Genomic DNA, 57,671 nt, shown 5'->3' on the forward strand with positions numbered 1-57,671 from the left:
GCTTTTGCTCTCCAAGCAGCAGGTCATCTTCCTCTTCATCTCCATATAATTTAATGCTCATGACCAATCCGATACAAGCCATATTAATGAGTAAAGAAGTCCCGCCATAACTGATGAACGGAAGGGTAATACCTGTTAGTGGCATCAGTCCGAGAAACGCACCTATGTTTTCAAACACTTGGTATAAGAGCATGCCAATAATGCCTACAATAATGACCGGTCCCGCCCGATCCTTGCATTCCATACCGATCAGAACCATTCGGTGAATCAGAATGAAGTACAGCAGTAACAGCACCGACGCTCCCACAAAACCGAATTCCTCAGCGATAACGACAAAGATGGAATCCGAATAGGTATACGGCACGCGTCCACTTTGGACGGAAGTTCCCTGCAAATACCCTTTGCCGACAATGCCCCCTGAGCCTATAGCCAAGCCGGCATTTTTGGTGTGCCATGTCGCCTTGGATGTGGCCTTTTCCGGTACGAGCCAGGGATCTATCCGTTCCGCCCAGTGTTCACGGCCTACCTTCTCGAGAAAGGTAAAGATTTCATCATGATATGTCGTGTAGGCTTTGACGAAACCAAAGAAAGTTACCGCTACAATAACAAGGCCGATGATTGCATGTTTTAGCTTGATATTACCGATCCACAATACCGCGGCCAAGATGACGACGTAACCGAGCGCGTTGCCCAAATCATTCTGAATCATGACGAGTGCAAACGGAACGAACGCCCAACATCCGATGGGAATGATATCTCTCCAGAACCCGAGCGTGTTTCGCTGGCGCTTCACAAGCAAATGTGCGAGAAATAGAATCAGGATCATCTTGAACAACTCCGCAGGTTGAAACGAAAGATTATCCCCAAGCTTGATCCAGCCATTAGCATTATTAATAGGTCCGCCCACAAAGTTGACGAGAACAAGCAGAACGATTCCTAAGGCATACAGATAAAAAGCATAATTCACATATAGTTTGTAATTTACTAGTCCGATGCCCACTACTGCGACAAATCCGATGATATAAAACAACAAGGTTTTGATATGATGCTTGGCCAAAGTGGCATCCGTCTGTGTACCACTATAAATGGCAAACACACTTGCGATCATCAGCAAAAACAATACAAAAAGAATAACACCGTCCATCTTTTTCAGCATTCTCAACATAACTGTAATCGTCCTCCCGGATAGCCATATGCATTTTCCAAATTGACTTATTATTTCCATTGTATAAAATAGAGAGATAAATTGGAAATTTTAATCAATGCGTGGAGGATCGATTTCAACTTACATAACCATTAGAGAAAATCTAGCAAAAGAAAAACCCTTGAAGCACCAAATCCAAATGGCTTGGATTGATCTTTCAAGGGTTCTATGACTCTCTTGTTTTTGTTTCCTGTACCTGATAAAAGGAATTACTGTTCCTGCTGGGACGGTTTCCTTCTGAACAACTTGAGGACGATATCCGTAATCCCCGGTTGTTCTGCAGAGCCCAGAATATCCTCGTTCTCTTCCGTATGAACCTTGATACTCATCACGATCCCCATACTGATCATGTTAATCATGATAGAGGTACCACCCGAACTGATAAACGGCAACGTAATCCCTGTGAGCGGCATTAGACCAATAAACGGACCGATGTTGACAAAAATCTGGTACAGCAGCATCGCTATAATGCCGACAATGAGATAAGGCCCAGCGCGATCTTTACATTCGAGCGCAATAAGTACCAGCCTGTGGATGAGAATAAAGTACAGCAGCAGCAGCACTGAAGCACCTACAAAGCCAAACTCCTCCCCAATCTGCACAAAGATCGAGTCGGCATAAGCTAGCGGTACCCGATTTGACTGAATCGTTGTACCTTCCAAGTATCCTTTACCACTAATGCCCCCAGAACCAATCGCCAGCTTCGCGTTATAGGTCTGCCAGAGCACGTCTCTGGAAGTCTGATCCGGCACGAGCCATGGGTCGAAACGGTCTGCCCAGTGTGAACGCCCAACGTCCTTCAGAAATTTAACAATCTCATCATGATAATGAATATAAGCTTGTATACCGCCAATAAAAGCAGCCACTGCAATAACAAAACCAATAAGAGCATGAGAGAATTTAATATTACCAATCCATAACAGGCCCACGAGAATGATTACATAACTTAAAGCATTCCCCAAGTCGTTTTGAAGTAGTACAAGTAGTAATGGCGGCAAAACACAGAGTGAGACCGGAATGACATCACGTCCAAAATAAAGCGGACGATTCTTCTTTCGAGCCAATAAAGCCGATAAGAACACAATCAGGCATAGCTTGAACAATTCAGCAGGCTGCAAACTTACACCGAATATGGATAGCCAGCCCTTTGCTCCATAATACTCTTTACCAAAAAACATAACAAAAATAAGCAAGAGCATACCTACGCCATAGATATACAGATAGTTTTTGATAATGAATTTGTAATTAATCATCGACATTCCAAAAAAGACTACGAAGCCCAAAATATAATACATAATGGAACTTTGCGTGAGTCCCTCCAGCTTTGGCCTGCCAAAGGTCGTACTATAAATCGACAAAATACTGATAACCATCAATATAACCAATATAAAAACAATCGAGTAGTCTATCTTTTTGAATTTATGCAGCATGTAGTTATGTTCCCCCAAGCATTCAGCAATCTTCGGTATATCCCATTGTAGAGGATTTCGCGGCAAAAAGAAAACCCGCAGAACCTTACATTTTCGTCACCTGTTCCGAAGTACGAACACCCAGGACATGCCGCTCGATCCCGGCAAGGTCCGGAACAATGATAATTTCCGGCCAGTGTCCGGCAGATTCAAGCAATGCGGCGATGTCGCGAGCCTGTCCCTGACCGAGTTCAAAACCAATGACCTGCGGTGGCGCAGGCAGCAGTGCCAGCTGCTCCAGCATAACCCGGTACGGTGCCAGTCCGTCCGGACCGCCGTCCAGTGCCGTGCGCGGCTCATGATCGCGCACCTCAGGCTGCAGCCCGGCGATATCCGCCGCCGGGATATATGGCGGATTGGACACCAGAATGTCCACCCGCATCCCTGCGAACGGGGCCAGCAGATCGCCTTCACGGAAGTCGATCTGTACTCCGTTCGCGGCCGCGTTCCGTGCGGCCACTTGCAGCGCCGCCGCCGAGATGTCTCCGGCGCCGACCTGCCAGCGCGGGCGCTGCGAGGCGATCGTCACCGCGATCGCACCGCTGCCCGTGCCAATATCGACGGCGAGCGGAGCGCCGTCGGGAAACACGCGGTCGGCTTCGCGCAGCACAGCCTCGACCAGCAGCTCCGTCTCCGGCCGCGGAATCAGCACGGCCGGCGTGACCTCGAACGGCAGCCCATAGAACTCCTGGCTGCCGATGATATACTGCGCCGGCTCACCCGCAGCCTTGCGCGTGACGGCGTCCTCCCAGCGGCTGCGCAGCTCGCTGGGGAAGGGTTCCGGCTGCATCATGTAATACGCGGCGCCATAGACGCCGAGTACATGCTCCAGCAGCAGCCGGGCATTATTCTGCGGCTCGTACACGCCGCTCTTTTCCAAAAAAGAGGAAGCCTCCACGAAGGCTTCCCGACAGCTCTGTTCCGGCGTCATTACAAACTGCGCGCGGTTCACAGCATTATTCTCCTCTATCCATCATCTCCGTCTGCTCGGCAATCGTCAGCGCAGACAGGATTTCTTCAATCTCTCCGTTCATGACCTGATCCAATTTGTGCATGGTCAGACCAATGCGGTGATCGGTTACACGGCTTTGCGGGAAGTTGTACGTACGAATCCGCTCACTGCGGTCCCCTGTACCTACTTTACTCTTCCGTTCCCCTGCAATTTTCGCTTCTTCTTCCTGGCGCATCATATCGAAGATCCGGGTACGCAATACTTGCAGCGCTTTTTCCTTGTTCGAGTTCTGCGATTTACCATCCTGACATGTCGCTACGATTCCGGTTGGAACGTGCGTTACCCGTACAGCAGATTTCGTCGTGTTAACCGACTGTCCGCCGGCACCGCTGGAACAGAACGTATCCACGCGAATGTCTTTATCATGAATTTCAATATCGAAATCTTCAGCTTCAGGCATAACGGCTACCGTTGAAGTAGAAGTATGAATCCGTCCACCTGATTCGGTTGTAGGGATACGTTGTACACGGTGTGCACCACTTTCGTACTTCATTTTGCTGTATGCACCGCGGCCGTTGATGAGGAAAATAACCTCTTTGAATCCGCCGACATCATTCGTATTGGCATCCATCAATTCTACGCGCCAGCCCTGATTATCGGCATAACGTGTGTACATGCGGTATAGATCCGCTGCAAACAATGCCGCTTCATCTCCACCCGCAGCTCCGCGAATTTCCACGATGACGTTTTTGTCGTCATTCGGATCTTTGGGCAGCATGAGAACACGAATCAGTTCGTCCAGTTCTTTCTGACGGGCGCTGAGTTCTTCGATTTCCATTTTGACCATTTCACGCATCTCGTCATCCAGCTTCTCGCCTTGCATTTCTTTGGCTGCTTCGAGATCCTGACTCACCTGTTTGTACTCATTGTATGCTTCGTACGTCGGCTGCAGATCGGATTGCTCTTTGGAATACTCACGCAGCTTTTTGTTATCACTTGCCACATCCGGGTCACAGAGTAGCTCGCTTAGCTTGTCATAACGGTCCGCCAATGCCTGTAATTTATCCAACATATATAGTCACCTCACGATTTATTTTCGGTTATACGCTGCACGTCTCCGGGCAGGCGTTCCATGTTTATTATCTATATCATCTATTTTCATAACGCATAGGTTCTCAGTCCAACCGAACCCTGACCGTAACATTCATTAATGACCGACGCAACATCGCTACAACGTCATCAAATCCTTTACTTTTAAGTTATATAAAAGAGCTTATGTACCTTACGCGAAGCCCCACTTAAGTCTTACAAAAAGCGAGCTGAATCAACCTAGGTACACGACTCTTAATTATAGCATATTCTTCTCAACCTGAACAGATGCTTTTCCACCTGCCTACAGGTTCGCTTTAGATTATGGCACAACTGACAATGGCATTATTACATTATTCTTCAATGGATATCAGCTACAACAAGCCATCTTCAAGCTGTTCAAGAACCAGGCTCCACCAAGCTTTTTCATTCGATAAACTACCTGGATCCTGTTCGGCAAAGAAAGCACGGAGTTCGCTTATGGCCTCTTTTCGGCCGGATACATTGCCCTTTTTCTTTCCTGGTGTAAGCTCTCCCCTTTGAAAAGCTGCCAGTTTGGCTTGGGCTTCTTCCAGTGTCATCACACTGGGCTCATGCACTTCGGAGAAATTCTCAATGAATTGAGCGTAACGCTGGAGAAATTCAAGAAACCGAACCAGACTGGTGTTGATCAACCCGTGTTCCCCTGACGATGCTTCTACCGAGTAAACTGCGCCCGTTCCTGTCTCCACACCGAACAAGGCGGATTTTTCCTCCCACTCATATCCGATCGGCAGAAGCGTAGTGAAGCCGTCATCACGTTGTACCTGAATCAAGCCTCGTTCCGGCATGGACCGAAAATGGACACCCAGCAGATCGTTACCCTCATCGCGAAACTGGGGTACTCCCTCAACAAGAAGCAGATCGCTAATCTCTCTCGGTAAATGCATCGCTTTCACATATGCTTCATCATATTGAATACGAGTTACTGCATTCTCCATTGTCCATCCTCCCCCATGCCCTTTTCCTCTATTATATCCACACCGCGCAAACAATCCAGTATAAGCAGAACAAGCGGTCGCTATCAGGGATCCTTCCCTGCTATTCTCGCCTACTCCCTCTAATCTGCTGTTCCCTTCATCCCAATTAAAAACCCTGCCATCTTCAGAGAAGACAGCAGGGCTGTTCATGTCTATCATGTACTGCTTAAATTGGTTAACCGATTATACGTTGAAACGGAAGTGCATAACATCTCCGTCATTGACAACATATTCTTTACCTTCCAAACGAAGCTGTCCGCGTTCTTTGGCACCGTTCATGGAACCAGCTGCAACCAGGTCTTCGTAGGAAACGACTTCTGCACGAATGAATCCGCGCTCGAAGTCTGTATGAATTACACCCGCTGCGCCCGGTGCTTTTGTACCTTTGCGGATCGTCCACGCACGAACTTCCTGTACACCTGCCGTGAAGTATGTGTACAGACCCAGCAGCTTGTAAGCGGCTTTGATCAACAGGTTCAGACCGGAATCCTCGATACCGAGCTCTTCCAGGAACATTTGTTTATCTTCGCCTTCCAGCTCGGAGATTTCTTCTTCGACTTTTGCACTGATCGGCACCACTTCTGCATTTTCAGCAGCCGCGAATTCTCTTACTTTTTGCACATAGGCATTGTTCGCCACATCACCGATCTCATCCTCGGCTACGTTAGCTGCGTACAGAACCGGCTTCAGGGTAAGCAGGTGCAGATCACGTACGATCAGACGCTCTTCGTCTGTCAATTCCATGCTGCGTGCCGGCTTATCTTCGTACAGAACTGCCTTCACTTTCTCCAGTACTTCCACTTCTTGAGCAGCCTGCTTGTTGCCGCCCTTCATGTTTTTCTTGGAGCGATCGATTTTTTTCTCAACACTTTCAATATCGGCCAGGATCAGCTCCAGATTAATCGTCTGGATGTCGCTTACCGGGTCAATTTTGCCATCTACGTGTGTGATATTCTCATCAACAAAGCAGCGTACCACATGAACAATCGCATCGACTTCACGAATGTGGGCAAGAAACTTGTTACCCAAACCTTCGCCTTTACTTGCGCCGCGCACAAGACCTGCGATATCTACGAATTCAAACGCTGTTGGCACAGTCTTCTTCGGCACAACGAGTTCTGTCAATTTGTCCAAACGCTCGTCCGGTACTTCAACGATCCCCACGTTCGGGTCAATCGTACAGAACGGATAGTTTGCCGACTCGGCACCTGCTTGTGTAATTGCGTTAAACAGAGTGGATTTACCAACGTTAGGCAGGCCCACGATTCCAGCTTTCAAAGCCATGTATATGACAACTCCTCATTCATTACTTGTTCGGTATGGATAATCCTATACATTATATATGACAAACCCGGAGGCATCAAGGAACTTCGGGTTTCGTTTCTGCCTGACTACCGTTTAAGTTCCTTGTACATCGTCAGATCAGTGATCTCGTACCCCATCTTGCGATATAAGCTGCTCGCCCGCACATTATGTCCAAACACATGCAAACCAATTCGATCCACATGAAGACTGCGGGCAGCTTGTTCAAGTGCTTCCATCGTTTCGGTTCCATACCCCTTGCCCCGATATGCCTCTTCGACAACAATATCGAGCAAAAAGGCTTCCTTACCCCGGCGATTGTCCGTAATGTTAAACCAGATGTACCCCACATTGTCGTCTACCGGATGCACCAGGTTATAGATGTAGGCTCCAGGCGTGTTCATTCCTTCAGGCAAATAGCGATCATAAGATGCCTCAGCGAGCTCCTGCGCTTCTTCCTCCGCCCATGCCCCTGCTTCTACTTTCTCAACTGCAAAATCCGCAATGGAACGCTTTCGGAAATTCGCAAACTCCTGATCATTCATGGATACAAGCTCCATAGTATTCCCTCCCGGGTTCCAATTCCGTTTTCAATCTTCTAACGGCTTATCTTATTGAAACGTTTTATTGTTCATCATACATGAAGTGAAAAAAAATCTGCATAACTTTTATCAGACTTCCATTGTTTATTAACCATAACGAGAGGAGCACATATAAGATGAACAGACGTCGCAAACGGCCTTCAAGGAAAATCATCATTCTCTTGGCGGGTGTGGTTATCTTCATTGGAATCATCATAGGGATGGCGTATCCAACCATAGACCAATTCCGATCGCTCAGGATCACTATTCACAATCAATCAGACTTCGATCTTACAAATGTTAATGCAAGCCTGGTCCAAGGTGAAGGCCCGGTTAACAGTGAAAGAGATGGCTCCGTGTACAAGCTGAAGAAGGACATCGCCAGCGGTGATAAAGTAAAGTTCGCTCCTAGGCTTAGCCCTTCCGGAGAATCATCTGTCCACCTGCAATTTACGGATAGCCGAGGGGAAATTCATACCAAAGTCGTCTGTGGTTATACGGAGTATCTATCCGGCAAAACCTATGTCAACGTAACCAACGACAATATCACGGTAAAAGAAGAGTGTTGGTAATCCTTCTGTCTTTTCATAATAAAAAAGAGGGCTTCCCCCATGTCATCAGTATGAACATGACAGGTTGCCCCTCTTCCGTATTAACGCCGCTCGACCAATCGCTCTGTCTGCTGCAAATCTTCGATTCGCCCGGCTCCGATACCGAACATGACCGTACGAAGTTCGAACTCTACCTGCTCCAGCCGCCCATCCAACGCTTCATCCGAAGCCACTGCGGATTCGAGCAGGGAACGGCCGAAACCGGCCAGGTCTGCACCCAGTGCGAGCGCCTTGGCTGCATCCACTCCATGATGAAGTCCGCCGCTGCCAATCACAACCCCTTCGGGATTTAGTGCTCTGACTTCCCGGATGCACTCGGCAGTGGGAATGCCCCAATCGGCAAAGGCCTCGGCCGCAGCCCGGCGAACCGGGTTGTTGTTCCGGTATTTCTCCACCTGCACCCAGCTGGTGCCTCCTGCTCCGGCCACGTCGATAAATGCCGCTCCCGCTTCATACAGTCGCTGTGCCGTTATTCCATCAATGCCCCAGCCTACTTCCTTCACTCCAACGGGTACATCCAGCGTACGGCACAGATCTTCAATCCGGTTCAACAACCCGCTGAAGTCCGTATTGCCCTCCGGCTGGAAGATCTCCTGCAAACCGTTCAGGTGAAGTACCAGCACATCCGCACCAGCGATCTCAACCGCACGCTGGAAGTCAGCAGTGTTGAAGCCGTAATTCAACTGCACTGCACCAAGGTTAGCGATCACCGGGATGTCAGGGGCCCAGCGCCGTACATCGAAGGTCGGCGCCAGTTCAGGTTGTTCCACTGCTGCCCGTATGGAACCCACGCCAAGCGCCCAGCCTCTGGCATTGGCCACGCGGGCAAGCCGCTCGTTAATGGCACCTGTCGTTTGGCTTCCACCCGTCATCGAGCTGATGAGCAGCGGTGTGCGAACCTCTTTCCCCAAAAACATCGTGTTCAGACTGACCTCATCAAAATTCAGTTCAGGCAGGGGGTTATGACGAAATACGTACCGCTCCATTCCGCTCGTGATCCCTTCTCCTGCCACATTCTCTTCCAGACAGAGGCGCACATGCTCCAGCTTCCGTTCCCCCGTAGCCACCTCGGGAAGCAGCCGCTTGCCGGCTCGCTCTTGTTCATTCATGATGAGACCTCCTTATGTGAGAAATTGTGCGGATGGACAGGGACCCCCTGCCGGTTCCGTTCAATTGAAATACTGCATTTGTTTGCTTTATTTTTGCTCATATGTAACGCACAATTCTGCAAGTAATAAATTCCTAGTAAATCGCCGGTGATATCTTCCACGCGTCAACTCTACCCAGTATACCGTTCCGGACATGCTAATGAAAGGGCGCACCCGTTCATCTCTGATGAATCATAAGAGCAAGGATGCTAGCTGCTCGCCGACCAGCTGTCCGGATAGCGTTACGATCGGTGTCCCGCCTCCCGGATGCGTCGTTCCCCCCACGTACCATAACCCCTGTACATCCTTGCTTTTGTTCCCTGGGCGAGAGAAGGTCTGCTTCACTGAATTGGAGGAAATCCCGTAGATCGATCCTTGATGCGCCAATGTATCGCGTTCAATATCCTGTGGTGTGTACCGTATTAACACATCGGATTGCTTTAATCCTGTAATTCCCCGCTGTTCAAGCTTATCCAGTACCAACTCGCCGTAGCGTTCCGTTTGCTCTTCCCAATTCCATGCATCCGACAGATATGGGGCGTTCACCAATATAAACAGATTACTCGCTCCTGCCGGAGCCATACCTGCCTCCGAATAACCGGAATAACAGATGTAGATGGTCGGATCCAGCGGCATCCTGCGTTCACGGAAAATATGTTCGAACTCCGGTTCATACCTATCCGGAAAAAAGACAGTATGGTGCAGCAGGGAGTCATACTGCTTCCGCACGCCAGCCAGTGTCACATAACCGGAAATGGACGGTTCATATTTGCGAATCCTGCCATCACTCATCTGCTTCCGATGTTCCGGCGCAAGCAGGAGACGGTTTACACTGAGCACATCCCCGTTGGCCACCACCTGATCGGCTTCGTGGAAGCCTCGATCCGTATCCACACCGATGACCTTCCCATGCCGAACGATAATCTGCCGGACCTCGGTGCCCGTCATTATGCGTACTCCTTTTTCCTGAGCAAGCTTCGCCATGGCTTTGATCAGCTCATAGGTTCCGCCTTTTACACCGTATACCCCTTCATCTGCCTCTACATGGCCCATCATCGCGAAGATGGATGGAGCCTGATATGGCGATGATCCGACGTAGGTCGCGTAACGACCGAACAGCGCCAAGGTGTTGGGATGACTGAAATAGGATCGCAGCAGCTGATTGAGCTTCACGGCCGGGCGCACGCGCAGCAAGCTGCGAAGCATCTGGAGATTGTACTTGTCTTTTGCGGTCAGCAGCAGTTTGCCAAGAAAATGACGATCGGCTTCCGCATAAAGCGCTGCAGATTCATCCATGAATGCATCGTAACGCAGTGCATCTTCCGGACTGTACACTGCAATCTGTTCCTCCATCCATTCACGCTTGCCGGACAGATCCACGACGGTACCGTCTGCAAATACATTGCGTGTTCGGGGCTCCAGCTCATACAGCTGGACGTAATCCTCCATTTTGGTACCTGCATGTTCAAAGACAGAGCGGAAGGTGGAAGGCATCGTAATCGTACTTGGACCACGGTCAAAATGATATCCGTTCCGTTCCACTTGCTGCAGCTTGCCACCCACATGTGTCTGACGCTCCAGCATGGTTACCTGTATGCCTTGTGATGCAAGGCGAATGGCACAGGACAAGCCACCGAAGCCCGCGCCAATAATGACCACTTTTCTGCTCAACTATACCGCCTGCCTTTCCAAACGTATCCTTTCCCTGAGCGACCGGCACGCCAGGATGCCATTCCAATACCAATCACGCAGGCCATGCTGACAGATTGCAGACATGCAAGCCACCAGGGTTGGCCTCCTGTCTGGTCTGCCACCCTTTTCACCCCCATGCCCAGCAGCGTGCCAATAAGTCCATACATGATAGCTACAGAGCTTCCTGACAGTAATCCGAACAGCAATCCAAGTGGAGGGACAAGGTACATTAAGGTATACATAACTAGGGTACCCAGCAGGAGCACATCCCTGCGTCCCGTTCCTTCGTACATGTTCTTCTTATACCCGTTCCATACTTCGGTCCCATTCTGATACATCCGCGTGCTGACCAATTCATGCACATCCGCCAGCATAACTGGATGACCTGCACGCTTGACCGCCTTCGCCAGACTCATGTCATCCACCAGATCTCCTTGAATGGCTGCATGGCCACCGGAAGCTTCGTAACTCGAACGATGAATCAGTAGGAAGGCTCCGGTTGCTGCTACAAATAGCGGACTTGATGATCTGCGTATCATGAAGATGGGAAGATGACTGATGATCGTGAATACCATCATCGGTACGACCAGCTTCTCCATCCAGGTCTTGGCCACCTGATAGGGAAACCCTGTCACCAGACCTCTCCCCATCTCACAGCCGGCAGCTACGGTCTGCCGAATAGCCTCTGGCTCAAGCCTTACATCCGCGTCAACGAACATAAACCACTCGCCTTTGGCCTCCTGAACCAGTTGGTGGCACGCATATGACTTGCCCATCCAACCAGGTGGCGGCTCCACCCCATCAAGCAGCTGCACACGCGCATCCCGATTCGCAATCTCCTGAACCAATGCCGCCGTTTCATCCTCGGAACGATCATTCAGTACAAGCACTTCCATCCGGTAGCCGGTTGTGTTGCTTGCGAGTACACTCTCCAGGCATCCTTCAATATGCAGCCTTTCATTCCGAGCCGGAATCAGGACAGATACGAGCGTATCCTGGTGCAGCAGCCGGTCTGCAGAGAACGAACGAATTTTGGGAAGACAGGTCGCATTCCAGAGAGCAAAAATCAACTGCACACCGAGTGCAGTTGTCAATATGATCCATAATATTTCGGATGCACTCATGTTAACGGACCCCCCGCTTTCGTGCTGCATCGTATTTTTCACTTGTGGATCTTCCGTTACGAATCAGGGAAACTGCCCCCGGCAGACTCCCTTGTCCGATGCGAACCAGCTGAGACTTATGCTCATCTAACTGCTGTTCCAGCACCCGGCCAAGCCTGGCTGCAATTTCCTCGCTCTTCCATACATGCCAGTCTTCCATTAGAGGCGGACCGGCGAGCATCGAAACCTCCGGCATATCATGCTGAACCATACCATGACACAGGGTCACAGGAACGGCTAGCGTCTGCGGAGAGCGGCGAAGCAGTAACCCGATGCCGGGGCGAAATCGAATGGGTCTTGCATCCTGATGCAGGATTTCACCCTGCGGAAAGATCCACACCCTTTTGCCGGATTGAAGCAGGCCTGTTGTGTACTGCATGGTCTTTCGGATCGCAGAAGCGCTCTCCTTGTTGATGGAGTACGCGCCGAGCTTGCGAAAGAAGGCATACTGCTGCAGCTGCCTCTCTTCCATCATGACGTAATGATCCCCTGTTGAAGTACGGCGGGATGCATGATAGAGCAGCAGTCCGTCCCACCAGGAGCTATGATTCATGAAATAGAGAACAGGCCAGTTCGGGTCAATGGTAGAGCCTGACACGCTGTCAAACTGTGGATCCAGCGTCCCCGATAGCGTGAACGAACGAAAGCGACGACGCAGCAAGTAATACTGATTGTATAAATAAAACATTCGGTTAAACGGTTTTGATTTTGCGGCGGGAATCATAGAACCAGCTCCCTTCTGCTAGCAGCATGCCCACAAGCGCAATGATGAAACTGCCTGTGATGCCTTCCTTCCATGCGAGCAGACCGAATAGCAGGATAAACAACTGATACAGCCACTTTGCCCGCAGCAGCGAACTGCGGTCAGCAGGCATGGCTGGAAGAAAGAGCGACAGGAATGCACCCATAATGAACCAACTGATGTAATTGGACCAAGGGACGCCATAGAAGCCACCAGGGGCTTCCCAATGCCAGAAACCTCTGGCGTGCGCAACCGGATCCAATACCAGATCCAGCAAAATAGCCCAGAAGCCGGTCTTGATCGCCCGAATCAGCTTTCCCTTCCATGTCGAACCCCCGCCGCTTAACAGCGCAGAATTCCCGACGACGGCGATCCAGGCAAATCCCAGGGTAACCGGCACACTGAACAAGTGAATGCCGAAGAAGTCTGAATAGCCATATTCACCAAAGGGCCAATTCGTATGGACACCAATCCACTCGATCCCCATGCCACCCAGCCACAGAATGGCAGAAGACACCCATAGTCCTGGCTTCTTCCATATGACTGACTGGTCGGACATTCCATTCCTTCTTCGTCCCTGATAGATCAGTTCCACGACATAAAGTGCATAGAACACAAGAAACAGTCCGTTGGAAAACGATAATGGTTTAGGTACTCCAATGGTTAGCATTAGCGTGGCTCCAATGATGTACCATGCCCAATACAGACCCTGAATCATCAGGAGACCGCCGTACGGGAAGCCTGATAGGCGAGTACCGGATAACGTTTCACAATGGCTCCAAGCATCTCCAATTTCAGCTCATCGGTCACAAATGCCCGTTTGTTATATACGTCATATTCGTTACGTTCTACCGCATGTAATATAGTGGAGTAGAAGGCTGCCGCCAGTTCAATGGCAAATGCACTTTCCGTAGGATAAGTCTCCAGCCGATCCATGCCAAGACGGAACCATTCGAGTGCTGAGGCTTTCAATTCCTGAATGATGGCTACAAACCGTTCGTCCACAATACCTTCTGCCCAATCCTCTTCGGAGTACCCATGCTTTTCCATGATTTCGAGCGGAACATAACGGCGTGCTCTTGCCCGATCTTCCCCCACGTCACGAATAATGTTGACAATCTGCATGCCCTTGCCAAGAGCAATGCCGTTTACAGCCACTTCGGCGCCATTGTCATCACGCAGCACAGGAAGCAGCATCTCCCCTACCGTTCCTGCTACAAGATAGCAGTAATGCTCCAAATCCTTCATCGTTGCATAGTGAGTTACCTCGAGATCGGTCATCTGTCCATCCATCTGCCGAAAGAAAGGTCCTTTGTCCAGGTGGGGAAAGTTCGAGAATAACCATCTCAATGCAGGCCAGATAAAATGACCCTCTGCCTCTTCCAGATATTCAAAATGATCCCGAATCTCATGTATGGTATACATCGACTTCTCCGGTTCATCCACACTGTCATCAATGATGCGGCAAAATGCATAGATCACATACACCGCTTCACGGCGCGGACTGGGCAAGCCTCTGAAAGCCTGATAAAAAGAAGAAGATCCCTTCTGCATCAACTCTTCGCACCTGTTCAAAATCATTTCATTCATGTTCCCATCTCCTTCATGAGTAGATTGACGGCCATGCGTGCACTTTGCATTACGATCGGAACGCCACCGCCTGGATGCACCGATGCTCCTGCTGCGTACAATCCGCGTATCGTCGGAAACGGCTTCGGCTGCGGCCGATACACGCCCGATTGAAACAGAATTGGTGCAATACCGAAGCTTCCACCGCCGTAGAGTCCATCTCGCTCGGCATCTGCTGGCGTGCGTACCTTCTTCCACCTAATCGCTGCACGAAGTCCCGGGAAACCGCGTTGTTCCGCTTCCTCCAGAACACGTTCCACCAGAGCCCCACTCTCCCTGGACCAGTCCACACCTTCCGCATCTGGCACCGGAACAAGAAAATACAAAACACTTTGACCGGCTGGCGCAGCGGAATCATCAACAGCTACCGGGTTAAATACATAAAATGAAGGCTGTTCCGGAATACGGCGCTGATTGAATACTTCCCGCAAGCTTCCATCAAGACTGGGTGGCAGGAAAAATTGATGCGTCGTTGCATCTTCCCAGGTCTTGTCTACCCCTACATAAATCAACACACAACCGGATGAGGGACGATAGGGTTTCTTTTTGCGCACTGCTTCCGGTATGCCGCCGAGTAGACCTGTCAGATGAGGGAAATCGCCATTATAGATGACTGCGTCCACATCTTCCGAACCTGCGGCCGTTTCAATACCTCGGCAAACGCCGTGTTCAATACGCAGTCCCGTTACTTCCGTATTCAGCACAACACGCCCGCCACGCGCGATCAGTTCCGATTCCAGAATCCCCGGTAATGCTGCATATCCACCCTTCACCATCCAGATTCCATATTCATGCTCTGCATAAGGAAGAAGGGAATAGATTCCCGGAGTACCGAACGGCGAACCGCCAATATAGAGACTCTGAAGTGAATAGGCGTCAACCAGTTCCTCATGATGAAAATAATCTCCTACGGCTTTACGTACGCTTTTGTGTGCACGGAGCCTGCCCATCAGGGAGAGGAGAGACGGTGTGAAGAAATCCCTTTTCCGCGGAAAAGCTCTTTCCAGGAAAGCAGACCGTCCTGCCGGGAACAGGGTATCCATGTCCCTCATGAATCTTGTGAATCCTCGGCTCTCCCCTGGGAATAACCGCTCAATCTCCTCGGCCTGCTGACCGCGATCTGTCATCTTGGTCATGACGCGTCCGCTGCTGTAGTGAACCCTGTATAACGGATCACAGCGGAGCAGCTCCACTTTGGAGCGATCCACGCCAGCCTCCTCCAGAATGCCATGCAGCATGTCGGGCAGAAGTACGATGGTTGGACCCTGGTCAATCCGATATTCCCCGTTCTGTTCGTAGCCGATGCGTCCGCCAACCCGGGAACCCCGTTCGTAAACGGTGACGTCCCAGCCCTGCTGATTCAGCAGCAGTGCCGAGGTCAGCCCGCCAATGCCTGCTCCTACAATGGCTGCCCACTTCATGAATGACCTCCGGCTTCAGCGGTTTTCACATAAGAAGACCGGTTCGAGCGGGTTTTGGCATCCTCTTCCTGGATCAGCCTGACACTGATTCGAGCAGACTCAAATATGGTAGGCAGTCCGCTGCCCGGGTGGGTTCCACCGCCGACCAGCCATACCCCTTTCAGCTCTTCGAACTGGTTATGCGGACGCAGATACATCATCTGACCCAGATTGTGAGCCATGTTAAATGTCGCACCTCGGTACACATCCAGTTCATTTTCCCAGTCAAGCGGGGTAAACATCATGGACTCTTCGATACGACTCCGAATGTCTGCGAGCTCCGGGATCGCTTCAAGCCGCTGCATCATCGCCTCGCGTACATTCTCTCGTTCCACATCCCAATCAATGTCCCCTGTAAGGTTCGGAGAGGGCATAAGCACATATAATGCAGATTTTCCTGCAGGTGCGAGTGTCGAATCGAGTTTGGAAGGGTTATGAATATATAGAGACGGGTCAGCGGACAACACTTTGTGCTTCGTGATCTCATCCACGTTCAATCGGTAATCTTCGGGAAAATAAATCGAGTGATGCGGCAGATCAATCTCGCCGTCTACTCCCAGATAGAGCATCGCAGTAGAGCAGGAGTACTTCTTGCGTTTCATTTTCTCCGGGGTATATTTCTTAAGCACACCTGGTTCGAACAGATGGTTCACCGCATGGGCAAAGTCGGCATTAACGACCACGTGATCCGCTTCAATACGTTCACCGTTCTCAAGCAGTAGGCCCTCCGCACGGCCATTGTGCACGATAACCTTCTTCACCGGGCAGGATGTATGTATACGCCCACCATATTCCTTTACAATGTCAGCCATGCCCTGGAATACGCGATTTACACCGCCAATCGGATGAAACAGCCCATAATGGTGCTCGATGAATGACAGAATCGTGAATGTACCCGGACAATCCCAGGCAGACATGCCCAAATATTTGGATTGAAACGTAAAGGCCCAGCGCAAACGCTCGTCAGTAAAATAACGGGACAGGATTCCATAGACGGTATTGTTCACGTCCAGCTTCGGAAGAGCCGTTACCGCATCCTTGCGCAGATAATCTGTCAGCTTGCCGAAAGGCCGACGCAGCAAAGGCATGACTTTACCAAACTTAACTTCCTCATCCTGCATGAACCTCAGGTAATTGTCTTCATTACCAGGGAATAATTCCTTGATCTGAGCAGCAGTATCTTCACGATTACGGGAAGGCGTGAACACCTTATCCCCGAAGTTCAGGGCATACAAGGGCGTCAGTTCCTTCAGGTCCACGTAATCGGATAGTTTGCGTCCTACCAACTCGAACATCTCTTCAAGCAGCCCGGGCATCATCAAGAACGTCGCGCCCCGGTCGAATCGGTATTCTCCGAGCTCCAGCCTGGCAGAGCGTCCACCAATCACCGGTTGTTTCTCATAAACGTCCACTTCATATCCCTGACCGGACAATAACATGGCCGCTGCAAGCCCGCCTGGACCCGCACCAATTACAGCCGCACGTTTACGTTGCTGATTAGATATCATGCCACTCACCTTTCTTATGGTCCGAAACGCACTTATACCATTCTTAGTCTATTATTAAACCTTTGAAGAATCACCGAAGCGGATTATAGCTGAAACGTTATACAAATATAATACAAATATTATACGAACTTGTAAACATAAATATGACTCATGGGTCAAATAACTGCAAAAATGATCGTTAATTTCAAAAAAAGACACCCCCTGACGCACTTGCGTCAAAGGATGCCTTTTCAACCATAGCCCTACATTATTATAGGAGAACATTCGCTTATTCAACTCTTCGGTCACATACACTAATCGTCCGATGAATGGGCGCTTAGCCCTGTGTTCGGGTTGGATTGTCGGTCAGATACTCGCGCTCAAGCCATGCCTGCCAGTCTGATGAATCCTCCGGCATGATCCACTCCGGATAAGCTGCATTCTCATTGTTCTCATAACCCTTGCCTCCAAGGATAAAGCGCATATGCGGAAACTCAGTCATAATGCGATCGACAAGCCGGTCACACTGCTCGCTTAAGGCTGGATTCGTAATGGAGAGGCAGACCAGCTTGATCTTCTGCTCCCGGATTATAGGGAATACCCCTTCCTCGGGAGTATTGGCACCGAGATATAATACTTCGGCTCCATTTTTGCGCATAAACAACGAGAACAACAGCAATCCCACCTGATGATGCTCCCCCTCCGGACATAGCGCCAGAACTTTGGGCAGATGCGGATAGATCGGGAACAGATGGAAAAACTGATAGAACCGTTGTGAGATAAGCTGGGTCATAAAGTGCTCCTGTGCGACTGATGCTCTGCCCTGCTCCCATGCATCCCCCACGCGAACGAGAATGGGTACAAGCACATGGTAAAACATCGAATCATATCCATACATGGTGAAACCAAAATCAATTAACCCGTTGGCACGTTCACCTTGGAAATGGTAGAGCGAGTCGTATATCTGATCAGCCATGCGTAAGTAGGCCTCTTCCATTGTGGGAACAGGTGCAGTAAGCGGGGCCGGAATGACCGCTTCTGGTGGTGTTGCTTTGTTTTCTTTTAACATGCGTACGGCTTCTGATATGTTGGTCTGATGCTGTTCAACCTGCTCCTTCAGCCAACGCAAATCTTCAACATTTTCATCCGTGTACAACCGATAACCTGATTCTGTCCGTTCAGGGGTTACCGCACTGTACCGATTCTCCCAAGCCCGGAGCGTAACCGTTGGAATGTCCAGCATGGCAGCGACTTGTTTGATGGAATACACTTGATTACCCACTCTCTTTTCTGAAATATCCCGACCGTCTATAGGTTAACGAATACTTCCTCCGTCCTTGTCAGGTATATGGAAATCCCAACATTCTACAAAAATAATACACTCATTATACACAACGGCCACACACCTGTCGATTGCATTCAGGCAAATCATATATCGATAAATCTACATTTCTCTCTGTCCCCTGCGCAGCCTGCGTCAATGTTCATGACAGAGTGGTAATAGTAGTCAGCACGTTTACAGAAAGGGGATATGCCGTTGTTTACTACAAGGCGCTCATCATCAGAACACCAAACATCCAGACGTCGTTTTCCATACATACGAACAGCTCTTGGACTCCTTATTCTATGGCTTGTGGCTGTCATGTTATATCAAACCTACAAACCACTTCCCGCAGGCATTTCCTATGAAAGCCCAGAATATCGCGTAGATGAGGTGGCATTCCTTCATGATCTCACTTATCCGTCGGCAGACGGGCAGATGGAACACGAGCAGCAGATTTTTCAGCGCATGCTGCAGATTGTGGAGGAGGCGGAGCAATTTGTGGTGGTGGATATGTTCCTGTTTAACAACTATCAGCATAAGGGTCAGCACTTTCCGCCGGTTAGCGTAGAATTCACAGATGCTCTGGTCGCCAAAAAAAAGCAGCATCCCGACATGCAGATTCTGTTCATTACGGATGAAGTGAACACCAATTATAATTCGGCACCCAATGAACTGCTGGAGCGAATGAAGCAGGCCGGCATTGAAGTTGTGATTACCAATGTGGATCCACTCCGGGATTCGACGCCCGTATACTCTGCAGTCTGGCGTACGTTCTTTCAATGGTTTGGCCAGTCGGGTGATGGCTGGATTCCGAATCTGATGGCAAGCGATGGCCCGGACGTTACCATGCGCTCTTACCTTAAGCTGCTTAATGTAAAAGCCAATCATCGCAAGGTCGTAGCCAGTGAGAAAAAAGCGATTGTCTCCTCAGGCAACATCCATGATGCAAGTGCCTACCACTCCAATGTGGCGTTTGAAGTAACTGGACCCGTCATTGGAGATATACTTCATTCGGAACAAGCCGTACTGGACATATCAGGGGGAGGTCAGGTTCCTTCCTACACAGCTCCTTCCACCGATCCAAACCAAGGCGATCTGCGCATTCGCTATCTGACGGAAGGAAAAGTGAATGATGCCGTATTGCATGAGATCAAACTGATGGAAAAAGGGGATACCTTGTGGATGGGCATGTTCTACATTGCTTCTCCAAAAGTACTGGACGCATTGCTTGATGCTTCCAAACGAGAAGTAGATATCCGGCTGGTGCTCGATCCAAACGAGAATGCATTTGGTCAGGAGAAAATCGGTATTCCGAATCGGCCTGTAGCCGCCGAGCTGCATAATAAATCGGATGGCAAGATCCAAATCCGCTGGTACAACACAACCAAGGAGCAGTATCACACCAAAATGCTGTATATTGCCAAAGCCACCGGGGATCATATTGTGCTTGGTGGATCAACCAACCTTACGCCTCGAAACATGAATGACTATAATCTTGAAAATGAACTATGGGTCGCTGCGCCTGCGGATAATGAGTTCAGTCGCAATGTGGCGGATTATTTTGAACGCGTGTGGAATAATGAGGATGCCGAGTTCACTCTGAATCTGGACGAATTCCAGGAGAAAACCACTTTCCTGAAGGGAATTCTCTATAAACTGCAGCTCATATTGGGATTTACCACGTTCTAAGCTACTCTGAGCTGTGTATTGGTCGCCTGTGAAATTTCTGCAGGCGGCTTTTTTAAATAGACTTGACATCTGATGTAAAATATGAAAATATGGTCTCCTAACGACCGTTAGGAAGGTGAATAAAATGACAGCACAATCCATTCGTAACGCAGCCTTGTTCCACTTTGCCAGAGATGGATATGAAGGGGCCTCCCTTCGCGCTATTGCTGACGATGTAGGAATTAAGAAACCGTCCATATATGCTCACTTCAGCGGCAAGGAAGACTTGTTCCTCCAGGCACTGGCTCATGCTTTTCAAGAAGTAAAACGCCATACATTGGAATATTTCCGCGATCATGCCGAACTTCCCCTGGAAGACAGACTTAAGGGTGTGTTTCCCTGGTTCGAAAAGGAGTATAACGCCAGCCCTTCAACACGCTTGATGCTGCGCATGTCCTACTTCCCCCCTCCCGGACTGTACAACGAAGTCATGGACATCGCGCATCCATTTCTGGATGGCATGGAGCGATCACTGAACCGGCTCCTGCAGCGAGCGGTACGTCATGGAGAATTACCTTCGATTCCAACGGAACAAGCTGCCATTGCCTTTATGACTTCTCTCGATGGAATTACCGTGGAGATCATCTATGGAAGTTCACGCCGTTACAATAGACGTCTTGAGGCGGCATGGCCTGTCTTTTGGCATGGCATTCATCATTTGAACGAAGAGGCACAGAAGATCGTGCTGGAAGGAGAATCATCATCATGAACCGCAATTGGTTATATGTATTTATCGGAGGCATCATCGAAATTATCTGGGTAAGTGGACTGAAGCATGCCTCCAATCTATGGGAATGGGCGCTGACCGCTGCAGCCATCATCATCAGCTTCGCCCTAATCATCGCAGCTTCCAAGAGATTGCCGGTAGGCACGGTCTATGCCGTATTTACCGGAATCGGTACCGCAGGCACCGTGCTTGCGGAAATGCTGCTGTTCGGGGAGCCATTCCGTCTGGCCAAAATCCTGCTGATCGGACTGCTGCTCTGTGGCGTAATCGGACTGAAGCTGGTGACCGATCAACAAGAAGAAGCGAAAGAAGGTGTGGCATAATGGCATGGTTAGCAATCGTAGGCGCAGGTATCTGTGAGATTTTTGGCGTAATCGGAATCAACGGCGCTTCGACCAAAAAGGGCTGGCCTTATATCGTGCTTATGCTCATTTCCTTTGTATTCAGCTTCTCGCTGCTGTCCTATGCGATGACCTCCATTCCGATGGGCACCGCCTACGCTGTCTGGACAGGCATTGGTACCGTAGGCAGCACATTAACCGGCATGTTCCTGTTCGGCGAGCGCAAGGAGGTCAAAAGGCTGCTGTTCATTGCCATGATTCTGGTGGCCGCAGTCGGACTGAAACTGATTACGTAAATATGGTATTCATTCTGTAAAAACTAGGGCGACTTCCATCTGGAAGTCGTCTTTTTGGTATATCATGTAAATAGGCATATGGACTCTGTGAATGTGGAAAGGATGATTTGTATGAAGAAATGGTTGGTCCGTCTCAGCACGCTTGCAGGCTATTCATCCTTAGCCCTCCTGGCTGCATTTTATCTGGTCGCACTGACAGCCATCATTATTCTGGCCATACATGCCTTCGGGAATGGAGCATAGTTCTTACATTTATCCGCGACAACGCTCACTTCCACCTCTCTCTCCTTCTTGAAAAAGGGGACTGCTCTGATTGTTCGAGTTTCCAATTCCCTACCATTTGAATTCGCCCTTCCACTTCGTTTATACTTGTTCTGACCCTAAAGTCAATTCAAGAACTCATAAGTTCCGCAGATGAGGTGAAGGTATCGTTAATGAACCCAATTCATGAAATGAATGAGAAGAAAAAACTCATTATAACGACAGCTCTCAAGCTGTTTTCTGCCAAAGGCAGTGCTGCAACGTCCATGCAGGAAATTGCGGAGCTATGCGGCATGTCCAAGGGAAGCCTCTACCTAATTTTTAAATCCAAAGAGGAATTGGAAGCCAGTACGATGGAGTACTGCATCTATACCCTGCTGGATGAAATGTCACAGATTGAACATGAGGCTGGCCTCACATCACGAGAACGTCTGCACAAGCAGATTGAGACGCTGCTAATTCATGTATCCGAATTAAAAGAGTTCCTTCGGGTGCAGCTGCGCAGCATGATGATGGATGATGAACAGCAGCATCCCGGCAGGAAATGCGACCCACATCACAGGGATATGGAGATCCGAACCCTGCACTGGTTCAAGGATAAGCTGGAGGATCTGTACGGTCCCGAGATTGAGCCATATACTGTGGATCTTATTTTGCTGACGCACGGCCTTTTCCTGTCCTACGTCAAGATCTGGTTTACGGAGATGCCTTCCCTTACCGTATCCAAAATGGCCGCAAATCTGCTGCAAACGATGGATTATGCAGCGTACGGTTTGCTGGATCAGCGACCTGAGCCTTTGATCAGCTTGGAAAACTGGCCGGCATGGACCAGCGAATCCAAATCGGATTCCACCATGATGCGCCATCCCATTCACATCATCAAACAGATGCAGGATATCGTAACTACCGATCTGTCCGCAGGACAATCCCGAAACGATGCGCTAGAAACCATTGCCATTCTCAAGCAGGAAATGATGGAATTCACGCCGCGCCGGGCGATTATCCTGGGCATGATGCACAACCTAGAGAACATTCCAGCCATCGAATCGTTGCACTCCGAGCTTCAGCATATTCTGGATGCCATGTATAGCCGGTTCATCCAGGCTGACTCGTCAAACAAATAGAAACAGGGAGAACAGAGAGGAGAAGAGACCATCGTATGAAAGGAATCATTAATTTTTCACTGAACAACAAGTTTGCGATCTGGATCCTGACCATTATCATTTCCTTCGCTGGTTTGTACAGCGGACTGACGATGAAACAGGAAACCATCCCAAACATCAATGTGCCATTTCTAAGTGTCACGGCGATTGATCCCGGAGCGGCTCCAGAGGGTATCGTAGAAGATGTGACCAAGCCGCTGGAACAGACTCTGCGCAATGTGGAGGGAATCAAGACACTCACTTCCACATCCATGGAGAATGCTGCTTCCATCACACTGGAATTTGATTATGGAACAGATCTGAACAACGCTACAGCAGCTGTTCGCGAGGCGCTAAATGAAGTGCAGCTTCCAGACGGTGTACAGAAACCGACCATTTCCAAATTCAGCATCAATTCATTCCCGGTTGTCTCACTGAGCTTGTCCGATAAGGACGGCGGAGATCTGGAGCAGTTGACCAGACTCGTTGAATCCGATATTCAGCCTGCACTCGAAGATATCGACGGTGTAGCCCAAGTACAGGTTTCCGGTCAGTATGTCAAGGAAGTCCAACTGAAGTTCAACCAGGACAAAATGAATGAACTCGGCCTGACAGAAGATACCGTTAACGGCATCGTTCAAGGTTCCTCTGTCCGCGTTCCACTCGGATTGTTCGAACTGGACGAAGCACAGAAAGCCGTTGTGGTTGATGGTAATATCATTGATCTCGATGACCTGAAGAACCTTGCCATTCCTGTGGTGCCTAGCGGCGCAGGTGCAGCAGCAGATCCATCTGCTCAAGCAGGCGGTGCTGCAGGTCAAGCAACAGCTCCGGATGCCGCACAGGGGTCAACCCCGTCTGCCGCACCATCCGCGGGTGGAAATGCAAGTGCAGGCAGTGCCTCCGGTGCTGCCAATGCCGCAGGAATTCCTACGGTGAAATTAAGCGAGATCGCGAACATTGAGGTTATCGGTCAGGCCGAATCCATTTCACGGACAGATGGCATGGAGTCCATTGGTATCTCCATCGTGAAATCCAATGACGCCAATACCGTGGATGTCGTGAATGCCGTTAAAGACAAAGCGGAAGAATTGCAGTCGCAATTCAAAAACGCCCAACTGACGGTATTGCTTGACCAAGGTAAGCCGATTCAGGATTCCGTCAATACGATGCTTGGCAAAGCAGTTTTTGGTGCCCTGTTTGCCATCCTGATTATCCTGTTGTTCCTGCGTAATATACGTTCGACCATTATCTCGATTATCTCGATCCCGCTCTCCTTGCTCATGGCATTGACTGCGCTCCTGCTCATGGACATCACACTCAACATGATGACACTGGGCGCCATGACCGTTGCCATCGGACGGGTTGTGGATGACTCGATCGTTGTTATCGAGAACATTTATCGCAGATTGACCCTGAAGGGAGAGAAACTGAAAGGCCGTGAACTGATCCGGGAAGCAACTCGTGAAATGTTCATTCCGATCCTCTCTTCCACAATTGTAACCATCGCCGTGTTCCTGCCACTGGCACTCGTTAGCGGTATGGTAGGCGAGCTCTTCATGCCATTTGCATTAACTATGGTATTTGCGCTGCTGGCATCCTTGCTCGTAGCGATCACCATCGTTCCGATGCTGGCTCATACCCTGTTCCGCAAAGGCCTGAAGAACAAGCAAAATCATGAGGAAAAACCAGGGAAGATGGCAGAGGGTTACAAACGCCTGCTGAACTGGACACTATCGCACAAAATCATTACCGTCGGCATCGCCGTAGTCTTGCTCGTCGGCAGTTTGTTCCTGTATCCGTTCATCGGTGCAAGCTTCTTGCCAGAACAGCAGGACAAATATGTAACGATCACATACAGCCCGGAAACCGGCTCCCTGCGTGAAGACGTTGAAAAAGAAGCGCTTGCTGCTGAAAAATATTTGCTGAAGCAGCCTGGCCTGGAAAAAATGCAGTATTCCATCGGCGGCAGCAATCCACTGAGCAGCATGGGTGGAGGAAGCTCGAACTCGGCACTCTTCTATATCGAATACAATGAAGATACCAAAGATTTCAGCCAAGTGAAGGAACAGCTTGTAGAAGGTTTGCGTAAAGAAGTTCCCGTAGGTACCTGGAGTGAACTGGATATGTCCGGCGGTCTGGGAGGCAGCAGCCTGAGCATCTCCATCTACGGCGACAATGTGGAACAGCTTAAGCCTGTCACGGATGAAGTGTTCAAGCTGGTTGAAGCAGATACCGAAAACTTCGAAAAAGCAGACACCACACTCTCTGACACGTATGGTCAATATACCCTCGTTGCAGATCAGGAAAAGCTGAGCTCGCTCGGTCTGACTGCAGGCCAATTGGCTATGGCACTGAGCCCTGTACAGGAACGCCCGGTACTGACGGAAGTGGATATTGATAACAAAACCTATAAAGTGTATGTCGAGACAGATCAGAAGACATTCGACAGCATCACTGACATTGAAAATGAGACAGTGACTTCTCCGCTCGGCATCCAAGTACCGATCAAGGATGTTGCAAATGTTGAAGAAGGCACTTCTCCGAACTCGATCATGCGCATTGACGGCAAAGTCGTTGCACAAGTTTCGGCTACCATCCTGGCTTCCGATGTGCAGAAGGCTTCACAAACCCTGCAGGATAACATCGACAAGCTGGACCTGCCTGATGGCGTTGAGGTGAAATTTGGCGGTACAACCGAGCAGATCAATGACACCTTTACCCAACTCGGTCTTGCCATGCTGGCAGCCATCGCCATTGTATACTTTGTACTTGTCGTTACATTTGGCGGCGGACTCGCACCATTCGCCATCCTGTTCTCCCTGCCGTTTACCGTTATTGGTATCATGGTAGGACTGTTCCTGGCTGGCGGCACCATTGATGTCTCTGCCATGATGGGTGGACTGATGCTGATCGGGATCGTCGTCACCAATGCAATCGTCCTGATCGACCGTGTCATTCACATGGAGAAAGACGGCATGTCTACGCGTGAAGCCTTGCTTGAAGCAGGTGCAACACGTCTGCGTCCAATCCTGATGACTGCACTTGCAACGATTGGCGCCTTGCTGCCACTCGTTACCGGACTGGAAGAAAGTGCGGGAATCATCTCGAAAGGCCTGGGTATTACCGTTATCGGCGGTCTGATCAGCTCTACGCTGCTCACCCTGGTTATTGTGCCGATCGTGTATGAATTCCTGATGAAATTCAAGAAGAAAAGAATCGAAGACTAAGCTGTTCAATTGAACTTCGGTCCATAAAGAGCAATACGGAAATATAATAAACCTCCTAGTTCTCCATTGGAATGACTAATGACTGTCCATTCCAATGAGATCAGGAGGTTTTTTGGTTTGCCATTAAGGGGCTCCCTCCCTAAATGTCAGGTAAAACAACACCCATCCGAACCTGGATTATTCCAGATTACAAAAAAAGGAGCTTATTTTGTTATGTAAAACAAATCAGCGTCAGATTTCAGCCCATCATCGGTAAACGGACTTATAATATAGCTTAATTATGTAAGTTAACGGATTTTAGACAGGTCATCCAGCTCGTACATCACAACATAACAGAAGCTCTTCAGAAACCTGCATCATGAGGCGGGATTGCAATCGGCATGCAATTGGGGAAGGACGGTGGTTGTATGGGGGAAACGACGCTCCAACTTCAGATGAGAGACATGTTGAAACGGCCTGTATTTCGCAAGGCAGAGGTACTGGCCAGTGAACGGGCACTGGAGAGGTATGTCCGTTGGGTCCATATTATGGAGGTACCGGATGTGGGCGATCTGTTAAACGGAGGAGAACTGGTACTGACTACCGGCATCGGCTGGCAGGCTGATGAGCAGCAAGGTTTGTCTTTCCTGCGGCAGTTAATTGCCCGTGGTGCGGCTGGACTCTGTATCGAACTGGGGATTCACACCAAGTCACAACTTGGAGCGATGAAGGAAATCGCAGCAGCAGATGACTTTCCACTGATCTGGTTCCATGAACAAGTCCGCTACATTGATATTACACAAGACCTGCACTTCGCCCTGATTCGCAGTCATCAGCGGATGCTCGCCGAACTCGACAATCTGACTACCTCGTTCAACCAGCTCCTGCTAAACGGAGACGGCGTACAGCCGCTGCTTCGCTTGTTATCACGCACAACCGGCTGCCCGGTTGCATTATACCCGCTCGAGGGGGAAGCCAGTGCTGTTCCTTATTGTCCGCCAAAGCAATTGGAGAACCGCAGAATGGCTTGGTTAAGCCAGCGCAACCATTCACCTGAGACAGGACAATCAAGCCATTCCCATCGTATGGAGCAGCCTATGGATGCCTATACCCTGCCTGTTCAGGCGCTCGATTATACCTTCGCGGACCTGGTACTCTTTCTTGAGAAACTTCCCGAACACGAGCCTGAGTCACTGCGTCACAAGCCTACTGATGAATTTGTCATTCAGGCGCTGGAGCGCTGCGCAGCCGCTATTGCACAGGACTGGATGCGAACCAAATACATGGAAGAGAAGCGTCGTTATAAGGAGGACATGTGGGTCATTGACTGGCTGAACGGACATCACACGGCCAAGGAAATCCAAGAGTACCTGTCCGCCAGCCCCCTGCTTGCTGCCAGCAAGGGCACCGTTGTTTTGTTTGACAGTAATCCGAATTATACGGACAGCCTCAAGCTGCAGAAGCTGCTTATCCAGCGCAATATCGTCGCCCGTTCTGTATTCTCCAGGGAAGGGTTCTCCCTGTTCAGCACGGTATTGAATCATCAGATCATCCTGATCATTCTCGATCCTCAGCCAGGTCCTCAACGCAAAAGCCATCTCTGGCGCTGCATAGAGCAGCTACAGCACCACGAAACGGACCAGACCCATCGTCTGTTCTCCGGTCTGCTGGGCATTGGTCACAGCTGTGCCGATTTGTCACGACTCAAGGACAGCCTCGATACGGCGAAGGAAACGCTGCGCATTCAAAAGGATACCGGACCCATGCAGCAGCCGTTTTACAGCAATCTCCATGGTTACCGCATCATCGCCGGGATGAAGCAGAGCGGTAATCTGGAGGATTTTATTGAGGAATACCTCGGCCCCGTCATCCGGCATGATGCAGAGAAAGGCGGCCAGCTGCTGCGCACACTCAAGCAATATTTTGTGCTGTGCTGCTCCAAACAGGAGACCGCTACTGCCCTATTCATTGTCAGACAGACCCTCTATCACCGGCTCGACAAAATCGAAGCTTTGCTCGGAGAAGACTATATCCTCCCCGAGAAACGCGTCGCCATCGAACTCGCCATCTACGCTTATGAATACGTTCATGGTCCAATTGCATAAATGGCAAGAGGACTATGCCCCCCGCTGTTCCTGAAGCTGCCGGATCAGAAAGTGGACGAACCACTTTCGTCCGGACGCTGTACCCACATGCTGCTCTTTCATTTCGCCCGGATGATCGGGATGTTCCCATACGACACTGGCACCCTCCAGATGCTCCTGAACCGAATAGATTCGATATCCCAGCGCAACCATTCGTTCGATCGCCAATTTCTCCGCTTCAAATGCTTCATTCTCCATCATTCGCCTCAACCTCCCGTCACTGTCGTAACCGCCTGCCGCCCAGGCATGGGGGCACCTGCATCGTATTTGGCACGCTTCACATACTGGCCTGATCCTGCCACACCTGCAAACTGACGATCTTTAATGACATACTCCCCCCGACACAGCACGGTAACGGGACATCCCTCTACCTGCATGCCTTCGAAGGCGCTATAATCCACATTCATATGATGTGTACTCGCCGATATCTCCCGGGAAATGGACGGATCGAAAATAACGATATCCGCATCAGTACCGACTGCAAGTGTCCCTTTCTGCGGAAACATCCCAAACAGCTTGCTCGCCCGGGTAGAACACAGATCCACCCATTGATTCAATGAGATGCGTCCCTTCGCAACTCCCTCCGAATATAAAATGCTAAGCCGGTCCTCAATGACAGGCCCACCATTAGGAATTTTGCTAAAGTCATTCTTCCCCAGATCCTTCTGCCCCTTGAAATTAAATGAGCAGTGATCGGACCCAATGGTCTGCAACTGGCCGCTCTTCAGTGCGTTCCACAACACCTCCTGATGGGAGGCTTCCCGCAGAGGCGGGGACCAGACATACTTCGCCCCTTCAAAATCAGGCTGATCCATGATGGACTGATCCAGCGTCAGATACTGCGGGCATGTCTCGCCCCAAATCCGGTAGCCCATGTCGCGCATGCGTGCAATCTGCTCCACGGCTTCGGCACACGTCACATGCACAACATACAGCTGTGAATCCGCAAGGGCAGCCAGACGTGCAGCGCGTCCTGTCGCCTCTCCTTCCAGGATGGAAGGACGGGTAAGGGCGTGATGAATCGGCTCGGTCCGCCCTTCAGCGAGCGCCTGTCGCACAAGCAGATCGATGACATCGCCGTTCTCAGCATGCACCATGACCAGTGCACCGTACTCCTTGGCCTTTTGCAGCGTCTGATAGAGGATGCCATCATCCGCCTGGAACTGGTTTTTATAGGCCATGAACACTTTGAAGGAAGACACCCCTTCTTCCTCAATGACCTGCGGCAGCTCCTCCAATACCTGGTCATTCATCTCTCCGATCATCAGATGAAATCCATAGTCGATGGCAGCCTTCCCCTTGGCCTTCGCATGCCATTCCTTCAGGGATTCGGTGAGCGGTTTGCCTTTCTGGGTCAGACAGAAATCAAGGATTGTCGTTGTTCCGCCAAACGCTGCGGCTGCGGTTCCCGTTGCAAAATCATCCGCGGTCACTGTCCCGCCAAAAGGCATATCCAGATGTGTATGCGGATCAATACCGCCGGGAATGACATAACAGCCGGAGGCATCCACGATCTCCGTTCGGTCATCCGCCACCATGCCCATGCCAATCTGCGTGATTTTCCCCTTCTCGATGAGTATATCTGCTTCAAATGTGTCCGCTGCCGTGACCAATACGCCATGTTGAATCAGTTTGCGCCCACTCATGATATCGCCTCCTTGGTTGATTGGTCTCTAATCGATTGCAGCACAGCAATCGCAGATTGACGTTCATTCCAGGTTAATGGAGTCTGTTCAGGTGCTACCTCGACCATTTCAATAGCCCCGTCCACCGGACACACAATCGAGCATAGGTTACATCCCACACAATCTTCCTCGACTACTTCCAGATAGGCGCCGGAAGGATCGGTCAGCATATCAATACACTGATGCGATGTGTCCTCACAAGCGATATGGCACTTGTTGCAGTTAATACAGACATCACGGTTGATGCGGGCGACCACTTTGTAGTTGAGATTCAGATTACCCCAGTCCGAGTATCGGGGGACTGTCTGGCCCACAAGTTCCGCTACGCTGCTCAGGCCCTTCTCATCCAAATAATCATTCAGCCCATCGATCATATCCTCCACGATGCGAAAACCATGATGCATCGCTGCCGTGCACACTTGCACGCCTGTCGCTCCCATGAGCAAAAACTCGGCCGTATCCCGCCAATCGGATATGCCGCCAATTCCCGAGATGGGCACGCCCACTTCCGGATGGCGGGCACATTCGGCCACCATGTTGAGGGCAATAGGCTTCACCGCTGGTCCGCAATAGCCGCCATGGGCCCCTTTGCCGCCTACATGGGGCACGGTATTCCACGAATCCAGATCCACCCCCGCCAGAGAGTTAATGGTGTTGATAAGAGAAATGGCATCCGCACCGCCTCGCACTGCGGCCCGGGCCGTTGCCGTAATATCCGTAACATTCGGTGTCAGCTTCACGATCACGGGGGTCGTCGCGACTTCCTTCACCCACATCGTCTGCAGCTCAACCAGATCCGGCTGCTGACCGGAAGCCGCCCCCATGCCCCGTTCTGCCATGCCGTGAGGGCAGCCAAAATTCAGCTCCAGTCCGTCTACCCCAACGGCTTCTACCTTTTTGACAATTTCATGCCACTTTTCCCGCTTCGGTTCTACCATCAATGATGCAATGACCGCGCGATCCGGGAAACGTTTCTTTGTTTCAGCAATCTCTCGCAGATTGACCTCCAGTGGACGATCGGAGATCAGCTCAATATTGTTGAAGCCCGCTACCCGCTGTCCGCCGAAATGTACAGCGGCAAAACGGGATGACGTGTTAATGATCGGTTCACCCAGCGTCTTCCACACCGCACCTCCCCAGCCTGCCTCGAAGGCGCGCTGCACCTGATATCCTGTATTGGTCGGTGGCGCGGATGCCAGCCAAAATGGATTGGGTGATCGAATACCTGCCAGATTTATCGATAAGTCAGCCATAACGATCCCTCCTTGGTGTTGTTTGCATATATGGTCTTGCTCTGCACTCGGTGGCTTCGTAGTCTGAACAGCATACGAAGCACAAGCTCATCTCAAGCTGTCTCCTCCACCTGTCCAGGCAGTGCCTTCATCAGTGCTGCTGCGGCCAGCTTGCCCTGCTGTGCTGCTGAGACAACCATGGCTTCGCCTTGCCCCTGGCCGAAAACCACATCCCCTGCCGCATAGATCTGCGGATGAGACGTTCGGTAGGTCTGCTGCTCCACCTCGACAACGCCCCAGTGATGACGCAGACCGAAAGCTTCAATGAGAGGCAGCAGCCGGTTCTGTCCGATCGCCCGAACGACGGTGTCACATTCAATCATGAACTCCGTTCCTTCTTGGGGTACGGGTAATGCACGCCCGCCTCCTGGGGGCGTGACCAGCTCCATTTTCACACACTCCACAGCCCGGACTCGCCCATTCTCATCGCCAATAATACGCTTCGGCATCGTAAACCAGCGGAACTCTATACCTTCCTGCTTCGCAAACGCATATTCAAACGCATAGGCTGTCATCTGACCCTCTCCGCGCCGGTAAAGCATCTGTACACGTTCTGCTCCCAGACGTACCGAGCAGGTGGCTGCATCCACTGCCGTGTTGCCCGCACCTATGACGGCTACTCTCAGACCATTCAGCGCAGGCGGTACGCCCTGTTTCGTGGATTCCACCAGTTCGATGGCATCGTACACCCCTTCCAAGGTCTCTCCTTCGATCCCAAGCATCGGAACGGAACCCATGCCACAAGCCAGAATGACAGCTTCATGCTGTTCCAGCAGTTGTTCTGGAGACAGATCCACGCCTATGCGTACACCGTACCGGATGTGTACTCCCAGCGCTTCAACCTGCTCCACTTCCCACAGGGACACTTCCTGCGGTAAACGAAAGGAGACTATCCCGTACGTATTTAATCCACCACCCTTAGGCTTCGCTTCATAGATCGTCACCTCATAACCTTCACGGCCAAGCTCTCTGGCTGCGGACAAGCCGGCAGGCCCGGCGCCAACAACAGCAATGGATCGGCCATTGGAGGGGGCTGCCTGAAACAAAGGTTCATTGGCCGCCCGTGCCCAGTCCGTGGCATATCGCTGCAGATCACCGATGCGAATGGGCTTCGACGATTCGTTCAGTACACAGGCGCCTTCGCACAATTCCTCGGTTGGACAGACTCTTGCACAGCTGGCTCCTACCGGATTGGCATCCATAATAGTTCGGGCCGAGCCTTTCAGATGACCTGTCGAGATTTTCCGGATAAACGAAGGGATATTGATGTCCGTTGGGCATGCCTTGATGCAAGGTGCATCGTAACAGTACAGACAGCGGTTGGATTCCTCCATCGCTTCCTTGCCTGTCATGGCGGGTTTCATCTCGGCAAAACGGCTCTCCCATCCATAATCGGATAACGCTGCTCCCGTGCTGTTTATCATGAACATACACCTCCTAGGGATTGAATTAGGGTCCGGGTTCTTCTTTTTGAATACAACCTTTCAAATGCCAGTTACAGGTTAACCAGATGCTCATACGTCTCAGGGCGCCGATCCCGGTAAAATTGCCACACATTGCGCACTTCACGGATGATTTCGGTATCCATCTCGCCGATGACAATCTCATCCTGATCCCTGCTGCCCATGGCGACCATTCGTCCGCGCGGGTCCACCAGATACGACTGACCATAAAATTCACCCATATTCCAAGGCGCCTCCACGCCTACCCGGTTAATGGCAGCCACGTAATAGCCGTTGGCAACGGCGTGGGCAGGCTGTTCCAATTTCCACAGATATTCCGATGTACCCGCCACCGTGGCTGACGGATTGAACACAATCTCCGCACCGGCGAGTCCGAGCAGACGGGCTCCTTCCGGAAAGTGTCGATCGTAGCAGATGTACACGCCTACTTTGGCGTAAGCCGTATCAAATACCGGATATCCGAGATTCCCGGGTCTGAAATAATATTTTTCCCAGAAGCCGTTGGTGCCCTCGCCTGCTTCTACATGCGGGATATGGTGCTTGCGGTATTTGCCCAGATAGGAGCCATCGGCATCAATCACGGCAGCCGTATTGTAATACGATGCAATGCCTTCTACCTCGTACACAGGCAAAATGATCACAACGCCAAGTTCCTTCGCAAGCGCCTGAAAACTCCTGGTTGTCGGTCCCTCCGGCACCGGTTCGGCAGATGCGTACCATTTGGGGTTTTGTTCGGTGCAAAAGTAGGGTCCATAGAAGACCTCCTGCAGTCCGATAATCTGTGCTCCTCGTGCTGCAGCCTCACGGACCAGGGTGATATGCTTCTGAATGGCAGCCTCCTTGTGATCTTCAACCGGTGCCGATCCTACCACTTCATGCGAAGCCTGAATCAGGCCTATATTGATTTTCCCCATACGCCAGTAACGCCTCCTTCTACCCAAATTAGGATGTATTAGAGATGATGAATCCGATCGTTCATCGGTTCCTTTTTCATATCAGAAAAGGTGAATCAGCCCTCCGATTTATCGTCAGCAGGCAGCTGCCTGCATATCTGCCGAATCGTGCGGTATAATACCTCCGTTCCCAGCGCAATGTCCTCCGGGGAGGAATACTCACTCGGATGATGGCTGATCCCATCCTTGCTGCGGACAAAAATCATGCCATAGTCACACACATAAGATAGCGCCAGTGCATCATGGAATGGACCACTCATAAGCTCCGGCAAGGACAAGTCCATCTCCTCTGCAGATGAGCGAATGGCTGCCTTGATTCGTTCCGCACAGTAGCGCGGTTCACTATTGGTATCTTCAGCCACGGAATAGGTAAGCCCATGCTGACCGCATACTTCAGTAAGCACAATCATCAGCCGGGCTTCAAGCTGGTTGCGGCGTTCCATCTCCATATCGCGCAAATCCAAGGTGAAGCTGACTTCCTCAGGGATAATGTTGCGCGAGTCGGGGAACACCCTCAGACTGCCCACAGTACCAACCGTGGGTGCAGCCGGATCTGCTCTAACCATGTCGTCAAACGCTGCAATGACTCTGGCACTGCCTACGAGCGCATCATGACGCATGGCCATCGGTACCGAACCGGCATGCCCTGCCATGCCCTTGATCGTAATCGTGAGCCATAATGGACCGGAGATACCCGTAACCAGTCCCACCGGGGCATCCAGCGATTCCAGCACAGGGCCCTGTTCGATGTGCAGCTCCAGATAGCTGCCGATGGAATCAGGTGCATACACTCCTTCAGCGAATTTCTCTACCGAGCATCCGAAGGCTTCCAGCGCCTCCCGGCGAGTCACCCCGTTCCTGTCTTGCCGTTCCAGTTCTCCATCTTCCAGCTGCCCGGTCATTCCCCGGGAGCCAAACAAGCCTTTGTTAAATCGGGAACCCTCTTCATCGCAAAAAGCTACGACCTCTATTGGCATCAAGGGCTGAAGGCCACTCTCCATCAGGCACTGCACAGCTTCCAGGGCCCCCAGGACACCAATGGCACCATCATACCGACCGCCATAAGGCTGTGAATCAATATGCGAGCCGATCATCAAAATGGGCTGCGCAGGATCAGCACCTTCCAGGCGGCCAATCAGATTCCCGAATGGATCCAGACGGGTCACCAGTCCAGATTCTTCCATCCAGAGACGCACCTGGATAATGCCTTCCATATCTTCAGGGGTGAGGGCAAGCCGGCAAACGCCCGTCTCTCCGATTCGTCCAATACGGGACAATTGTTCAATTCGTTCATTCAACCGAAGATGGTTAATGCCTATTCCGGTTGTGGTCTGCATCTTCCCTCGCCTCCACATGGTTTATTATTCACACGAGTCATACAAGAGTCGTTCCTGGAATTCTCTATCCATCCACTATCCTGCCTCCACACTCCGCAGTGCCTTAAGCAAACTTTCCGCGATCAGCTCCAGCTCATCCTCCGTGGTGACAAAGGGCGGTGATATCGTCAAAATGTTGGCGAAGCCGGGTACCGTGTCCCCGTTTTTACCGATAAGAATGCCGTCCTTCTTACAAATGGCCAGCACGCGCGCCACCTTCCCTGCATCAGCTGGGGAGCCATCCGCTTCTATAAGCTCGATGCCGCAGGCGAAGCCAAACATTCGAACATCTCCGACCGCAGGCAGCTCCTGCAGCGGCTCCAGCTTCTCACGAAGGACTCGCCCCAGTTCATCGGCACGCTCCACCAGATTTTCACGCTCCAGGATTTCGATGTTGGCCAGTGCTACCCGGCAGGAGACCGGATTGCCGCCGAAGGTGTTCACATGGCGAAAGTGAGCATCCGGTCCGGGTTCACGGAACGTATCATACAGATCCGCTCGCACGGCTGTAGCCGATAATGGAGAGTACGCACTGGTCATCCCCTTGGCCATGGTGACTATATCCGGCTGCACCCCGTAATTCTGGTGTCCGAACTTCTGTCCCGAACGACCGAACCCGCAGATCACTTCATCCACGATCAGCAGTACACCATAACGCTCACAGATCTCCTTCACTGTACGCATGTAGTCCGAAGGTGGGACAATCATGCCGCCCCCCGTAATCACCGGTTCCATGATCACTGCGGCCACAGTCTCGGGGCCTTCCCAGCGGATGACCTCTTCATAGATGGTTGCACATTCGAGTCCGCACCCCTCCTTGTTCCGTCCAAACGGACAGCGGTAGCAATACGGGGGTGGGACATGGGAGAAGCCCACGCCCAGCGGCTCGTACTTGATCTTGCGGGCAGCTTGCCCGGTGGCACCGAGTGCGCCCATGGAGTTGCCATGATAAGCCCGGTGACGGGAGATGAACTTGTGCCTCGTTGGCTCACCATTCTGGTGATGAAACTGACGGGCTATTTTGAACGCCACTTCATTTGCATCCGATCCGGAATTGGAGAAAAAGATTCGATAGTCCCCCTCCAGCCATTCGTTCAGCTTCTCTGCCAGCAAAATCGCCGGCTCGTGGCTCTGGGTCATCGGCACATAAGCGAGTGATTTCATCTGCTCATATGCGCTCTTCGCAATCTCCTCCCGTCCATGCCCCACATTCACGCACCATAACCCGGACATGGCATCCAGATACCGCGTTCCATCCTGATCCGTGATCCAGCTGCCTTCCCCGCTGACCGCAATCATTGGATGATCATTATGAGGCGAGATGTGATGCCACACATATTTGCGGTCTTTCTCCAGCCATTCTTCCTTGGTACCGCCAAGCGGCTGAGGTTGCTGATCCACGGAGCTCATTCGCCATCCTCCTTCGACTGCCTTATTTCACCGCTTCTTCGTAAATGCTCTTCTCCAGCGCTTCATCCAGATTGGCTGCCTTCTTGATCAATCCATAATTCAGTGCAATATCTGCTGTACGGGCAAACGATTCATCCACAAAACTGCCCACCTGCTGCTCCGTAAATCCTTCCGGACGAATCAGCTTCGCAATCTCCTCCAGCATCGTAACCTGATGTTCACGGGTCGTACTGCCGTCGGTCACGTTGCTCATGACGATATCCACAGTTTCCTCCTGGTTGTCGATGGCATAGTTCCAGCCTTTCAGAATGGCACGGGTGACTTTAACGGCAAGATCGCGGTTACCATCGACCCAGTCCTTCTTCGCGATCAATGTATCTTCCAGCATGCCTACGCCAGCGTCCTCAATGTTGAACACATCCAGATCGGACTCCTGTACGCCGCTCTCCAGCACAACGTGATATTCGTTATATATGGTTGCTGTCGCGACATCCACCTGGTCATTGAAAAACTGATCCATCGTAAACCCCTGCTTCACCAGCTCAATATCCTTCTTCGGATCAAGTCCGTTCTTCTCCATAAAAGCGAGGACCTGGAACTGCTGGCTGCCGAACCATGTGCTTACCTTTTTGCCTTTCATCTGGGCAGGATCCGTAATTCCTGCCGACTTCTTTGCGATCAGGCGGTAGCTGCTCTTCTGTGAAATCTGGGCAAGGGAGACCAGCGGCAGACCGTTGTCACGGCTCACCAGCAGACTGTCAACCCCCGTGATGCCGACATCGGCTGCACCGTTGACCACCTGCTGTTCAATAACGATATCCGGGCCACCCGGAATAATCTCTGCATCAATGCCTTCATCTTCAAAAAAACCTTGCTCCTTCGCGGCATAAATTCCGGCAAACTGGGCCTGCGGAACCCATTTAAGCTGAATTTTCACTTTCGTTAAGGACTGCTCTGCGTCTCCTCCTGAACTTGCAGCAGCAGGGTCAGCAGACGGCTCCGTCTTCGCGGAACATGCTGCCAGCAAGGCAACCGCCAGCATCAGCACAACGACCATCAAACCCGATTTCAACGTTTTGTACATATACAAACAACCCCCTGTTTATATAAGAATTCAATCAGGTACTGCAGCGGATCTGTGGTGTTCCCGCACGATGGTGAGGGTTATGCGTTAGTGCGCACACGGTTCCATGGAATGAGCCGCTTCTCCGCCAGTACAACGGCTTCATAGAGCACGATGCCGAGAGCGGCGGCAATGACGATACAAGACCAGGCAAGCGGCATGTTGGCGAGCCGAATCTGATCCGACAGCAGATATCCAAGACCTTGGGAAGCGATAAAAAACTCGCCCACAATGGCACCGATAATACTGGTGGACATGTTGATCTTCAGTCCGGCAAAGAGGGACGGCATGGCGTGTGGCAAACGCAACTTCAAGAACACCTGCATACGGCTTGCAGCCAGTCCGTCCAGCAGTTCACCGTACTGCGGCTGTATGGAAGTGAGCCCTTTGAACAGACTGACTGCCATGGCTGCCATCGTAATGACGGCCACTACGGCAATCCGTGACCAGATGCCGTCCCCAAACCAGTTGTTCATGATGGGCGCCAGTGCAACAATTGGTACTGCGTTAAGAGCCGACATCACTGCAATCCCTGCCTTGCCGCTGATGGGGAAGAACGAGGCACCTGCGGCTGCGACCGCCCCCAGAAGAGAACCGAGCAAGAAACCTCCCAGCATTTCCGTTCCACTATATAGGGCATATCGAAAGAGCATTTCCGCATTATCCCGGATGGAAGCTGCAATGGCTGAAGGTACAGGAAGCTGGTAACTTTCCAGTGAAAATAATTGATGAAACAACCGGAGCTGCCACAAGGCGAGAAAACATAGGCCCGCCAGCCAGGGGAGCAAATGTAGAATGACCCGTTTACTCGGCGCATTACCTACTGGCCGTTCCTGTTCTGCTTGTCCCTGCTGCCCCTGAATCTCCGAGCCGGGGACAGAAGCAGCCATAGCTGAACCGGGCAAAGCTGCAGAGCCGGATACAGCAGCCGTTCCGTTCTCATCCCGGCTGCGCTTCACCATTACCCCTTCCCTCATACCGTGTTCCCTCCCTTGGCTCTAAATTCGGGCTGCCAAGGCGTTAACCAACGCTCGGCCAGGCTGATGACCAGATACGAAATTAGGCCAATACCGATGCTAAGCATGATCGTAGCCCAGAACATGCCGGCTTGAGCACTGCCATAATACAAGGAACTGACCATCAGGACACCGAGTCCATCGGGTGCACCCATCAGTTCAACGACGATGGAAGAAGTAACAGCTAGCGGGGCAGCGATTTTCATGCCGGAGAACAGTCCTGGTAGGGCTGAAGGCAGCAGGCATTTGATATATCTGGCCGTCAGCGAGGCTCCGCAGGAACGCATCAGCTCCAGATGCTCCGGTGCGGCACTTTTTAACCCTTTTAACGTGTGAATGACAATGGGGAAGAATGTAACATAAGCCGCCATGACGATCCTGGCCCACTCGGCATGATGAATAATGCCGTACACGATCGGTGCGAGACCGATAATTGGGATCATCTGCGAGGAGATAACATAGGGAGATAGTGTCCGTTCCAGCCAGACGGCCGCACTCATTAGAAGCGCCAGCATCAACCCCAGCATTGCTCCTCCTGCGAATCCAATCGCTGCATTGCCAAACGTCACTGCCCCCTGCTCAGCGAGAGTGCCCGAGTAGCGAACCAGTGCGGCAAGAACGTCATGAAGGTAAGGCAGACGTGATGCAGCCTGCTGTGGTGACATCCACATGTGGAGAATCCAAGCTATACCCTCCCACAGCAGCAATAAGGATAGAATCCAGATCACGATCCAGGATCGGTAATCCAGTTTAAGTGAGCGCAGGGACATGGCCCGGATCACGCTCCTCATGAAAACAATTGCGAATGGTGGTCAGCATGTGGTAGAAGTCCTCGGTCTCTCTCAGGTCATTGGTTCGATCCGAAGGCAGCGCCACAGAGTGAATGGAATGTACTTGCCCGGGATGTGCCGAGAGGACAATAATGCGATCTGACAGAAATACGGCTTCGGGGATACTGTGCGTGACAAAGAGGAAGGTTTTGCCCGTGGACCGCTTGATCTCAAGCAGTTCCAGTTGAAGCTTCTCTTTCGTGAATTCATCCAGCGCGGAGAACGGCTCATCCATCAGCAGCAGCGGCGGATCCAGCGAGAGCGCACGGGCAATGGATACCCGCTGCTGCATGCCTCCACTGAGCTGCCAAGGATAGTGATCAGCAAATCGGGTGAGCCCCACCATCTCAAGCAGCTCACTACTGATGCGACGGCATTCTTTTTTGCTTGTGCCCAGGATCTCCAGCGGCAGCTCTACATTGTGACGTACCGTGCGCCAGTCAAACAGGGCTGGCGTCTGGAATACGATCCCGAATTGTCGCTGCAGACGCGCCTTTTCAGGTTCTGAGCCTGCAATGCGGACGCTGCCTGAAGTCGGCTGCAGCAGATCGGCTATGATTCTGAGCAATGTCGACTTGCCGCAGCCTGAGGGACCAAGCAGCGAGACGAATTCATTGGACTGGATGTGGAACGTCACATCAGACAGTGCGGTGACCTGTTTGGTTCCAGTACCAAAAACGACAGATACATGATCAATTTCAATGTGGCGATTTTCGGGGACGTTCATGGATGACATGGGCATTCTCCTTTTCGCGGGGAAGTTAGCTTTCATTTCACACCAAGGCCGAATGGAAGGTTTGCGTTCACGAACGTAACAGGTTTTTCTGGTTAGGTAATACTATAAATCATTGGGCGGAGATTACATTATACAGACTGTTTTGAGTATAGGCCTGTTCATGTTACACAGTGTAAAATGAGACAAATTCTCATTCAGAATGATGTCAGCCCATGGATGGTTTATCTGACACCACGTTATTCGATATGCATATATAGCCTGTATTTCAATGTTCTTTATGGATGGCTTATTCGAGCATGTGTATAGAACTGGGTACGGATTCCAGTACACTAAGACCTATAATATAGGTCCTTCGCATACCTGTCCTCCTTAAAAAGCGCATGTTTCTTTGTATTTATTGAATAAATATTCGGAAAATTTGACATATACCCTCGTATTCTTGTCGTTTTTCTTGTATAACGTTTTATATGGAAAAGATAGGAATACCACTTCTTTTGGAAATGACAGAATCCATATCGTTTTATCAGGAAAGGGCTGTGCAATTAAGCTTTCAACTTCAAAGATCGGGGTGGTCTGTATGTTTGATTGGCTTGGCTGGAGAAAAGGGTGGCCGTTATGGCGGTCGTATCGGTTGAACGCACATATCAAGAATGATGTGGAGCAGATTTTTGAGGGAATTGCCGAAACTAGGCGGCAGCTTCTACTGGATTGGGCAGATGAACAGTGGCGTCATATGGATCAATTCGTGCACCAGATCCAGTCAGCAGGACTTCTGGACACAGCACATATCGTACAAAATAGCAGCAAATGGGATGCATGCTTCAAAGCAGCGTACATCCGGGCAGCAGATAGCACAGAGATTTTTATGTTGGACGAACAGAATCAGGTTGTATTTTCTACATATAAAAAACATATTGGGCAGATCTATGAAGATAACGAAGCTTCCATTGGACCAGGCTTGAAATATGCCAGAGCAGATGCGACCGGGAAAAGATGTCTCTATGGACCCTATTCGGACCCAGTGACCTTGGAGATCGGGCCTCGCTCCTCCTCTTTTCACGATGATGTCACGCTCATGTTCATTGAACCCATGATACAGGGAGGACGCTACATCGGTTCACTGTGCTGCCGAATCCCCAATGATGTGCTCGGGGACTTGATCCAACGGGAGTCTGGACATGTCTATCCCGATTCGGGAGACAATTATCTCTTCATGGCCGAGTCGAAACTGCGTCCGCATCTGCAGCCAGGAACAGCTCTGTCTCGCAGCCGATTTGAGGATCATACATTTACACATGGCGAAAATCTCAAGGATGGTGTCACAACCAATTGGGGGATTGTATCCGTCAAAGAGCATACCGAACTGGAGTTAATGTTCACCGACCCTTCCACTGGGGAGCTGCATCCTGGCGTTGCTAATACCATTCGTAACGGGTCGAATCTGTTTGCAGCCTATCCGGGCTATTCCGACTACCGTCACATTTCTGTTATTGGCAAAGGCATCACCTTCCAGCTTCCCCACTGTTCTGATCGATGGGGCATGATGTGCGAAGGTGATCTGGAGGAAGTATACCGGGTACGCAGTATCGGCAGGCGTCAGTTCAAGCTGCACAGCCTGTTTATCGGTTTGTCTGGCATTGGGGGAGCTGCCCTCGTATATGCCTTATCAGGAAGTGCTTGGAGTGCAGCAGCTCTGGCGGCATTTAATATCATTCTGGGTTTGGTCACTGCAGATCAGCTGCAACGGAGACACAATCAACGTGTGCACGAGGACTTGCGGCGCATCAGCCGATTTATTCGGATCAACGCGGAAGGTCAGGGCGATCTGACCCAGCGGTTGGAACCATCCACTTTTGCACAGGATGAATCCGGTGAACTCGCAAAATGGATCAATAACATGATTGACTCGCTCGAAGGCATCATGCTCAAGGTTCAGGTTGCCACCGTGGATGTAATGAACAACCAGTATCAGATGCGCACTTCCACCGAAACGACCCAAGTTACGACCGAACGTGTAAATCATAAGATTGGGTCCATGATCCACGGCATACGTGAACAGCTGGAGAATCTCGATCAAGCCAAGCTGGCTGCCGATCATATGCGTCTTACCCTGCAGCAGCTGGAAGCCTCGGCTACAGAACAGATTGTGGTCGCACGTCAGGAAGTGGAGCGCATTGGCGGCAAAATGACACAGATCTCGGGGACCGTCAAGGATACGAACCGTACGATTCTTTCCTTTATGGAGACCATGCAGGACATTTACCGTGCACTTGCAGCCATTGATGAGATATCGGCTCAAACGAACCTGCTTGCGCTGAATGCATCCATTGAAGCAGCACGTGTCGGTGAGCATGGCCGCGGTTTCGCTGTCGTTGCCGGGGAGATTCGCAAGCTGGCTGAGCTGTCCCGTTCCTCTACCGAGGATATCCATCAGATTCTGAACAATATCACTACCGCAGCCGATACCGCTGCCCGCTCCATTCATGAGGGAAATCAGGTGCTTGCTGAAGGAAGCACACTGGTTCAAGCAGCTGCACAACTGCTGCAAAGTGCGTCAGCCGAAGATTCGCAGAGGACACAGGTCGTGGATCAAGTCGTTAGACTTATGGAAAATATCGCTGCCATCAGTCAACAAAACCGCTCCACGTCCGCAGAGGTGGAGACCGAGATGATGGCACTGCTGAGTGACATGATGCATGTTCAACAGTCTTCGCATAATGTGGAAGCCATCACTGTATTTCTGCAGCAAATCGTGGGGCAATTCCAGCTGACTCATCCCGAAAAAATTGCTGCCACCTGACGTTATCGTTGACGTGGATTGGAGAAATAGCTAAAATTTGATGCAACTGTTCTTTTGAATTTCGACATTGTCGTCTCGTTCATTTTATAGAAGCTTTCCAATCTGAATCAATGAAAGGGTGGTCTGCATGGAAATGCTCCAGGATTCGTTTGGCAGGATCCATGACTACATCCGTATTTCCGTTACGGACCGCTGTAATTTGCGTTGTGTGTACTGCATGCCAGCCGAAGGCATGGAGTTCGCCCCGCATGATGAAATTATGAGCTACGAGGAAATCACCCAGGTGCTCAAGGTGCTCGCCCCGATGGGCATGCGCAAAGTTCGCCTGACTGGCGGTGAACCTCTGGTACGCAAGGATCTGCATAAACTTGTTGGCATGATCTCGGCGATCGACGGGATTGAGGATATTGCGCTGACGACCAATGCGCTCCTGCTGGACAAACAGGCCCAGGCACTGAAAGACGCTGGGTTAAACCGGATTAACATCAGTCTCGATTCCCTTCATGCGGACCGATTCTCCATGATTACCCGCGGAGGAGACGTCAATAAAGTGCTCAAGGGGATTGAAGCTGCAACGGCTGCTGGACTTGCGCCAATCAAGCTGAATGTGGTCCTGATGAAGGGCATCAATGATGACGAAATCAAGGATTTCATTGCGATGACGATCGATCAACCGCTGCATGTGCGTTTTATCGAATACATGCCAATCGGGCATGCTTCGGATTCATGGCGCAAATCGTATCTCCCGCTGGAAACCGTCACCGATGTGTGTGCGGAAGCCGGTTGGACTGTAGAGAGCACATCCGGACCGGCAGGGAATGGTCCTTCCCGCAACATGAAGATTGCTGGTTCACAGGGAACCTTCGGACTGATCCACCCGGTTAGCGATCACTTCTGTGATAATTGCAACCGGCTGCGCCTGACGGCAGACGGACACATCAAGGCCTGTCTGTACTGGTCGGATGAGTACAATGTTCGCCGCTATGTTGATGATCCGGATGCGATGGCTGCCCTCTTCCTCAAGGCACTCGGCACAAAGCCGAAGAACCATGAGATGGCGCTGGCGCTTGAGCAAAAAATGCAAAGCCATACCCCAACCGTACGGCGCATGTCCCAGATCGGCGGGTAGGTCTTCTTTTGAACCCTATAATGGGTACGAACGAATGAAGGAATTATGGATGGTAAGTGAGCTCAACCAACGTTGTGCTACCCATACTAGCTTGTTATGAAGCTGCGAAGGAGATATCCTTTGCGGCTTTTTTTCATAAAATCTAAGAGGATGACTAGTAAAATAGGACTTCCTTTTTCCCTTTCTGCTACTGAAATTGTTACAATAAGAAGAACTGAATATATATTTCCCTCTAGGTCTTCATAATCTCTGTGATCCGGACGATGTATAGTCAAAGAAAATCAAACAAATATACCGCACTTAGGAGCTGACTGGATGAACATTGTTGAAGCCATGGTCGCAGCAAGTCCATATTTCAAAACTATGCTTAAGGGACAAAATCTAATGATTGCTGTAACCGACACCGAGAAATTCTGGTATTATGCACCAAGTGAGGATCTTGACCTCGGTATTAAGGCAGGTGACCCCATTTCACTTGAGGATCCGACATTACGCCGTGCCCTGATTAATGGTGAGACTTCTGCCAATCATATTGAAGCACAGCATTACGGAACAGCCCTTAATTCCACAGCTACGCCTCTGCGCGATGAAGCGGGAAACATTGTGGGTACCCTGGCCATTGGTTTCTCCCTCAAAAATGAAGAGCAGCTTGGACATTTCACCGAATTAATCAGTAGCATCAGCGGCAGGCTGACGGACATGGTCCAAACTGTAGCGGCCCAATCCGAAGAGCTGACTGCCTCCTCTTCACAAATTCTGGACAATACCAAGGTCGCTGTTCAAAATGCAGCGGAAGTCAATAAAGTGGCCTCGTTTATCCGGGAAGTCTCTGAACAAACCAATTTACTCGGCCTCAACGCAGCTATTGAAGCAGCACGAGCGGGTGAAGCGGGCGCTGGATTCGGTGTAGTGGCTTCCGAAGTGCGCAAGCTGTCCACCGGAACGAAGGAAGCTACTGTGAATATCGAACGCTCCCTTCAGGACGTGCAGCATTCCATCCGTCAGATGGAGCAGGAGATTGCGTCCATCTCCCAGTCCAGCACCCAGCAAGCTGAACTCGTCACGGAATTTAGCGAGGTAATTGACCAGTTGAACAATGTGAGTGATGAACTGAAGTCCTTTATTCAATCCATGATTCTGAAGACAGAATAACAATACACAGCAGCATGACCAGATGTTGTGAGCGGCTGCAACTCAGCCTGTAACAGCAGGAACCCCGCACATTATCGTGCGGGGTTCCTAATTTTTCAACCCAAATAGCTCTGTGCAGCGCTACATATAAATCAGTTTCCACAGCATCATGGCGGCCATCACGATCATCACCACTGCCGATAACCGGTTGAAGACCAGACTGATTCGGCCAGTGGTATCTGTTCTTCCCATCCACCTTCCAGCACTTGCGAGTCCAAGGAACCATATCCACGAAACCGCCGCTGCCGTGATAGCAAAAGCAATCCGGTCCATCCCTTCATACTGAAGTGAGCTGGTGCCAATGACAGCTACCGTATCCAGCAGCGCATGCGGATTAAGCAGGGATACGGAAGCGGCGAAGGCGATCTGACGTCCTGCAGTGAGCGCGGATGCTGACTCACTCATGGTTCCGGATGATTTCCATATGCTCCATGCCATATACAGCAGAAATGCACTGCCGCCTGCATACAGCACACCGGAGAGCAGCGGCCACTGCAGCAAAATGAGGGACACCCCTCCGACCGCAGCTCCAATTAATAAGGTATCGCTAATACCAGCAGTGACTACTGCCGGAAGTGCACGCAGTAAACTTCGCTGGCTCATCCCCTGGTTAAAAATAAACACGTTCTGCACGCCAAGTGGCAGGATCAGGCCAAACGCCAGTACCACGGCGTGAATAATTACACTCATTGTACATCCCCCTTGTATATGTCTCTATATTAGCGGGGATGACTTTCCGTGTGACCAACCAATTGGATGGCATGGAGACCAACCAAAATGATATAGTTGTCGGTATACAATGTTGGTGTACAAATTCGGTATACAAATAAATGCCTGAATCATCTTATCCCACTGGAGGCTAGCTCCGTATGAAGCATTCCGATCCAAGACAGGGCATTGACTGGAAACCTGATCCTGCAATCCCCCTGCCTCTATTCCGTCAGATTGAAATATATATCCGTGAAAAAATAACGACCGGAGAGTGGACCGCGGGCTACCGCCTGCCTTCCCAGCGTGTACTGGCTCAGTCCATGGGCGTCAACCGCAGTACACTGGTCGCTGCGCTGGACAACCTGATCGCTGCCGGCATGATTGAAGGCAGACGCGGCGGAGGAACCTATGTCTCCGGTTCCGGCTGGCATGCACTTGCCCACGGGACGCCGCCCAACTGGAATGAAGCCATTGAGGAAGGCTGGTATTATCCCAACCTTCCTGAAGTACAGCTCATTAACCGCGCCGAGTTCCAGCCTGGCATCATTCGGCTCGGTACCGGAGAGCTAGCGCCTGAACTAATGCCGGAAGAGGCCTTCAATGACATCCTGCGCTCCCTCTCGGAACGTGCCCGTACGTTAAACTACCTTCAGCCTCAAGGCAGCCTGGAGCTGCGCGAGGCCTTGTCTGACTATTTGCTGACTTGCGGCATTCAGGCGTCTCCCAGTGCCATTCTAATTGTCTCGGGCTCGCTGCAGGCGCTGCATTTGATATCGGTGGGCCTGCTTCCCCGAGGGTCGGCTGTCCTGCTGGAGAAGCCCTCCTACCTCTACTCCATTCATGCCTTTCAATCCGCCGGATTAAAAATGCATGGCGTTCCCATGGATGCAGGTGGATTACACATACCGCGTCTGGAAGATTTGATCGAGAGTGGCACTCATCAGGGACATCCTTCGCCGCTGCTCTACACCATACCGAGTTTTCACAATCCGACGGGTTCCGTCATGAGTGATACTCGCCGAAACGAGTTGATGTCTGCAGCCCGTGCCGGAGGTGTGTCCATTCTGGAGGATGCTGCCTACACGGACCTGTGGCTGGACATGCCCCCGCCCCTATCGTTAAAAGCGAGGGACACGGATGGACGTGTGCTTCACATGGGCACACTGTCCAAGGCTGTCAGCCCTGGTCTACGTCTGGGCTGGCTGGTAGGACCTGAGCCGGTTATTCGCCGCCTGGCAGACATCAAGATGCAAACGGACTATGGTACCAGTTCACTGGCGCAGGAAGCGGCCACACTCTGGTTTGCAGAGGGATATCACACACGGCACATGGAGTGTCTGCGGCCAGAGCTTCGCCGCCGGAGGGACTTCATGCTGGATCTGCTGGAACGTTACTTCAACAGCATTGCAGAGTGGAACAAACCAGCCGGAGGCTTTTACATCTGGCTCAAGTTCACTACCGGCCCCCTTTCGATCCGCCAGCTGTTCCATACCTGCCTCCAGGATGGCGTGCTCATTCATCCTGGTTTTCTGTATGACCGCCTCGATGCGGACCACCTCAGACTGTCCTATGCGTATGCTTCGGAAAAAGAGATGGAGCGTGGAATGCAGCTGTTAGCCAAAGCAGCCAAAAAGCTGTTGGGTTAACAACAAATAAACCGCCTTGTACTGGAAGGAGGACATCCTTCAGCTCAAAGCGGTTTTTCACCTGTTATCCCTTAACTGCGCCTTCTGCAATGCCCTCCATAATGAACTTTTGGAAGAAGGCATAGATCACAACAACCGGAATGGCAGTGAGCACCAGGGATGACAGAATCAGCGGCCATTCCTTGTTATATTCGCCAAACAGCATATTGGTGGAGAGAATCAGCGTGTAGCGATTCACATCAGTCAGCATAAGCAGCGGGAGCAAGAAGTCATTCCAGATCCACAGAAAGTCCAGAATGGCGATCGTAACCGTAATCGGCAGCAGCAGCGGAAAAATAATCTGGAAAAAGGTCTGCACCTCATTGCATCCATCCATCTGTGCTGATTCTTCCAATTCACGCGGAATAGACTTCACAAACCCGTGATAGAGGAAGATTGCCATATTGACACCAAGCCCAATATAGATCAGTGCGAGTCCGTATGTGCTTCCCTGTACCGCCATTCCTTTGGCAACCCGGGTGAGCGGAATCATGATGGAATGAAAAGGCACCAGCATCGAAGCCACGAACAGGAAGAAAATCAGGTTGCTCAGTCTTCCTGCAGTACGGGACAGCTTGTATCCGGCCAGCGAAGCGCAGAACACAATGCCGCCAATACCCAGGAAGGATACAATCGCTGAATTCATCGAGCTGCCCAGCAGATTGATTTTGTTAAACGCATCGGAGTAATTCTCCCAATGAAGCGTTGTCGGCAGTGCAATAAACGACTGGAACATCTCACCCTGTGTTTTGAACGAGTTTACGACAGCCATGTAGATTGGCAGCATGGCCACGAGGGAACCCAGCACGAGCAGCAGTCGGATCAGGTAGCTGTTTAATCGTTGCATCCTCATGCTTCCACCTCTTTCTTCTTCATGACGGTGATCTGGATGAGTGTGAAGATGAGCACGATAATAAACAGTACAACTGATTTGGCACTGGCATAGCCGTATCTGAAGTTGTTGGAGAAGGCTTCTTCATAGATATTCATAGTGATGACTTGCGTGGCTCTGCCCGGACCGCCACCTGTCAGACCATACACCACTTCAAACACCTTGAATGCACCGTTCAGCGTCAGGAAGAAACAGATGGTAACAGCGTGGGTGATCATCGGCAGCACCACATTGCGAAGCACCTGAAAAGCGTTGGCTCCGTCAATAACAGCCGCTTCCTTAAGGCTCTTCGGCACGCCTTGCAGGGCAGCCAGATATATAATCATCATGTACCCTACACCGTTCCAGAGTGATACAGTCAGGATCGAGTAAAATGAAAACTTCGGATCCCCTAGCCATTGCTGATCCAAAAACGTGAAGGCCAGTTTCTCGGCCAGCTGTGGCAGAACTTGAGAGAAAATGAACGTCCACATGAAGGCACTGATGATTGTACTGATCATGTTCGGCATGAAGAACAGAGTCCGGAAGAGCCCCTTGCTGCGCGTCCGTGTCTCGATGAACACGGCGAGCAGCAAGGCAATCCCATTTTGCAGAATCAGCATAAACACCACGTACTTGAGTGTGAACCAAAGGGAATTCAGGAAATCGGGATCCTCCTTGAACAATTCAACAAAATTTCCAAGTCCAATAAAGCTGTAATCCTGATTCAAGCCGTTCCAGTCCGTCAAGCTGTAGAACATGCCGCTAAACGTGGGGTACAGCAGGAAAATCGCATAGATGACAAAGGCAGGCGCAGTGAACGCGAGCAGTGACAGATACTTTTTGAATACATTCGTAGCCATAGGTTCTCCCCCTCTTCACTATAAGCAGACTCGTGTAAACGGGGGAACGAAGACCGTTCTGCCAGCCGTTTCATCTGCCTACTTGTTGACTTTGTTGTAGGATTTCCACGCCTTGTCGAGCGCATCGATAACCTGCTGTTGATCCAGTTGACCGGAATAGTAACCTTGCAGTGCTTTGCCTGACTCATCCTTAACAGCTTGAGGAATCGAAGGATCCTGATAGGCTTTGCCTTCATTGACATACTTCAATGCATCATCTACCCATGGGAAGCTTTTGAAGTCATGAATCTTCGCTACCGGATTGAATTTCAGGGCTTCGTAGAATGCACTTGAGTCCTTATCATCGAGAATATAGTTTACAAAGTCGAGTGCAACTTCCTTGTTTTTGCTTGAAGAGGATACCGCCAGTGACGTGGAGGTGCTCAGGTTGATTTTCGTATCATCCGGGTTATCATTGATTGGCAGTGGAGCCACGCCAAAGTTTATTTCCGGATTGGACTTCAGGATGGTCTCCGCGAACCACGGCCCCTGAATCCACATGGCTGCTTTGCTTGTTGCAAAAGCTGCTGATCCATCGTCTCCGCCTACTTCCAGTGCTTTATCCGTACCATTAGCATTCACGAGATCGAAGACATCGAACAATGCTTTCATATCCGCAAATGATCCCTGATCCTGATTCATCTTATCGATGAAGTCCTTGTGCTCCGATTGTGTCAGTGCACCCACGGTAAGCGGCAGGAAGAGCTGCGGGATCCAAGCCTCCTTGTAGGACAGTTCAAATGGTGTAATTCCCGCCGATTTGAGTTTTTCCACGACTGCTTTCATTTCCGTTAATGTCGTTGGTACCTCCAGTCCCTGCTCCTCGAAAATATCCTTGTTATAGAGGTAACCCCATGATAACGTTTCCATAGGGACGGCCACGACTTTGCCTTCCGCATCCATAACGGATGGTTTAACGGAATCGAGTAATTTGTCCACAAAAGGCTGATCGGACAGATCCTCCAGGTAGCCCGCTTTGCTGAATGGCGGGATTTCGTTCACGGCATGAAGCGCGAACACATCCGGAGCATCATTGGAGGCCAGCCTTGTCTTCAGAATCTGCGGTGCATTATCCGCTGGCGGCATCTCCAGTTGTACGTTAACCTCGATGTTTTTCTCGGCTTTCTCCTTGGCTTTGAACTGTTCTATATATTTATCGTAATGTTCTTTCAGCCGCGGCTGTGCTATGAAAACCTTGAGTGACACGGTGCTGCCTGATGCAGACCCTTCTGCCGAACCATCCGTACCTGCATTAGAACCGCAGCCTGCGAGCAACACACTCACCAGTACCGCACTTGCTACGCTTTTCCATACTTTCATCTCTTATGACCTCCCGGTGTGGCTGGTTTGTCTTTCATAGGCCCATTATATCTCACGAAATGAAAGCGCTTCATTGGATAAAATTAGACTCGTTTATTGGATTATTTTAAACCTTAATCCAACCTTGGATTCTGCAGACCAGCCTCTCCTTTCCTCATCTCCCCAGGCGAAATTCCGAAATGCTTCTTGAATACCCGGTAAAAATAAGATACATCCTCATAGCCTGCCATCTCTGCAATATGCTTGAATGGAATCTGCTCGTCCAGCACCCATTCCCTGGCTCTGGTCATGCGCAGCTGTACAACGTAGTCCGTCACGGTCAAGCCGTATTCTTTCTTGAACATCTTGCTCAAATACTCCTTGCTGACAAAAAAGATCTGAGCCAGCTGCTCCAGCGTAATCAGCTCCATGCAATGGTGCTCAATGTGATGCTTCACCTCATCCAGATTCAGCTTGTTTTTGAACTTGCGCTGGGCAATCAATTGCTCCAAAGCCTGGTAATACGGCGCAGATACCCAGTCCACAGCCGAAGATATGGATGCCAGTGAGACAGAAGGCGGCAGCACGGCCGCAGAAGGCTGGTCACACAGCCCATTGGAAACACACAGCTCACCCATTAGTGTCTGCAATTCATATGCTATCCGTCCAAGCTGCTGGGGCCTCTGAATTAGGTTGATCTCCAACCTGTGCTCCAACTGCTGGAACAATTCACGCAGCCCTTGTACATTCAGATCATTGAAACGCAGGCGTACCTGCTGCTGGAACAGTGCAAACTCTCCGGAAAAGGCGGCTGGGTAAGGTTCCCAGAACTCCGGCCCAGATTCAGCCTTTTCCAATTCCCTTTTACATTTGGCAAGAACCGCATTCAATTCATCCGGATTCACTGGCTTCAGCAGATAATCCGTGGCACGATGGCGAATCGCATGTTTGGCATAATTGAAATCATCATATCCACTGACCACAACCACCTTGATGTGCGGAAACTGCCCGCTTAATGTCTGCAGCAACTCCACACCATCTATACCCGGCATTCGCATGTCCGTAATGATAATATGGGGCTGATGCTGTTCAATCAAGCGAATGGCCTCTTCGCCATCCTCCGCCTCTCCTGCTACAGTCATGCCGAGCGTCTCCCATTCGCCGAGACTGCGCAGTATATCCCGATTCCACGGCTCATCGTCCACCAATAACACTCTGTAATGTTCCTTGTTCACCCAGTTTCGCCTCCTGTGTCGCAGGGAATGACAACCGTAACCCTTGTTCCCTGGCCTTCTCCACTCTCCATCTTCATGCCGTATGCAGGCCCAAAGTGCATCACGATTCGCGATGCTGCATTGATCAGTCCGATGCTGGTGCCTGAATTCCATACCCTGTCTCCTTGCCTTGACAGCCGGGACAACCTCGATTGAATCTCTGCCAGCGTGCCCGCATCCATGCCAACTCCGTTGTCACGAATGCAAATGATGACTTGCTCGTCCTCGCGGGTAACTTCGATTTCAAGCCTCCACTCACCCTGCTTCTTCTCCAGCCCATGTACAAATGCATTCTCCACGATCGGTTGCAACGATAATTTGGGAATGTAACAATTCCCCAGGCCTTCATCGACGTCCAAGGTATATTCTAACCTGCTGGCAAAACGCTGCTTCTGGATCAACATGTAATGTTCAAGCTGATCGAGTTCAGCCTGCAGCGGTACCAGACCATCTGGTGCACGTACAATGTAGCGGAACATTTCGCTGAGGGCACGAATAACCCGATAACTGTCCGCGGGTTTTTGGGAGTACACCATGCCACCAATCATCTGCAGCGTATTTTGCAGAAAATGCGGGTGAATCTGTGATTGCAGAGCCTTGAGCTCTGCTGTACGTTTTTCTAGATTCATATGGTAATTTTCACGGATATGCTCTCTGATCCGGCTTGCCATCCCGTGCAGATTTTTCTCAAGCAAGCCAATCTCATCGACCCGTCCACTGCGCACCAATTCCTTATCCTTGATCAGCTGGATGCCCTTCATGGAATTCGCCAGTCTCACGATGGGCTTCGACGTTTGCCATGCAAGGAATGCTGCCAATCCTATGGAAATCAGCGTAGCCAATCCGCCAACCACAAGTCCATACTTCATTGTTGCCAGCGCACTTTCATTAATGACATGGTCAGGGACAACTTTGATTAGACGCAACCCGGACGGATCTATCGAATGGTAGAATACATATTCCTTCGCAGTCCGAATGAAACCGGAGTTATTATTCGTCTGTGCAAGCTTCTCCAACGCTTCTGCCGATGGTTGTATCTCCTTGTTCGGCTGATAGACAGGATGGCCCGTCCCATCAGCAATGTAAGCCGAGTACTCGCCCCGGCTGTCCAGTAGCTCCAGCGTCTGATCGAATTCGGCCCACTTGATCTCCAGACTGATCGCCCCAATCTGCGCCTGATCTTCAAAGCGATTCATACTGCGGGTCATATGGAATTTCTCCGAATCGTTAGAATCATTGATAATGGTGAAGTCCTTATGCTGATCGAAAAGTTCATGATAGCCAGCCGGAACATCGTTGACCGTTCGGATCCGGCTTTCCATCGAATTGAATGTGAACAGCGTGTCCAATTCCTTCAGGTAAAGCTCGACACCAAATACGTAATTGCCAGCTGAATAATATACGCTGTTCAGCATGTTGAATACGGCCTTCTGTTCATCAAACCGGCTGGCAGCCGGTGCTTCCATGTTCAGCGCCAAATACTGATGAAGCTCATCACTGATCTGAATGGAATAGATAATATTGTTCATCCGGGCAAACTGTTCTCCCAAATACACCGAGGCCCAGTTCATGTTGGCCCGATTGGTTTGCATAATTTCCTCCTCCATGGAAGATCGGGCATTCTCAGCTGCCATCGCGGTCATGGCAATGACCGGCAGAACCGCCAACAAGGTCATCGTCAGAATCAGCTTATTGCGAATGCTGCGTTTGAACGGATCTGTAAGCTTCCGGTAGAAGTCGGTAAACATGATACATCCACTCCCAGGCTTTAAATAAGACAAACGCCCTGGCATAAGCTGCAAGGGCGCTTTGATCTTGGTATCCTTTTTATATCATTGGAGTAAGGGTTGTCAATTCATTTATGATTTCCCATTATTGCTCAATGATTCGTATTCCCCAAGGTTCCAGTTCGATGCTCTGTTCTCCGGCCACCACTGCCCCGGACAGAAGCTCCATCCCTTTTCCATGCGGGTTCACGAATGTGACCGCCTGATCGGAGTAGTTGAAGTAGTAGCGAATCGTATTCCCCTGATCATTCATACCTGTCTTCACGATGAGTGGGAAGGCAAGTTCCTGGTCGGCTCCCCATATTCCGGCTTCTTTCATAACACGCTCCAGCACCTTGCGGATCACGGCTGAACTGGTATAGCAGCCCACATAGGTTACCTTGCCTTTGCCATAGACATTCTCGGTGATCGCTGCATATTTGCCCCAATGAGGATGTTCATACCAGGCGAGCACGTCTGCTGTGGTCGGTGTAATCAGTTCCATCCAGGTATGAACCTGGTTCTGCTCCTCCCCAACCTGGAATGGATCATCACGGAGGCTAACCTTTTTCGGTTCTACGAAAAGATTGTAACTGATGCCACAAGCTTCGCTAATAATCCCTGGTTGGCGGGTAGAGCGTACCTTGATATGTTCGTTGGCGAATCCGCTTTTGAAGGAATACACCACATGCCCGCCGTCCTGGGCAAATTGGTTCAACCTCTCCAGCAATGCATCCGAAGCCGCATACAATGCCGGTACAACAATGACATCATAGCCTTTATAACTTTCAACTGACGGATCGATCAGATCACAGCCAATGTTCATCTTGTACAATTCGTCATACATCCAGCGCACCACGTCGTTGTAGTTTTTGTCACTGGTAAAATTAAATCCAAACCACTTGATTGACGTCAGAGCCTCATTGCTGAACAATACGGCAACTCGGTTCGTTTTTTTCAAATTAACGAGCTGCGGGCTTAGTCTTGCAAAATCGCTCCCAATCGTTTTGGCCTCATCATAAACCGGGTTCGGTTCAAAATCGTGACTCAGCAGGCCTTTCCAGTAGGTTTCGAATGAGTTGTGTAACGAATGCCAGTGCCAGTAAGCGACCATGTTCGCTCCGGAAGCCAGATGGCTGAACGCCTGCAAACGGAGCTGTCCCGGATAGGGAACCCAGTGCCAGAATGCCTGCGCTTCAGTCTCCAGTACGAGATAGTTCGATTGCTTAGTTGAACGCGCCACGTCACCGCCGAATGAAATCTCAATGCCTGTCAGATCATCCTGGGAAGGATGGTAGATATCCACACTCGTGATGTCAAAAGGTTTGGATGCGGCAAAATGATCCACATCTCCCTGAATGCCGTACGAATATCCGCGCCAATCAAAGTCAAAGTTCTGGGTGACAAACTGGCCAGCCTGTTTGTATTCGTTCACGATCCCGACTTGCCACGCGAGAAAGTTTGTTACGAGCAGCCGCTGAAATTTGGCAAATTCGGCGCCGAGGCTGCCATTGATCGTCCCCACAACCGAAGGGAAGTCCTCCCAGCTATTGATGCGGTTGCTCCAATAATCGAGACCAAATTCCTTGTTTAGCTCATCCAGTGAGCTGAACTTGTTCCGCATATATTTGACGAATTGCAGTTGTACATTATCTCCGGCTGTATTGTAATGCTTCGTTTCATTATCGGTCTGATAGCCAATTACAGCGGGATGTGTGCTAACCCGGGAGATGAGCCTGCGGATAATGCGTTCAGCATAAAACAGATAGGTTGGATGTGTAATATCCATAATCTGGCGTGCACCGTATTTCCCTGGTCCCTGTACGGTAGTTGCCAAAACATCCGGATGTTCCTTGACCATCCAGGTGGGAACAGCATACGTTGGTGTGCCAACGATAACCTGAATTCCCGCATCATGCATGGCATCCAGTACACGATCCACGGAGGAAAAATCAAATACGCCATTTTGCGGCTCATGCGTACTCCAGGTCGATTCGGCGATACGCACAACATTAATCCCCGCATCCTTCATCATCTGAATATCCTTGTCCAATCTTTCATAGGGCATATATTCATCGTAGTAGGCTACTCCGTATAACAACTTGTTCATCTTCATATCTCCTTCTCTGCACTGAACTCAAATGTGATTCAAGCTATAGTTCAATTCCACAAATGTTAGCGTTTACATCATTGTCCATTCAAGTGTACTGTTATTGGAAACGACCTGCTTGGTTAAACCGATTATAATGAAGTATACTCAAGGTGCCGATTGCACAAAACGAGATATTTTTACCCTTTTCCGAGGTGAATGTATATGGATATCCGATCACAGTTAAGAGAAATGCCACATCATCCGCTGGCCCACTGGTTGCCCATCATTGACTGTAACATCAAGTTTTTTGGCGCACACAGCCAGCAGGTACCCCATGGCTGGACCATGCCGGAAGAATCCCATCCGGGATTCGAGATCATGCTGATTTTAAAAGGGACCCAGGCAAGTATAATTCATGGTTACACCTATACTGTTGAAGAGGGAGATATTCTGTTGATTCCCCCGGGATTCAAACATACCAATCAATGTGTTTCCGCAGAGGGCATGACGTATTTCAGCGCCCATTTCCATGTGGACGATCCGGTCTTCACCCTCAAGCTGATGTCACGGCATAGTGGTATCTATGAGGCGGGTACAGAGCACAATCTCCAGATGCGTGCTGTATTGGAGAACTGGATGGGCATGATCAAAACATCTGAGCCCTACACATCTACGGACAAATTTGTCATGCAAGCGCGCATGTTCGAACTGTTCGCTCTCCTGTCCCAGGCAACCGACCAGGAACCGCTACCTGTCCTATCCGGTGATGGGCCGAATACTCCGGCACCCTCTGCAATGCACTACGCAGGGGCCATCGCAGAGGCCATCAAACAAGCCTTTTACGCACAGCTTCGAAGCAAGGAAGGCCATGCTTCCACCGTGAAAGTGGAACAGATCATATCCTCCTTTGGCATCAGCCCAGGGTACGGCCTGCAGATCTTTCGCAAAGTATACGGGCAATCTCCACGAGCCTATCTGTCGAGTCTGAAGCTGCAGGAGGCCAAGTTCATGATTGAACAACCGGAACTCTCTCTCGGACAAATTGCATGGAAGCTGGGCTATACCCACCTATCCCACTTCAGCAGGCAATTCAAACGCTGGACAGGCCAGAGTCCGCTTCAATATCGGAATACCCTGCAGGAGACATCTTTCGATGTCAGCCAGAGACACCATGGTTGGCCTGTTGAATTAGAGTAAGGATGCTACAAAATCTACATGAGACATGGGCTGCATGCTGAAATATGATGATCGATTCACATGCTCGGCGGAAGGTTGCCCACCAGGTTCCGATAATCCTGCATGGTGTTCATATTGATTAACTGTGCTGCTGCATCCTGGACCCCTGCT

Annotated in this window: 49 protein-coding genes (2 of these 49 cut by a window edge); 14 read left to right on the plus strand and 35 right to left on the minus strand. The window is 50.6% G+C overall.

From position 1 onward, the window contains the following. From CHH60_RS15405 to CHH60_RS15435, 7 genes are all read right to left on the minus strand, one after another. Positions 1-1,165 carry the 5' portion of an FtsW/RodA/SpoVE family cell cycle protein gene (locus CHH60_RS15405; protein ID WP_095359970.1) on the minus strand. The gene continues 56 nt to the left of window position 1, outside the view, so only the first 1,165 of its 1,221 coding nucleotides appear in the window; it begins with the start codon at positions 1,163-1,165; the stop codon falls past the left edge of the window. Between the two features lie 248 nt (positions 1,166-1,413). Beyond that, complete coding sequence (locus CHH60_RS15410) at positions 1,414-2,634, minus strand: FtsW/RodA/SpoVE family cell cycle protein (RefSeq protein ID WP_095359971.1); 1,221 nt, start codon at positions 2,632-2,634, stop codon at positions 1,414-1,416. Between the two features lie 85 nt (positions 2,635-2,719). Beyond that, the gene (prmC, locus tag CHH60_RS15415; protein ID WP_095360316.1) at positions 2,720-3,604 is read right to left on the minus strand and encodes a peptide chain release factor N(5)-glutamine methyltransferase; all 885 of its coding nucleotides are present in this window, start codon (positions 3,602-3,604) and stop codon (positions 2,720-2,722) included. Positions 3,605-3,629: 25 nt separating this feature from the next. Then, positions 3,630-4,697, minus strand: a complete 1,068-nt coding sequence (gene prfA, locus CHH60_RS15420) for a peptide chain release factor 1 (protein WP_095291198.1) — start codon at positions 4,695-4,697, stop codon at positions 3,630-3,632. 391 nt (positions 4,698-5,088) lie between these two features. Continuing rightward, entirely contained in the window at positions 5,089-5,694 is a 606-nt protein-coding gene (locus CHH60_RS15425) for an SUKH-4 family immunity protein (protein WP_176476077.1), read from the minus strand. Positions 5,695-5,916: 222 nt separating this feature from the next. Beyond that, positions 5,917-7,017, minus strand: coding sequence for a redox-regulated ATPase YchF (ychF, locus tag CHH60_RS15430; RefSeq protein ID WP_095291196.1), 1,101 nt, complete (start codon positions 7,015-7,017; stop codon positions 5,917-5,919). A gap of 107 nt (positions 7,018-7,124) precedes the next feature. Then, the gene (locus CHH60_RS15435) at positions 7,125-7,595 is read right to left on the minus strand and encodes a GNAT family N-acetyltransferase (protein WP_095359973.1); all 471 of its coding nucleotides are present in this window, start codon (positions 7,593-7,595) and stop codon (positions 7,125-7,127) included. 158 nt (positions 7,596-7,753) lie between these two features. On the opposite strand from CHH60_RS15435, the gene CHH60_RS15440 reads away from it, so the two are divergent. After that, entirely contained in the window at positions 7,754-8,188 is a 435-nt protein-coding gene (locus CHH60_RS15440) for a hypothetical protein (RefSeq protein WP_095359974.1), read from the plus strand. 80 nt (positions 8,189-8,268) lie between these two features. Here CHH60_RS15440 and fni read toward each other — a convergent pair whose 3' ends face one another. From fni to CHH60_RS15485, 9 genes are all read right to left on the minus strand, one after another. Further along, complete coding sequence (gene fni / locus CHH60_RS15445) at positions 8,269-9,336, minus strand: type 2 isopentenyl-diphosphate Delta-isomerase (protein WP_095359975.1); 1,068 nt, start codon at positions 9,334-9,336, stop codon at positions 8,269-8,271. 231 nt (positions 9,337-9,567) lie between these two features. Then, positions 9,568-11,046, minus strand: a complete 1,479-nt coding sequence (locus CHH60_RS15450; RefSeq protein ID WP_095359976.1) for a phytoene desaturase family protein — start codon at positions 11,044-11,046, stop codon at positions 9,568-9,570. Beyond that, on the minus strand, positions 11,043-12,191 hold the full coding sequence (locus tag CHH60_RS15455; RefSeq protein WP_095359977.1) for a glycosyltransferase: 1,149 nt from the start codon (positions 12,189-12,191) through the stop codon (positions 11,043-11,045). Before CHH60_RS15455 ends, CHH60_RS15450 begins: the two co-directional genes overlap by 4 nt. Position 12,192: 1 nt before the next feature. After that, positions 12,193-12,954, minus strand: a complete 762-nt coding sequence (locus CHH60_RS15460) for a lysophospholipid acyltransferase family protein (RefSeq protein ID WP_095359978.1) — start codon at positions 12,952-12,954, stop codon at positions 12,193-12,195. Continuing rightward, complete coding sequence (locus CHH60_RS15465; protein ID WP_095359979.1) at positions 12,923-13,690, minus strand: carotenoid biosynthesis protein; 768 nt, start codon at positions 13,688-13,690, stop codon at positions 12,923-12,925. Before CHH60_RS15465 ends, CHH60_RS15460 begins: the two co-directional genes overlap by 32 nt. After that, positions 13,690-14,562, minus strand: a complete 873-nt coding sequence (locus CHH60_RS15470) for a phytoene/squalene synthase family protein (protein WP_095359980.1) — start codon at positions 14,560-14,562, stop codon at positions 13,690-13,692. The genes CHH60_RS15465 and CHH60_RS15470 overlap by 1 nt, the downstream gene beginning before the upstream one ends. Further along, positions 14,559-16,022 carry a phytoene desaturase family protein gene (locus tag CHH60_RS15475; RefSeq protein ID WP_095359981.1) on the minus strand — a complete coding sequence of 488 codons (1,464 nt, stop codon included), beginning with the start codon at positions 16,020-16,022 and terminating at the stop codon, positions 14,559-14,561. The genes CHH60_RS15470 and CHH60_RS15475 overlap by 4 nt, the downstream gene beginning before the upstream one ends. Beyond that, positions 16,019-17,569, minus strand: a complete 1,551-nt coding sequence (locus tag CHH60_RS15480; RefSeq protein WP_095359982.1) for a phytoene desaturase family protein — start codon at positions 17,567-17,569, stop codon at positions 16,019-16,021. Before CHH60_RS15480 ends, CHH60_RS15475 begins: the two co-directional genes overlap by 4 nt. Positions 17,570-17,885: 316 nt before the next feature. After that, entirely contained in the window at positions 17,886-18,830 is a 945-nt protein-coding gene (locus CHH60_RS15485) for a MerR family transcriptional regulator (protein ID WP_255247945.1), read from the minus strand. Positions 18,831-19,190: 360 nt separating this feature from the next. On the opposite strand from CHH60_RS15485, the gene CHH60_RS15490 reads away from it, so the two are divergent. From CHH60_RS15490 to CHH60_RS15520, 8 genes are all read left to right on the plus strand, one after another. Beyond that, positions 19,191-20,561 (plus strand): phospholipase D family protein, encoded by a 1,371-nt coding sequence (locus CHH60_RS15490; protein WP_375335095.1) that lies wholly within the window; start codon positions 19,191-19,193, stop codon positions 20,559-20,561. 124 nt (positions 20,562-20,685) lie between these two features. After that, positions 20,686-21,309: a TetR/AcrR family transcriptional regulator gene (locus tag CHH60_RS15495; protein ID WP_095359985.1), complete on the plus strand. Its 624-nt coding sequence runs from the start codon at positions 20,686-20,688 to the stop codon at positions 21,307-21,309. Then, on the plus strand, positions 21,306-21,650 hold the full coding sequence (locus CHH60_RS15500; RefSeq protein WP_095359986.1) for a DMT family transporter: 345 nt from the start codon (positions 21,306-21,308) through the stop codon (positions 21,648-21,650). Before CHH60_RS15495 ends, CHH60_RS15500 begins: the two co-directional genes overlap by 4 nt. After that, positions 21,650-21,964 carry a DMT family transporter gene (locus CHH60_RS15505; protein ID WP_095359987.1) on the plus strand — a complete coding sequence of 105 codons (315 nt, stop codon included), beginning with the start codon at positions 21,650-21,652 and terminating at the stop codon, positions 21,962-21,964. Before CHH60_RS15500 ends, CHH60_RS15505 begins: the two co-directional genes overlap by 1 nt. Before the next feature lie 111 nt (positions 21,965-22,075). Then, positions 22,076-22,207 (plus strand): hypothetical protein, encoded by a 132-nt coding sequence (locus CHH60_RS30250; RefSeq protein ID WP_255247946.1) that lies wholly within the window; start codon positions 22,076-22,078, stop codon positions 22,205-22,207. 191 nt (positions 22,208-22,398) lie between these two features. Beyond that, entirely contained in the window at positions 22,399-23,349 is a 951-nt protein-coding gene (locus CHH60_RS15510) for a TetR/AcrR family transcriptional regulator (protein ID WP_095359988.1), read from the plus strand. Between the two features lie 35 nt (positions 23,350-23,384). Continuing rightward, entirely contained in the window at positions 23,385-26,597 is a 3,213-nt protein-coding gene (locus tag CHH60_RS15515) for an efflux RND transporter permease subunit (RefSeq protein WP_095359989.1), read from the plus strand. 407 nt (positions 26,598-27,004) lie between these two features. Continuing rightward, complete coding sequence (locus tag CHH60_RS15520; protein ID WP_095359990.1) at positions 27,005-28,681, plus strand: PucR family transcriptional regulator; 1,677 nt, start codon at positions 27,005-27,007, stop codon at positions 28,679-28,681. Positions 28,682-28,693: 12 nt separating this feature from the next. Here CHH60_RS15520 and CHH60_RS15525 read toward each other — a convergent pair whose 3' ends face one another. From CHH60_RS15525 to CHH60_RS15575, 11 genes are all read right to left on the minus strand, one after another. Next, the gene (locus CHH60_RS15525) at positions 28,694-28,921 is read right to left on the minus strand and encodes a hypothetical protein (RefSeq protein WP_095359991.1); all 228 of its coding nucleotides are present in this window, start codon (positions 28,919-28,921) and stop codon (positions 28,694-28,696) included. Between the two features lie 5 nt (positions 28,922-28,926). Continuing rightward, a complete protein-coding gene (gene hydA / locus CHH60_RS15530; RefSeq protein WP_095359992.1) occupies positions 28,927-30,366 on the minus strand; it encodes a dihydropyrimidinase in 1,440 nt (479 codons plus the stop codon). After that, the gene (gene preA / locus CHH60_RS15535) at positions 30,363-31,658 is read right to left on the minus strand and encodes an NAD-dependent dihydropyrimidine dehydrogenase subunit PreA (RefSeq protein ID WP_095359993.1); all 1,296 of its coding nucleotides are present in this window, start codon (positions 31,656-31,658) and stop codon (positions 30,363-30,365) included. Before preA ends, hydA begins: the two co-directional genes overlap by 4 nt. Positions 31,659-31,750: 92 nt before the next feature. Further along, positions 31,751-33,121 carry an NAD(P)-dependent oxidoreductase gene (locus CHH60_RS15540; protein WP_095359994.1) on the minus strand — a complete coding sequence of 457 codons (1,371 nt, stop codon included), beginning with the start codon at positions 33,119-33,121 and terminating at the stop codon, positions 31,751-31,753. A gap of 71 nt (positions 33,122-33,192) precedes the next feature. Then, positions 33,193-34,074 carry a nitrilase-related carbon-nitrogen hydrolase gene (locus tag CHH60_RS15545; RefSeq protein WP_095359995.1) on the minus strand — a complete coding sequence of 294 codons (882 nt, stop codon included), beginning with the start codon at positions 34,072-34,074 and terminating at the stop codon, positions 33,193-33,195. A 95-nt stretch (positions 34,075-34,169) separates the two neighbouring features. Beyond that, positions 34,170-35,450 carry a M20 family metallo-hydrolase gene (locus CHH60_RS15550; RefSeq protein ID WP_095359996.1) on the minus strand — a complete coding sequence of 427 codons (1,281 nt, stop codon included), beginning with the start codon at positions 35,448-35,450 and terminating at the stop codon, positions 34,170-34,172. A 75-nt stretch (positions 35,451-35,525) separates the two neighbouring features. Further along, positions 35,526-36,899: an aspartate aminotransferase family protein gene (locus tag CHH60_RS15555; protein WP_095359997.1), complete on the minus strand. Its 1,374-nt coding sequence runs from the start codon at positions 36,897-36,899 to the stop codon at positions 35,526-35,528. A 22-nt stretch (positions 36,900-36,921) separates the two neighbouring features. After that, the gene (locus CHH60_RS15560) at positions 36,922-37,983 is read right to left on the minus strand and encodes an ABC transporter substrate-binding protein (RefSeq protein ID WP_095359998.1); all 1,062 of its coding nucleotides are present in this window, start codon (positions 37,981-37,983) and stop codon (positions 36,922-36,924) included. Between the two features lie 80 nt (positions 37,984-38,063). Further along, positions 38,064-38,999 carry an ABC transporter permease gene (locus CHH60_RS15565; protein ID WP_255247947.1) on the minus strand — a complete coding sequence of 312 codons (936 nt, stop codon included), beginning with the start codon at positions 38,997-38,999 and terminating at the stop codon, positions 38,064-38,066. Continuing rightward, positions 38,996-39,808, minus strand: a complete 813-nt coding sequence (locus tag CHH60_RS15570; protein ID WP_095359999.1) for an ABC transporter permease — start codon at positions 39,806-39,808, stop codon at positions 38,996-38,998. The genes CHH60_RS15565 and CHH60_RS15570 overlap by 4 nt, the downstream gene beginning before the upstream one ends. Continuing rightward, positions 39,789-40,604, minus strand: a complete 816-nt coding sequence (locus tag CHH60_RS15575) for an ABC transporter ATP-binding protein (RefSeq protein ID WP_309147202.1) — start codon at positions 40,602-40,604, stop codon at positions 39,789-39,791. The genes CHH60_RS15570 and CHH60_RS15575 overlap by 20 nt, the downstream gene beginning before the upstream one ends. Before the next feature lie 577 nt (positions 40,605-41,181). Here CHH60_RS15575 and CHH60_RS15580 point away from each other — a divergent pair. The 3 genes from CHH60_RS15580 to CHH60_RS30480 all read left to right on the plus strand — a co-directional run bounded on the left by CHH60_RS15580 (position 41,182) and on the right by CHH60_RS30480 (position 45,685). Then, a complete protein-coding gene (locus CHH60_RS15580) occupies positions 41,182-43,404 on the plus strand; it encodes a methyl-accepting chemotaxis protein (protein ID WP_095360000.1) in 2,223 nt (740 codons plus the stop codon). A 127-nt stretch (positions 43,405-43,531) separates the two neighbouring features. Then, positions 43,532-44,533: a GTP 3',8-cyclase MoaA gene (moaA, locus tag CHH60_RS15585; protein WP_095291142.1), complete on the plus strand. Its 1,002-nt coding sequence runs from the start codon at positions 43,532-43,534 to the stop codon at positions 44,531-44,533. 315 nt (positions 44,534-44,848) lie between these two features. Continuing rightward, a complete protein-coding gene (locus CHH60_RS30480; protein ID WP_095360001.1) occupies positions 44,849-45,685 on the plus strand; it encodes a methyl-accepting chemotaxis protein in 837 nt (278 codons plus the stop codon). A gap of 120 nt (positions 45,686-45,805) precedes the next feature. Here the strand turns inward: CHH60_RS30480 and CHH60_RS15595 are convergent, their stop codons facing one another. Further along, the gene (locus tag CHH60_RS15595) at positions 45,806-46,414 is read right to left on the minus strand and encodes a LysE/ArgO family amino acid transporter (protein WP_095360002.1); all 609 of its coding nucleotides are present in this window, start codon (positions 46,412-46,414) and stop codon (positions 45,806-45,808) included. Positions 46,415-46,593: 179 nt separating this feature from the next. Between CHH60_RS15595 and CHH60_RS15600 the strand changes: the two genes are divergently transcribed. Next, positions 46,594-48,081: an aminotransferase-like domain-containing protein gene (locus CHH60_RS15600; protein ID WP_095360003.1), complete on the plus strand. Its 1,488-nt coding sequence runs from the start codon at positions 46,594-46,596 to the stop codon at positions 48,079-48,081. Between the two features lie 64 nt (positions 48,082-48,145). Here the strand turns inward: CHH60_RS15600 and CHH60_RS15605 are convergent, their stop codons facing one another. From CHH60_RS15605 to CHH60_RS15630, 6 genes are all read right to left on the minus strand, one after another. Beyond that, the gene (locus CHH60_RS15605) at positions 48,146-48,973 is read right to left on the minus strand and encodes a carbohydrate ABC transporter permease (RefSeq protein ID WP_095360004.1); all 828 of its coding nucleotides are present in this window, start codon (positions 48,971-48,973) and stop codon (positions 48,146-48,148) included. After that, positions 48,970-49,854 carry a carbohydrate ABC transporter permease gene (locus tag CHH60_RS15610; RefSeq protein WP_095360005.1) on the minus strand — a complete coding sequence of 295 codons (885 nt, stop codon included), beginning with the start codon at positions 49,852-49,854 and terminating at the stop codon, positions 48,970-48,972. The genes CHH60_RS15605 and CHH60_RS15610 overlap by 4 nt, the downstream gene beginning before the upstream one ends. Before the next feature lie 78 nt (positions 49,855-49,932). Further along, the gene (locus CHH60_RS15615; protein ID WP_095360006.1) at positions 49,933-51,213 is read right to left on the minus strand and encodes an ABC transporter substrate-binding protein; all 1,281 of its coding nucleotides are present in this window, start codon (positions 51,211-51,213) and stop codon (positions 49,933-49,935) included. 113 nt (positions 51,214-51,326) lie between these two features. Beyond that, a complete protein-coding gene (locus CHH60_RS15620; RefSeq protein ID WP_095360007.1) occupies positions 51,327-52,427 on the minus strand; it encodes a response regulator in 1,101 nt (366 codons plus the stop codon). Beyond that, the gene (locus tag CHH60_RS15625) at positions 52,424-54,214 is read right to left on the minus strand and encodes a sensor histidine kinase (protein WP_095360008.1); all 1,791 of its coding nucleotides are present in this window, start codon (positions 54,212-54,214) and stop codon (positions 52,424-52,426) included. The genes CHH60_RS15620 and CHH60_RS15625 overlap by 4 nt, the downstream gene beginning before the upstream one ends. Before the next feature lie 124 nt (positions 54,215-54,338). Next, on the minus strand, positions 54,339-56,342 hold the full coding sequence (locus CHH60_RS15630) for a beta-galactosidase (RefSeq protein ID WP_095360009.1): 2,004 nt from the start codon (positions 56,340-56,342) through the stop codon (positions 54,339-54,341). Between the two features lie 204 nt (positions 56,343-56,546). On the opposite strand from CHH60_RS15630, the gene CHH60_RS15635 reads away from it, so the two are divergent. Next, entirely contained in the window at positions 56,547-57,521 is a 975-nt protein-coding gene (locus tag CHH60_RS15635) for an AraC family transcriptional regulator (RefSeq protein WP_095360010.1), read from the plus strand. A 56-nt stretch (positions 57,522-57,577) separates the two neighbouring features. Here the strand turns inward: CHH60_RS15635 and mobA are convergent, their stop codons facing one another. Further along, positions 57,578-57,671, minus strand: partial view of a molybdenum cofactor guanylyltransferase gene (gene mobA, locus CHH60_RS15640; RefSeq protein WP_141236958.1) — the final stretch only. Its footprint extends 521 nt past the window's final position; 94 of the gene's 615 nt are visible here — the last part of the coding sequence; its start codon lies off the right edge, out of view — the gene reads right to left on this strand; it ends in the stop codon at positions 57,578-57,580.

It is taken from the genome of Paenibacillus sp. 7523-1 (genome assembly GCF_002276415.1).
Classification (GTDB): Bacteria; Bacillota; Bacilli; order Paenibacillales; family Paenibacillaceae; genus Paenibacillus; species Paenibacillus illinoisensis_A.

What these genes read in the sequence shown, in the direction of transcription:
- CHH60_RS15635 (WP_095360010.1), top strand. Translation starts at nt 56,547, where the DNA reads ATGGATATCCGATCACAGTTAAGAGAAATGCCACATCATCCGCTGGCC.
- CHH60_RS15575 (WP_309147202.1), bottom strand. Translation starts at nt 40,604, where the DNA reads ATGTCATCCATGAACGTCCCCGAAAATCGCCACATTGAAATTGATCAT.
- hydA (WP_095359992.1), bottom strand. Translation starts at nt 30,366, where the DNA reads ATGAGTGGGCGCAAACTGATTCAACATGGCGTATTGGTCACGGCAGCG.
- CHH60_RS15470 (WP_095359980.1), bottom strand. Translation starts at nt 14,562, where the DNA reads ATGAATGAAATGATTTTGAACAGGTGCGAAGAGTTGATGCAGAAGGGA.
- CHH60_RS15565 (WP_255247947.1), bottom strand. Translation starts at nt 38,999, where the DNA reads ATGAGGGAAGGGGTAATGGTGAAGCGCAGCCGGGATGAGAACGGAACG.
- CHH60_RS15615 (WP_095360006.1), bottom strand. Translation starts at nt 51,213, where the DNA reads ATGAAAGTATGGAAAAGCGTAGCAAGTGCGGTACTGGTGAGTGTGTTG.
- CHH60_RS15520 (WP_095359990.1), top strand. Translation starts at nt 27,005, where the DNA reads ATGGGGGAAACGACGCTCCAACTTCAGATGAGAGACATGTTGAAACGG.
- CHH60_RS15540 (WP_095359994.1), bottom strand. Translation starts at nt 33,121, where the DNA reads ATGATAAACAGCACGGGAGCAGCGTTATCCGATTATGGATGGGAGAGC.
- moaA (WP_095291142.1), top strand. Translation starts at nt 43,532, where the DNA reads ATGGAAATGCTCCAGGATTCGTTTGGCAGGATCCATGACTACATCCGT.
- CHH60_RS15465 (WP_095359979.1), bottom strand. Translation starts at nt 13,690, where the DNA reads ATGATTCAGGGTCTGTATTGGGCATGGTACATCATTGGAGCCACGCTA.
- CHH60_RS15410 (WP_095359971.1), bottom strand. Translation starts at nt 2,634, where the DNA reads ATGCTGCATAAATTCAAAAAGATAGACTACTCGATTGTTTTTATATTG.
- CHH60_RS15490 (WP_375335095.1), top strand. Translation starts at nt 19,191, where the DNA reads ATGTTATATCAAACCTACAAACCACTTCCCGCAGGCATTTCCTATGAA.
- CHH60_RS15510 (WP_095359988.1), top strand. Translation starts at nt 22,399, where the DNA reads ATGAACCCAATTCATGAAATGAATGAGAAGAAAAAACTCATTATAACG.
- CHH60_RS15525 (WP_095359991.1), bottom strand. Translation starts at nt 28,921, where the DNA reads ATGATGGAGAATGAAGCATTTGAAGCGGAGAAATTGGCGATCGAACGA.
- CHH60_RS15625 (WP_095360008.1), bottom strand. Translation starts at nt 54,214, where the DNA reads ATGTTTACCGACTTCTACCGGAAGCTTACAGATCCGTTCAAACGCAGC.
- CHH60_RS15580 (WP_095360000.1), top strand. Translation starts at nt 41,182, where the DNA reads ATGTTTGATTGGCTTGGCTGGAGAAAAGGGTGGCCGTTATGGCGGTCG.
- CHH60_RS15550 (WP_095359996.1), bottom strand. Translation starts at nt 35,450, where the DNA reads ATGCAGACCACAACCGGAATAGGCATTAACCATCTTCGGTTGAATGAA.
- CHH60_RS15600 (WP_095360003.1), top strand. Translation starts at nt 46,594, where the DNA reads ATGAAGCATTCCGATCCAAGACAGGGCATTGACTGGAAACCTGATCCT.
- CHH60_RS15495 (WP_095359985.1), top strand. Translation starts at nt 20,686, where the DNA reads ATGACAGCACAATCCATTCGTAACGCAGCCTTGTTCCACTTTGCCAGA.
- CHH60_RS15440 (WP_095359974.1), top strand. Translation starts at nt 7,754, where the DNA reads ATGAACAGACGTCGCAAACGGCCTTCAAGGAAAATCATCATTCTCTTG.
- CHH60_RS15555 (WP_095359997.1), bottom strand. Translation starts at nt 36,899, where the DNA reads ATGAGCTCCGTGGATCAGCAACCTCAGCCGCTTGGCGGTACCAAGGAA.
- prfA (WP_095291198.1), bottom strand. Translation starts at nt 4,697, where the DNA reads ATGTTGGATAAATTACAGGCATTGGCGGACCGTTATGACAAGCTAAGC.
- CHH60_RS15515 (WP_095359989.1), top strand. Translation starts at nt 23,385, where the DNA reads ATGAAAGGAATCATTAATTTTTCACTGAACAACAAGTTTGCGATCTGG.
- CHH60_RS15505 (WP_095359987.1), top strand. Translation starts at nt 21,650, where the DNA reads ATGGCATGGTTAGCAATCGTAGGCGCAGGTATCTGTGAGATTTTTGGC.
- CHH60_RS30480 (WP_095360001.1), top strand. Translation starts at nt 44,849, where the DNA reads ATGAACATTGTTGAAGCCATGGTCGCAGCAAGTCCATATTTCAAAACT.
- ychF (WP_095291196.1), bottom strand. Translation starts at nt 7,017, where the DNA reads ATGGCTTTGAAAGCTGGAATCGTGGGCCTGCCTAACGTTGGTAAATCC.
- CHH60_RS15545 (WP_095359995.1), bottom strand. Translation starts at nt 34,074, where the DNA reads ATGGGGAAAATCAATATAGGCCTGATTCAGGCTTCGCATGAAGTGGTA.
- CHH60_RS15610 (WP_095360005.1), bottom strand. Translation starts at nt 49,854, where the DNA reads ATGGCTACGAATGTATTCAAAAAGTATCTGTCACTGCTCGCGTTCACT.
- CHH60_RS15435 (WP_095359973.1), bottom strand. Translation starts at nt 7,595, where the DNA reads ATGGAGCTTGTATCCATGAATGATCAGGAGTTTGCGAATTTCCGAAAG.
- CHH60_RS15460 (WP_095359978.1), bottom strand. Translation starts at nt 12,954, where the DNA reads ATGATTCCCGCCGCAAAATCAAAACCGTTTAACCGAATGTTTTATTTA.
- fni (WP_095359975.1), bottom strand. Translation starts at nt 9,336, where the DNA reads ATGAATGAACAAGAGCGAGCCGGCAAGCGGCTGCTTCCCGAGGTGGCT.
- CHH60_RS15560 (WP_095359998.1), bottom strand. Translation starts at nt 37,983, where the DNA reads ATGTACAAAACGTTGAAATCGGGTTTGATGGTCGTTGTGCTGATGCTG.
- CHH60_RS15480 (WP_095359982.1), bottom strand. Translation starts at nt 17,569, where the DNA reads ATGATATCTAATCAGCAACGTAAACGTGCGGCTGTAATTGGTGCGGGT.
- CHH60_RS15500 (WP_095359986.1), top strand. Translation starts at nt 21,306, where the DNA reads ATGAACCGCAATTGGTTATATGTATTTATCGGAGGCATCATCGAAATT.
- CHH60_RS15570 (WP_095359999.1), bottom strand. Translation starts at nt 39,808, where the DNA reads ATGTCCCTGCGCTCACTTAAACTGGATTACCGATCCTGGATCGTGATC.
- CHH60_RS15605 (WP_095360004.1), bottom strand. Translation starts at nt 48,973, where the DNA reads ATGAGGATGCAACGATTAAACAGCTACCTGATCCGACTGCTGCTCGTG.
- CHH60_RS15425 (WP_176476077.1), bottom strand. Translation starts at nt 5,694, where the DNA reads ATGGAGAATGCAGTAACTCGTATTCAATATGATGAAGCATATGTGAAA.
- CHH60_RS15475 (WP_095359981.1), bottom strand. Translation starts at nt 16,022, where the DNA reads ATGAAGTGGGCAGCCATTGTAGGAGCAGGCATTGGCGGGCTGACCTCG.
- preA (WP_095359993.1), bottom strand. Translation starts at nt 31,658, where the DNA reads ATGGCTGACTTATCGATAAATCTGGCAGGTATTCGATCACCCAATCCA.
- CHH60_RS30250 (WP_255247946.1), top strand. Translation starts at nt 22,076, where the DNA reads ATGAAGAAATGGTTGGTCCGTCTCAGCACGCTTGCAGGCTATTCATCC.
- CHH60_RS15595 (WP_095360002.1), bottom strand. Translation starts at nt 46,414, where the DNA reads ATGAGTGTAATTATTCACGCCGTGGTACTGGCGTTTGGCCTGATCCTG.
- CHH60_RS15630 (WP_095360009.1), bottom strand. Translation starts at nt 56,342, where the DNA reads ATGAACAAGTTGTTATACGGAGTAGCCTACTACGATGAATATATGCCC.
- prmC (WP_095360316.1), bottom strand. Translation starts at nt 3,604, where the DNA reads ATGACGCCGGAACAGAGCTGTCGGGAAGCCTTCGTGGAGGCTTCCTCT.
- CHH60_RS15455 (WP_095359977.1), bottom strand. Translation starts at nt 12,191, where the DNA reads ATGAGTGCATCCGAAATATTATGGATCATATTGACAACTGCACTCGGT.